The following is a 57,671-nucleotide window of genomic DNA, read 5'->3' as shown; positions in this document are numbered from 1 at the left end:
CCGTCGTACCAGCACCATCGATGTAATAAATTGTGTCAGGATTGATTTTTATTAATACGTAATTAGGGTCTTCAGGGCCAAGTAACCAGCGTTTTAAGCTATTATTCCAAAACTTATTTTTTAATGTGGAGTCTTCCTCGATTGAAGCTAAGCCTTCCAGTTCAATATAATCTTCATCTAATTTTTTTCCTTCACGTCCAAGTAATACATGGACATTTGGATTGTTTTCAATATCAGTTATCTTCTTTGATTTCCGATCTGTTGCAACATATAACACAAAATCTTCGTGGAAAAACATCATAAAGGCACTATGAGGTTTATTTTCACGTACAGTAGATAATACACCAGTTCGTTGACCACAAATAATCGTTTCAATTTTTTCTTTTAAATGCATGCTTTTAACCCCTGTTCATAATTTATTGTTTTCTCTGTTTAAACGAGAGAATTTGAATATCATTCATACTGTTTTCTTCAATTCGACTTTTTAAACGTAATTGTGATGAAATCGGACAAGTTAGGAGAAGAATAATAATAATATCGAGGAGAAATACATACGATGGAAGGATGAAAAGCATGTTTAATAAAATATTTCTTATAGTAGCGCTTATAGGTGTACCCCTTTCTGTGCTTGGGAAAACACTTCATTGGCCTCAAACAATTATGTTCGCTGTGTATTGCATTACGATTATCGCATTAGCGGGCTTTATGGGCAGAGCAACAGAAAGTTTGGCAATTGTCTCTGGACCTAGAATAGGCGGATTGTTAAATGCTACTTTCGGTAACGCTGTTGAACTAATTATTTCGATTTTTGCACTTCAGGCAGGGTTAATTGAAGTCGTGTTAGCTTCTTTAACGGGTTCTGTACTTGGAAATTTATTATTAGTAGGAGGGCTTTCTTTCTTTGTAGGGGGACTTAAATATAAAAGACAAAGTTTTAATGTGTATGATGCAAGGCATAATTCAGCTTTATTAATCTTTGCTGTAGTAGTAGCTTTCGTTATTCCAGAGATTTTTTCAATGAAGATGGACGCTGGAAAGACGTATCAATTAAGTATCGGTGTTTCAATTATTATGATTATTATGTACCTTGCTGCATTGCTATTTAAGTTAGTTACGCACCGTGGTGTATATCAACATAAAAGTGATGAAGTCACTCACGAGGAAGAACCAGAGTGGTCGAAAGGGAAAGCGCTACTCATTTTAGCAATAGCGACAATTGCGGTCGCTTATGTGTCAGAGGCGCTCGTGCATACATTTGAGACAGTTGCAAAATCATTTGGTTGGTCGGAGTTATTTATAGGGGTTATTATCGTTGCGATTGTAGGGAATGCAGCAGAGCATGCATCTGCAATTATTATGGCGTATAAAAATAAAGTAAATATTGCAGTTGAGATTGCGATAGGTTCTACGTTACAAATTGCCATGTTTGTTGCTCCTGTATTAGTACTGCTTTCTATGTTCTTCACGCAAAGGATGCCTTTAGTATTTACAATACCAGAACTTGTTTCTATGATTACAGCTGTTTTCTTAACGATTGCGATTTCAAATGACGGAGATACAAACTGGTTTGAAGGCGGTACGTTATTAGCAGCGTATGTCATTATGGGAATTGGTTTTTATTTATTATGAAAAACAGGCATAACAATTGTGCTCAGGGAAAACAATAAACGAAGTAGTATATATACCTTTACGTAGGAAGGAGCCAGACAGGTGAAACGAGTATACAGCATATGTCTTTCAACTATGGTCTCGTTTATTTTATTATTTCCTAACAGTGGCTTTGCAAAGACAACGGTAGAAACAAAAATGCCTTCATCTGTTTTAAATATTTCTAAAGACAATACGTTTCCAAATGATGCGCAAGATTTACCCCGTTTACAGCCGAGTAAATTTGCTCAAGAATTATTAAAAACAGCAAATATTAAAATTGAAAATCCGGACTTAATTCGAATGTTTAATGAAACGACAATTTCGAATGCGCCGCTTGCGGTGGGGTACCGAGCGAAGATTTATTTAGGGCAATGGGCTTTACATTATGAATCGATTGATACATCGGTTAATTGGGAATATAAACAAGTAAATCGCAATGTGTACGATAATCGCGGAGGAGATCGCCTATATCCACTACGCTATAAGCAAGAAACACAAAAGACGGTTGAAGGCGATTTAACAGCAGATATGAAAGATGCTGAAGATGTGAAGAAAATGATGCTTCTCAAAGCACTTGAAAAAGTACAATTGCCGCTTTCATTTAAAACGACTATTGGTTATGGTACAGGGCATGAGCGTGTGTATAATATTAGTCCGAGTCAACTTGGATATTTATATGCTTATACACCAGCAGTAAATGAAAAAGGAAAAGTAACCTTTGGAGAAGTATACCTCGTATTAAAAGGAAATCAAAAGAGACTTGTTGTCAAAAATATTACATCTCAAGGAATTGGAGCTGCTATTCCAATTCATGATCATTTGTATTTTAAATTCATTTCTTCTTCTCACTCGCAATAATATGAAAAAACGTCAGCTTATAAGCTGACGTTTTTTTATAATGTAATATTTGCTGTTTTTGATAAGAAATCTTCTGTCGGATAGTAGCTGTTTTTTACAAGAACATTCGGTCCTAGGCATTTTACTGCAGGACAGTGACAGCTTAATGATTTTGCTGTTTTTGAAGCGCTCCATTTTTCATACGCTTCTTGTAACGTATTTGTTTGTATGTTACCTAGAAGTGGAACATCACCAAAGTCCGTCACAATAATATTTCCATCAAAAATATTTACATTTAAACGAGAACGGCCATCTGGATCGTTACGAACAGTGACATTTTTGCTCTCTTGTAATTTTTTAAATGTCGCAATGTCTCGCTCATCATCGCTACAAGCATAGAAAGGTAAAGTTCCAAATAACATCCATACATTTTCATCGCGAATTTCTAGTAAATGCTCAATTGCATCACGAATTTCAGCTTTTGTTAAAATCTCTAGGTTACTCGCAAAGTCACTTGGATACATTGGATGAACCTCATGACGTTTACATCCCATTTCGTCAACGATTTGACGATGAATATGTTCAATGTGTGGTAGAGTTCGTTTATTCAGCATCGTTTCGGCTGATACGAGTACACCAGCGTCTGATAGAGCTTTACTATTTGTAATCATGCGTTCAAATAACTTTGCACGTTGTTCATACGTAGGTTTACGCTCCATCATTGCAAATCCACCTTCAACGAAATCGTCAATTGTTCCCCAGTTATGAGATATATGCAATACGTCTAAATAGGGAATAATTTGTTCGTAACGTGCTAAATCTATAGTTAAGTTTGAGTTGATTTGAGTGCGAACGCCTCGTTCATGGGCATATTTTAAGAGTGGTGTTACATAGTTGTCGACGGATTTTTTTGAAAGCATAGGTTCTCCGCCAGTAATACTTAAAGAACGTAAATGAGGAATCTCATCTAATCGTTTTAATAAAAGATCCATCGGAAGCGGATTCGGGTCTTTCGGCTGTAACGTGTAACCAACAGCGCAATGCTCACAGCGCATATTGCATAACGTCGTCGTTGTAAACTCAACATTTGTTAATAGTAGTTTGCCGTACTCTTCAAGGTCCATATACGCTTCCCATGGATCGTAAGAAGGAGTAATCGGCTTCATTTTTTGTGATATCGTCATATGAAATACTCCTTTGACTATTGAAATAACAATTTGTCCATTCTCTATAATAGAAGAATATGTGCTTTTTATAAAGTGAAACTTTTTTGTAAGAAAAGAGATAGGGCTTACATTTGAATGAATGACTGTGACAAAATTGATGAATTTACATACCCATAACAATCATTTTTGCGGTATAATAAAAGCAACTCGAATTAAAAGGAGAGTGCCTTCATGGGAAAAGCAATTCAAGATAAAGACACACAATTAGTATATTTAAAAGAACGTTTAAATATGTTCATTGAAGTAATTGATACGATTGAACCTGAAGAAGTAGAATTAGAAGATGTAGATCGTCTTCTTGCAATGCTAGATGAATTAGAATTAAAATGTGAGCAATTTAAAAAAGACGAATAATATATTAAAAAGGCTGCCAATTCTAATTTGGTAGCCTTTTTCTGTGCGGATAATAGAAGGACGATAGAAAAAGAGGTATAATCAAGTTGTGAAAAATTTCATTTATGCTTTAGTAGCGTGAAATAAATAAAAGCTAAAGAGCATAACAATGGAATTTTCAGCTCATAACGTTTTGGTAGCGTTCACAATTGAGGGGGAAGTAACAATGGAAAAGCTTCAAGAAAGCATGTATCAACTAATTGTTGAAACGTCAACGAACTTACCGAAAGATGTTCGTCGTGCGATTCAACAAGCGAAAGAGCGAGAAAATGCAGGGACTCGTTCTGCGATGGCACTTGGCACAATTACAAATAATATTAAAATGGCTGATGATAACATCTCGCCAATTTGCCAAGATACAGGGATGCCGACGTTTAAAATTTATACACCAGTTGGTGTGAATCAATTAAAGGTGAAGGAAGCTATCTATAATGCGCTTGAGCGGGCGACAAAAGATGGTAAACTTCGTCCTAATTCTGTTGATTCTCTTTTTGGAGACAATAGTGGAAATAATTTAGGACCAGGTACACCGGTTATTAAGTTTGAACAATGGGAAAAAGATTATATTGATGCACGTTTAATCCTAAAGGGTGGTGGCTGTGAGAATAAAAATATTCAGTATAGCTTACCATGTGAACTAGAAGGACTTGGAAGAGCTGGTCGTGATTTAGAAGGGATTCGTAAATGCCTTCTTCATGCAGTATATCAAGCACAAGGTCAAGGCTGTAGTGCAGGTGTAATTGGTGTTGGTATCGGGGGAGACCGCACATCAGGTTACGAATTAGCAAAAAATCAATTATTCCGTACATTAGATGATGTCAATCCAATCCCAGAGTTACAACAACTTGAAGAGTACGTATTAGAAAATGCGAATAAGCTTGGCATTGGTACGATGGGATTTGGCGGAGAAACAACTTTACTTGGGTGTAAAATTGGCGTGTATAACCGTCTGCCAGCTAGTTTCTACGTATCTGTGGCGTATAATTGCTGGGCATACCGCCGCCTTGGCGTAACAATCCATCCTGAAACAGGTGATATTATGGATTGGTTATATCAAGAAGGTGAAGATACACTGGAGCAAGAAGCACAAGAAAAAACAGAACAACGTGAGATTGTATTACAAGCACCAATTACAGAAGAGCAAATTCGTGAACTTCGCGTTGGTGATGTTGTAACAATTAATGGCATGATGTATACAGGTCGTGATGCAATTCATAAGCATTTAATGGATAACGATTGTCCAGTAGATTTAAATGGGCAAGTTATTTATCACTGTGGTCCAGTTGTCGTGAAAGATGAAAATGAAAACTGGCAAATTAAAGCGGCAGGTCCAACGACAAGTATTCGTGAAGAACCATATCAAGGCGATATTATGAAGAAATTCGGTATTCGCGCTGTCATTGGAAAAGGTGGTATGGGTGCGAAAACATTAGCGGCTTTAGAAGAGCACGGTGGTGTATATTTAAATGCAATTGGCGGTGCAGCACAATACTATGCTGAATGTATTAAAGAAGTAAAAGATGTTGATTTCTTACAGTTTGGTATTCCAGAGGCAATGTGGCATTTACGTATCGAAGGATTTAAAGCAGTTGTAACGATGGATTCTCACGGTAATAGCTTACATGCAGATGTCGATAAAACATCACTTGAAAAATTAGCTAGCTTTAAAGAGCCAGTATTTAAGTAAACAAAAATGCATCTCGAATCATTCGAGATGCATTTTTTTGGTATATATAGAAAAACATGTTGAGCATGAAAGGATGTGTGGTAACAGAAACTACAAGTACGATTATATATGGAAAGGAGACTATTTATGAAATATAAATGGTTATATATCGGTCTCATTTTTTCAATTATGATGGCACTTGTTCCAGTTTCGGCATTAGCTTATACAAATACTCCACATAACTGGGGAATCCCACGCCCTAAAAATGAAACAGTACCAGATGCAGGAAAGTTATATACAGATTTGCTACAAAAAAATGGTGGGTTTTATTTAGGGGATACAAAGAAAAAAGATATTTATTTAACATTCGATAATGGATATGAGAATGGATACACAGGGAAAATCTTAGACGTATTAAAAGAGAAAAAAGTACCAGCAACTTTCTTTGTAACGGGGCATTACATTAAAACACAAAAAGATTTATTGTTAAGAATGAAAGATGAAGGACACATTATTGGAAACCATTCGTGGAGCCATCCTGATTTCACAGCGGTAAATGATGAGAAACTTCGTCAAGAATTAACAAGTGTAACGGAAGAAATTAAGAAAGTAACTGGGCAAAAAGAAGTAAAATATGTACGTCCTCCGCGCGGCGTATTCAGTGAAAGAACGTTAGCTCTTACGAAAGAAATGGGCTATTATAATGTATTTTGGTCACTTGCATTTTTGGATTGGAAAGTAGATGAACAAAGAGGATGGCAATATGCCCATAATAATGTAATGACGATGATTCATCCAGGATCTATTTTATTACTTCATGCAATATCAAAAGATAATGCAGAAGCACTTGCGAAAATCATTGATGATTTGCGCGAGAAAGGGTATGATTTTAAAAGTCTAGATGACTTAGTAAAAAGCAATCAACCGTAAGCATGTATGCTTGCGGTTTTCTCATGCTATAATGATGTGTAAAAAGGATGGGGAAACGTATGTGGAGCGAACATGTTACGTTAGAGTATCCGTATCATTTTGAAGAAGTGTTAAAACGTTTATCTTTTGATCCTCTTAACGTCATTCAATTAGATGAGAAAGTTATTTATGTCCCGCTTTGTATAGATGAGGAACAGATTGTTGTTCGTCTGCAAGGGATTGGTACTGTTCAAAATCCACAGTTTTGGATTTCTAGTCAGACAGGAGATCCAGAGAAAGTCATGAAACGAATGAGGGCCATTTTTCATTGGAATGAACCGTTTCAAGATATACAAAATCATTTTTTAAACACATCATTACGTCCACTATTTGAAACATATGCGTATACTCCAATTATTTTAGAATTTGATTATTTTGCTTGTCTTCTTCGCTGTATCATTCATCAACAAATAAATTTGAAATTTGCTACTGTGTTAACAGAACAGTTTGTGAAACGATATGGAACAGAGAAGAACGGTGTCTTTTTTTTCCCAACTCCAGAAAGAGTAGCAAACATTTCAATAGAGGAATTGAGAGAGCAGAAGTTTAGTCAGCGAAAAGCTGAATATATAGTAGGCTTAGGTAGAAGTATTGTCAGCGGTACATTAAATTTAGCGAGTATAGAAACCAGGGCGGAAGAAGAGGTTTCAGCACAACTGTTACCAATTAGGGGAATTGGTACATGGACAGTGCAAAATTTTTTAATGTTTGGGCTTGGAAGGAAAAATATGTTTCCGAAAGCGGACATTGGGATTCAGCGTGCAGTACAAGGTGTATTTCAATTAGATGATAAACCTGATGATGCATTTTTAGAAAAAGTGAAACAAGAGTGTGAACCATACTGCAGTTATGCAGCGTTATATTTATGGAAAAGTATAGAGTAGAGGTGTAATAATGATACAAAAGCAACATGAGAGTAAGTTGGAAGTTGGTCAAACGTTTCCTGTGACAATTAAACGTCTTGGGATTAACGGAGAAGGCGTTGGTTATTTTAAGAGACAAGTTGTTTTCATTCCAGGGGCATTACCAGGAGAAGAAGTTGTTGCTGAAACAACGAAAATTCAGCGTGGTTTCGCTGAAGCAAAAGTGAAAAAAGTTCGTAAAGCTTCACCACATCGTGTGAAAGCGCCATGTCCAGTATATGAAGAGTGCGGCGGCTGTCAGCTGCAACATTTAGATTATAAAGAACAATTAAATCAAAAGCGTGATATTGTTGTACAAGCATTTGAGAAGTATATGAACAACAGTTTAGAAGAGAAAATTCGTCCAACGCTTGGTATGGAAAATCCATGGCATTATCGTAATAAGAGTCAATTACAAGTGGGACGTAAAGACGAAAAGGTTATTACAGGACTGTATAAACAAAACTCACATCAGTTAATTGATATTGCTCATTGTATGATTCAACATAAGGCAACGAATGAAGCAACAAAAGTTGTAAGACGTATATTAGAAAAGTTAAATGTTTCTATTTATAATGAGAAAAAGCAAAAAGGTTTAGTACGTACAATTGTGACACGTACTGCAGTTCAAACAGGGGAAGTACAAGTCACACTTATTACAACAAAAGAAGAATTGCCGAATAAGGAGCAATTTATCGCAGAAGTACAAAAGCAAATGCCAAGTGTGAAATCAATTATGCAAAACGTAAACTGGCGTAAAACATCGGTTATTTTCGGTGATAAAACATTTAAATTAGCTGGAAAAGAAGTAATTCAAGAAACACTTGGTGATTTATCATTTGAATTATCAGCACGTGCATTCTTCCAGTTGAATCCGGAACAAACGGTTGTTTTATATGATGAAGCGAAGAAAGCAGCAGCTTTAACAGGTGATGAGAAAATTGTAGATGCGTATTGTGGCGTTGGTACAATCGGTCTTTGGCTTGCAAATGATGCAGCGGAAGTACGTGGTATGGATGTAATTCCAGAAGCAATTGCAGATGCAAGAAAAAATGCGAAGCGTCACGGATTTACAAATACGAAATATGAAGCAGGTAAAGCTGAACAATGGTTACCGAAATGGGTAAAAGAAGGATGGCGTCCAGATGTAATTGTTGTCGATCCACCTCGTACAGGTTGCGATGATAAATTATTGGAAACAATTTTAAAGGTGAAGCCGAAACAAGTTGTTTACGTATCTTGTAATCCTTCTTCATTAGCTCGTGATGTACAAGCATTAATGAAGAGTTATGAAGTGGAGTATGTGCAACCAGTTGATATGTTCCCGCATACAGCTCATGTAGAAAATGTAGTGAAGCTTGTTAGAAAGTAGAGTTTATTCATATTCCCTCACGATATGAGGGAATATTTTCTATGAAGGAGAGTAAAATGAATAATTATAAATTAACGATTCAGTACGATGGTGCACGTTTTAAAGGATGGCAACGTCTCGGTAATAACGATAATACGATTCAAGGAAAAATCGAAAGTGTTATATCTGAAATGGTCGGAAAAGAAATTGAAATTATCGGTTGCAGTAGAACTGACGCTGGTGTGCATGCTTTGAATCAAGTTGCTAACTTTCAAAGTGATGAAAAGTTAGTGGAACATAAAGTGAAAAAATATTTGAATCAATATTTACCAAATGATATTAGCATTACGAACGTGGAAGAAGTACAAGACCGCTTCCATGCTCGTTACAATTCTAAAGCAAAAACATATCTTTATAAGATTTGGAATGAAGAGCATACAAATCCATTTATGCGTAAATACAGCATGCATGTGAATAAAAAATTAAATGTGAAAAGCATGAAAGAAGCTGCGAAACATTTAGTTGGTTCACATGACTTTACTGCTTTTTCAAATGCGAAATCAAAGAAAAAGTCTATGGTTCGAGAAGTATATACACTTGAAGTGATGGAAGAGGCAGGATTCGTACAAATTAGAGTAAGTGGTAACGGATTCCTTCATAACATGGTGCGAAAAATTGTTGGAGCATTAATTGAAGTTGGATTAGGACAATTAGATGCTGGAGCAATTCCGCACATTTTAGAGTCGAAACAACGTAATCAGATTAATTGCCTTGCTGAGGCAAGTGGTTTGTATTTGGAGAATGTTGAGTTTTAATAGTCAGTAAAAAAATCGAGCTGTGTAGGCTCGATTTTTTTTATGCTTTAGCGTTAAAAAGATTTCTCTTTCTTCATCCGTATCTTCAAATTCCAAAAAGCAGCAAGCATAATAGCTGCAAAGGAGCCGCTAATTGTTGCTAATAGCTTTGCATAAGGATAGGTATTTATATTAATGAGTAGCATCATACATAGAAGGGTAGGGAAGAAGGCTAAGTATTGTAACAACTTTAATCTTTTATCATTACTCATATACATCGTTCCTTTCTAGTATGTTATATGTTTATTATAGCATATTTTACCAAATGTTTATTTGTACATTAAAGCAGATTTATGCTGCATTAAAAAGCAATAAAATTCGAATTGGTGAGGGCTAGTAATCCACTCATCCAAGCTTCATCTCATATGTGTAAATGCAGTTTTTTAATTCGATATTGTAAGTTTTGTCTACTTAATCCTAAAAACTTTGCAGCTTGTGAGATATTACCGTGATATTCTTTTAGAATTTGATTGATGTAGTTCTTTTCCATTGCTTCTATTGTGTGTTTTAACGTTTTAGGTGTATCAGTATCGTTATTAGTTAGGGAAGGTTGCAGATTGAATTCTTTTTTTATTCGTTCGCGAAAGCGAGTGGGAAGATGAAACGCTGTAATGATATTTTCATCTTCAACCAAGTTCATTGAACCTTCAATGATGTGTTCCAATTCTCGTACATTTCCGGGCCAATCATATGCATACAAGAATTCCCTTACATGTACATCTATATCTGTTACGCTAAGTTCAAATTGAATATTGTACTTTTCGATAAAGTGCTGAACAAGAGCGGGAATATCTTCTTTTCGTTCGCGTAAAGGCGGGAGACATAAAGTAACGACGCTTAATCGGTAATATAAGTCTTCCCGTAATCGATTGTGTGTAATAGCTTCAAGAGGGTCTTCATTAATAGTTGCTATAATGCGAACGTCAATTTCTTTTTCTTGTGTGCCTCCGACTCTTCGTATTGTTTTTTCTTGTATAGCTCGCAGCAACTTTGCTTGAAGTGCTGGACTTAACGAATTGATCTCATCTAATAACAAAGTTCCTCCGTTCGCTTCTTCAAATAAACCAGCTTTATCGATAGCTCCTGTAAATGCACCTCGGTTCGTACCAAATAATAGGCTTTCCATGAGTGTATCAGGTATAGCGGCACAGTTTTGTGAAATAAAAGGTTTTATTGAACGCTGACTTTCATTATGGATACTTTGTGCAAATAGTTCTTTACCGGTCCCTGTTTCCCCTACGAGAAGTATGGATGAGGATGTGCGAATGACTCTTTTCGCTTCTGTAATGACGGATTGAATAGCACTAGAATCCCCAATTATATGATCGAAGGTAAACTTGTTATTTGTTTTTCGAGCAAGGCTCGTTTTCATCGTTTGTTTGGAATGGTTAATCTCTGTTGAAATTTCAATAGCGCCTTTAATTTTTCCATTTTCTATTATAGGGAAAGTATTGTTAATCGTCGTAATTTCTTGCCCTTTATTGTTAAAATACGTTTGTTTTATATTTTTGTTTGTTTTTCCTAATTTTAATGCCTCTATAAGAGTACTATTTTTATTTTCTTCAAATGCGAATACTTCTAAAGGACTTTTATATAGTACATCTGAGCGTTCCATTGATTCAATTTCCATCATTTTGCGGTTGTAGATAATCGTTTTGCTTTCCTCATTAATAATATGAATCCCGATATCGAGCTCATTGAGTAAAGTTTCATATAGCATATTCATTTCAATGATCTGTTTCAAATTAATTTCTTCTGTACGCATAGATTATCTTCTCCTCATTTCACCCTATGAAGACTGACTTTTTATAATTTTATTAAAATTCTTATAAAATCGCAAAATTTTTTTGCGATTTTCCTTTTAAAACTTCTTACAAGATAGAAAAAATTTGCGGTTATGAAGATTTTTTTGTGAGGAACCCTCATTTTAAATAGGAATTTAAGATTGGTACGCATTTTGCATAAAGAATAGTTGAAATCTCTAAAGGAGGGATATGCAACGTTTCAGTACCAATTAATAAGAAGGAGGAGTTTATAAAGTGAAGACGGTTATAGAAGGCGTGTATAGTCCTTGTTACGGGAAAGTTGAGAAGTTATTTGTTACGGAAAGTTCTTACGTATACGAATGGGAGAAATTAGCGTTAATTGAAACAATAGATAAGCAGAAAGTAGAAATTAAGGTAGGAATCAGTGGGTATATCGAGTCATTAGAAGTAGTAGAAGGACAAGCTATCGCTAATAAAAAGTTATTAATAACAGTGAGGGATGATCTTTTAATAACAGGTAGTGATTAATATTATGTATTTTGCTCTTTTTAATAATTATTTTTATTATGAACATTTTTTTAAACGCTTACATGAAATGGGGGGATTTATATGATGGATCAAAACCAAGGGTTAAAAAGGGAATTGAAAAGTAGGCACATATTTATGATTGCACTTGGAGGAGTTATTGGTACCGGTCTTTTTTTAGGATCTGGGTATACAATTCATGAGGCTGGGCCTGGAGGAGCGATTGTAGCGTATCTTGTTGGAGGATTTGTTATGTATTTAACGATGCTCTGTCTTGGGGAATTAGCTGTTGCGATGCCTGACGCAGGATCTTATCAAACGTATGCTACGAAGCACATTTCCCCTGCAGCAGGTTATGTAGTCGGATGGATGTCGTGGCTAAACTGGTCTGCTACGATAGGTATTGAACTAATTGCAGTTAGTATTTTAATGAAACGATGGTTTCCTGATATACCGTCATGGATTTGGTGCGTAGTGTTTGCGGTACTGCTTTTTGCTATCAACGCGTTATCCTCAAGAAGTTTTGCAGAAGTTGAATTTTGGTTTGCAAGTATTAAAGTTATTACGATCATTGCATTTATTATTTTGGGCGGGGCAGCAATGTTTGGTTTTCTAGATATGAAAGGAAATGAACCAGCACCGATGTTTTCTAGCTTTACGGAGTATGGAGGATTGTTTCCAAATGGATTATCAGCGATTTTAATAACGATGATCGCAGTTAATTTCTCCTTCCAAGGAACGGAGCTTGTTGGTATTGCAGCTGGAGAGAGTGAAAATCCAGAAAAAACAATCCCGAAGGCAATTAATAATACAGTTTGGCGTATACTGGTGTTCTTTGTATTATCTATTTTCATTCTTGCAGGATTATTCCCATGGCAACAAGCAGGAGTGATAGAAAGTCCATTCGTAGTTGTATTTGATAAAATTGGTATTCCTTATGCAGCTGATATTATCAATTTCGTGATTATTACAGCAGTACTATCCGTTGCGAATTCAGGATTATATGCAACTTCTCGTATGCTGTGGTCTATGTCTAATCAAGGAATGATTAGTCCGATTTTTGGTAAGTTATCTAAAAATGGTGTTCCTATTTATGCATTGATTGTAAGTACGATTGTAGGGTGTCTTTCATTACTATCAGGTATTTATGCGGAAGATACAGTTTATTTATGGCTGCTTTCTATTGCCGGATTTGGGGCGATATTAGTTTGGGCATCTATTGCTCTATCTAACTTATTAGCTAGAAGGTCATATGTTAAGCAGGGCGGGGATGTGAAGGACTTGAAATTTAAGACACCGCTGTATCCATTCGTACCATTGCTTGCGTTAGTATTAAATGTAACAGTAATTGTAGGTATGGCCTTTATTCCAGAACAAAGAATGGCATTGTATTGTGGTATTCCATTTATGATTGTTTGTTTACTGTTTTACCGTGCGACAAGAAATAAGGCACGTAAGGTAGAACATATTGAAAAGACAAAAACAACAGAAATAGAGAGTTTATAATAGTGATTAATTTGGAGACTGTAAAATTGTAAACAGTCTCTTTTTTTTGTGAAAATAAAGCTGGAAACATACTATGTATGCAAAGGGGAATTAGCGATGAATCAAGGAGTTTTACAGCTGTTAAAACAAATAGATTTAAGGAAAGAAGAATTGCTGGAACTTACAAAAACATTAATTCGTTTTGAAACACCAGCACCGCCGGCGAGAAATACAAATGAGGCGCAAGAATTTGTTGCGGATTTCCTCAGAAAACGAAATTTTAGTGTAGATAAATGGGATGTATATCCAAATGATCCGAACGTTGTTGGGGTGAAAAAAGGGATAGAAAGTGACACGCATAAAAGTCTTATTATTAACGGACATATGGATGTAGCTGAAGTGTCAGCAGATGAGGTGTGGGAAACGAATCCGTTTGAGCCGTTTATAAAAGATGGTTGGTTAGTCGGACGTGGTGCGGCAGATATGAAAGGTGGACTGGCTGGAGCGCTATTTGCTATTCAGCTTTTTCAAGAAGCTGGCATTGAATTACCTGGAGATTTAATCTTTCAATCCGTAATTGGGGAAGAAGTTGGAGAGGCAGGTACACTTCAATGCTGCAGGCGAGGTTATGATGCTGATTTTGCAGTCGTAGTGGATACGAGTGATTTGCATATGCAAGGACAGGGCGGCGTAATTACTGGATGGATTACTGTGAAAAGTCCTCAGACGTTTCATGATGCAACACGCAGGCAAATGATCCATGCGGGAGGACGTTTATTCGGGGCGAGTGCGATTGAAAAAATGATGAAAATTGTGCAAAGTTTACAAGAGCTAGAACGTCATTGGGCAGTTATGAAAACATATGAAGGCTATCCATCTGGAACAACAACGATTAATCCAGCTGTTATTGAAGGTGGACGGCATGCAGCGTTTATTGCAGATGAGTGCCGATTATGGATAACGGTGCACTTTTATCCGAATGAAACACATGAACAAATAATAAACGAAATTGAAGAGTATATTGGGAGAGTAGCAGCTGCTGATCCATGGTTAAGTGAAAACCCACCAAAATTTAAGTGGGGGGGAGAATCAATGATTGTGGATCGTGGTGAAATTTTCCCTTCATTAGAAGTAGATAGTGAACATGCAGCTGTAAAAACGCTTAGCTCAGTACACGAATCAATTCTATCTCAAAATGCAATTTTAGATATGTCTGCAACGGTAACGGATGGTGGTTGGTTTAGTGAATTTCATATTCCAGCTGTTATTTACGGACCAGGTACATTAGAAGAAGCTCATTCAATAAATGAGAAAGTTGAAGTAGAACAGTTAATTGAATTTACAAAAGTAATAACAGCATTTATATATGAATGGTGTCATACAAAAAAATAGATTAGTATGTTGAAATCGTACAGGTATGTATACTTGTACGATTTTTTAGTGAACTATTTCAGAGTTGAATAGAAACAACTGAAATAGTTCTATATTTTTCTATGTCTTGCGTTTTAATTCAATTAATTTCTCTTTCGCTAATTCAACAGCAATTGCATCATCTAAATAGCCAATCGGAAAGAGATAATCGGGGATAATGTCTGTTGATAAAATGAAATACAGTAATGCGCCTCCGAGAACCGCACGTTCCTCGTTTGAAATAGTCTCATTACAAAATTGTTGATACATATCTGTTAATTGTTCAATGAAAGGACCGGCGCTATCAATTTGTTCTAATTTGCTCGCGAAACTTTCATGAATACGTTTCTCGCCTTCTGTTGTTTGAGCATAGCGTTCATAGTTTTCAAGTTCTTGTTTGACGCGAGTTGTTGTGTAGTCGAAATCAAATAAGTTAGAGGATTGCAGCGTTTGCTGGATTGTATCAAGAGATGTGTACATATCCGTCTTCTCTTTATTAATGTGAGGAGAATCAGGATACATTTCATCAAATAATAATTGGGGCGGAACTTGCAGACATTCTGCAAATTTTTGTAGATGTTTTTGTTTTGGTGGTTGTTTACCATTCATAATTCTTGAGATTGTTGCAGGATCAATATTTGTAAGCATTCCGAGTTGGCGCATAGATAAGGCACGTTCTTTTAAAAGTTTTTTTATTAATGTACTAAGCCGCTCATTTGGATTTTCTTTAGGCATAGTGAAGGCACTCCTTTTTTAATGTTGAAAAAATGTTGAGCATTTATTACATGTATATGAAACAGACAGGCACAGTTGCTCAACATTTTCATAAGATGCATGGAAAAGTGAGAAAAAGGGGTGGCTGTTTATGAGTACGGCAGGTTTATTTTCAATTTTTTTAATCGGGATTGCTTCTAATTTAGATAATGCAGGTGTTGGGATTGCATATGGCATTCGTAAAATCAGAATTTCGTGGCTTAACAATTTTATCATCGCATTTTTTGGATTTTTATTTACTTTATTAGCTGGCTTTTTTGGAAACTGGATTGCATTATTTATTTCAGAGTTTACCGCAAACCTAATTGGAGCAATCGTTTTAGGGATAATCGGGGTGTTTATTTTGTGCCAGCCTTTCTTGGGGCAAAGAAATACCGTAAGCTCTAAAGATGGTAATGTACTTATGGGGATTTTACGTGATCCAGAAAAAGCAGATTTTGATGGTTCTAAAACAATTAGTTTTTCAGAAGCAATTGTTTTAGGGATTGCGTTGTCTATTAATAATATTGCAGGTGGATTTGATGCTGGAGTAACAAACTTGAACCTGTGGTTTACAGCAACTATTTCTGGGGTGTTTAGTTTTATTTGTATTAGTGGATTTGCGTATGTAGGAAAACGATTTTTAGCAGAATACTTAGGGAAATGGGCTACGGTTATTGCAGGAGTGTTATTAATTCTTATTGGGATTGATCAGTTGTTGTAAGGATAAGAGAAAAAACAAGGTTCGAGTATTTCCTTGGAAATACAGCAAGGGATTGCATATATCGACGTACTTTTCTCCATACTAATACGGATTTCTTTTAAGAAAGGGGGATTTGTATGGGACGCGGGAAAGCATTTGATCATAAGAAAAAAGGGCATGATCACCAACCACCTAAAGGTGCGTTCATTCATAAAGATGTAAATGAACATACTTTGGAAGAGGAAGAGCTACCAGTAAATATTGAAGCGTATAAAAATAGTTTAAAAAAACATTAAAAGCACCTACATAGGTGCTTTTTTTAACGTATATCTTCAATTAATTGTTCCGATTCTTCATGCATACTGTACTCACTTAATACTTGGATACAAAGCCACTTTAATTCTTCGATTGTATGTTCAAGTTCTTCAGGAAGCACATGATGAATGTCTTCAAGTCCCATTCCGAAATGAATAAGTTCAAGTACTTGATCATCGATGTTCCGATCCATTAATAGTTCAAGTACTTCTAAATTGAATATGTATCGGTGAGCTTCATCGAGTGAAACCACTTTTAACTTCAAGCTTTCTACAATACTCAATATAAAGAGAAGAATTGTTTTTTCAAGAACAGGCTGTTTTTCCATCTGAAATATTAGTTTCATCCTTCACACCTCCACATATAGCGCTAGGTTGTACTATACTATTCAGGGTGGGGGAGCAAATATGCATGATATAGAGAAACTTTCAGTACGGTTTTTGTAAGGGCATGGATAGCTGATAAAGTTGAGGTTTTTTATGAAATAAAAAATCCTGCTAGTATAGCAGGATAACTCTCAATTAAAAAATACTCCAACCTTCTTGAGCAGAAAGAAGTTCAAGAATCTTAAAACCAGCGATACTATTTCCGTTTGCATCTAAAGCCGGTCCGAAAATACCAATTCCCATTTCTCCTTTTACGCAGCCGAAAATACCACCAGCTACACCACTTTTAGCTGGAATACCAACACGAATCGCAAATTCGCCAGACTCGTTATACATACCACATGTAACCATAAATGTTTTACAAATTTTCGTAATATGTTTAGGGATAATTTGTTTTTTCTTATATGGATCATAGCCATCCATCGCAAAAATTAAGCCGATACGTGCTAAATCGATACAGTTTACTTCAACTGCACATTGACGAGTGTATAAATCCATAAGTTCTTCAATGTCACAATCGATAATTCCGTTTTGTTTCATATAGTAACAAAGAGAACGGTTTAAGTAAGCTGTCTCCAATTCTGAATTGGCAACTTTAGAAGAATAATTAATAGTAGGATTATCTGTTATTTCACGTACAAAATGAAGGATGCGCTCCATTTTTTCTTCATTATCTTTTCCTGCTAGCATGCTTGTAATAGCTAGCGCTCCTGCATTAATCATTGGATTAAGTGGTTTAGAAGGACTTGTCGTTTCTAACTTAATAATAGAATTAAATGGATCGCCAGTTGGCTCCATTCCAACTTTAGAAAATACATATTCTTCACCACGATCTAAAAGGGCAAGTGCAAGTGTAATTACTTTTGAAATACTTTGAAGAGTAAATAGTGTTTGTGAGTTGCCAGCATGGATGTATTCTGTTTCTTTATGGAAAATGGCAATCCCTAAATCATCTGGATTTGCATTTCCTAGTTCGGGGATATAAGTAGCAAGCTTTCCTTTTTTCGTATATGGTTTTACTTGTTCTAACAACTGTTGTAAGTTGTTTGTTTCAATGCACTGCATAGTACCAACGCTCCTATTTCGAATTAACTACGTTTACTTTTCCCGATATGCTCGGAAATAAATAATAACATGAAAAAGTGGAATGATAAAACGAAAGTTACATGTTCTATAGTAGGTATTTCGTTTCGGGTATTCTATATTGAAAAAGGAGAATTTTCCTTTTATATAACAGTTTGGAAATAGGATATTTATCCATAAAAAATTCGAAAATAAAAACTACACATCTATACAACTATATGTTATTATGGTTATGTAAATAGAAAGCGTTTTCTAAGGCGTACTTATAATGATAACGATTTCATAAATTTGATAGGGGGAATTAAAATGTTGCAGTTTCTACAACGTATTGGTAAAGCGTTAATGCTTCCAATCGCCGTACTACCAGCAGCAGGATTATTGCTTCGTTTAGGACAAGAAGACGTATTTAACATTCCTGTTATGGCACAGGCCGGTGCAGCAATTTTTGATAATTTAGCACTTATTTTTGCAATTGGTGTTGCAATCGGTTTGTCTGTTGACGGTAGTGGAGCAGCTGGACTTGCCGGAGCAATCGGATATCTTGTTTTACAAAATACAACGAATGCTCTAAGTAAGACATATTCAGCGGCAGAGTTAAATGATAAATTAAAAAGTGTTCAAGATTTAGTCGGTTCAGTAGACCCAACTAAATTAGCAGATACAATGACAAAGGTTTCAAAAGCAGCGGCGTTAACGCCGAAAATTAATATGGCCATACTCGGTGGTATTATTGCAGGGGTTGTTGCTGGGTTACTATACAACAAATTCCATAAGATTAAGCTACCAGAATGGTTAGGATTCTTTGCAGGAAAACGTTTTGTACCAATTATTACTTCAATCGTAATGCTTCTTTTAGGATTAGTATTCGGTCAAATTTGGCCAACAATTCAAAGTGGTATTGATGCAGTAGCACATGGTATCGTGAACTTAGGTTCAATTGGTGCTGGTTTATTCGGATTGTTAAACCGTTTATTAATTCCAATCGGTTTACACCACGTAATGAACACATACTTCTGGTTCGTACTTGGTGACTTTACAAATGCAGCTGGCGATATCGTTCATGGTGATATTGCACGATTCTTTGCAAAAGATCCATCAGCAGGTATGTTCATGACTGGTTTCTTCCCAATCATGATGTTCGGTTTACCAGCAGCATGTTTCGCAATGATTGCAGCTGCTAAACCAGAAAAACGTAAAATGGTTACAGGTATGTTAGGTGGTCTAGCATTAACTTCATTCTTAACTGGTATTACAGAACCAATTGAATTCTCATTCATGTTCTTATCACCAGTATTATATGGAATTCATGCTGTATTAACAGGTCTGTCTCTATTCATTACAACAACACTTGGCATTCATGATGGTTTCTCATTTAGTGCCGGGGCAATCGATTACTTCTTAAACTTCGGTATTGCAACAAAACCATTGTTACTAGCAGGAATCGGTTTAATTTACGCAGCAATTTACTTTGTAGTATTCTACTTCTTAATTAAGAAGTTCGACTTAAAAACTCCTGGTCGTGAAGACGAAGAGGAGCTAACTGAAGGTGAGGAAGCTCCAGTTGCAGGTTCAATTGGTGAAACTTACGTAGCAGCTTTAGGTGGAAAAGAAAACTTAACAGTTATTGATAACTGTGCAACACGTCTACGCTTACAAGTAAAAGATGCCGGTCAAGTAAACGAAGCAGCATTAAAACGTGCTGGTGCAAAAGGTGTTATGAAATTAAGTAATACGAGTGTTCAAGTTATCGTAGGTACAAATGTTGAATCTGTTGCCGATGATATGAAAAAACACGTATAAATAATAAGATAAGAGGATATCCGAAAAGATTGATGACATCAATTTTTTAGAGGATATCCTCTTTTTTTGTTAACAATTTAACAGCAATCTTACTTTTGTAAATTTTCTTTTTCTTTTTTATACATATAGGTTGGTAATATGCGCAGTGCGTGATAAAGTAGGGATGACATAGAATGGATTATCCATAATCTACTAATTTTTTTTAGTAGAGGAAGTAAATTATTGTTGAGTAAGGGGAAAAAAGCAATCATGGATCAGGAAAAAAATAATACGAATGGGAAAGCACGTCGGCCGATTGTATACATAAAAAGAACAATCATTCTCGTCTTACTATTTTCAGTTGTATATTTCATGTATACAAAAATTGTTGCGGATAATAAGAAAGAAGAAACTTTAAAAGCAGCAGCAGAAATGAAGAAACAAGAAGAGCTAAAAAAGAAAGAAGAAAAAAAGAAGCAAGAAGCACAAAAACAAAAAGAGCAGGAAGAACAAGTGAAGCAAGCACAAGCTGTGGAGAAGCCTGCTGAGGGACCACCTCAAGAAATTAATGAAAACGCTCAATTAGATCAATATTTACAAAACGCAGGATTTAGCGGGACAGCTGTTATTGTGAAGAACGGAAAAGTTCTTTTGAATAAAGGATACGGTATGGCGAACAAAGAGAAACAAGTGCCGAATAATTCAGAGACAACTTTTTATATTGGATCTATTTCAAAGGCGTTTGTAGCGACTGCTATTATGCAATTAAAAGATCAAAATAAGTTGAACGTAGAGGATACGGTTGCAAAGTATATTCCAGATTTTCCTCAAGGTAATGGTATTCAGTTAAAACATTTACTAACACATACATCAGGTATCCCAGAGTATGAACAGGGAACAGAGGATATTTCTCATGAGGAATTAATAAAGCGAATAGGAAAACAAAAGCGTGTTGGGAGTCCAGGGGAGAAATGGAAATATTCCGATTCGAACTATTCGATACTTGCCTACATTGCTGAGAAGGTAAGTGGACAACCGTTAGAAGAATATATTAAACAACATATTTTTGCTACTGCGGGTATGAAACACTCTGGTTTCGGTAAAGCGTTAGAGCAAACAAGGTTTCCATCGACAGGTTATAAAATAGTAAATAACAATATGACAACACCGAATATTCCAAGTATGTCACAACTATATGGTTGTGGTGATATATATACAAGTGCACATGATTTATATTTATTTAATGAAGCACTCTTCTCTGGAAAGTTAATTTCAAAAGAGAGCTTTAATCAAATGTTTACAGGCGGAAAAAAAGATTACGGATTTGGATGGTACGTAGACCCGGGAAGTTATTCGAATCACGGTGTAATGCCAGGATGGAATTGCTTAAATGGATTTAGTAAAAACGGAAGTGTGTATGTCGTTTTATTATCTAACATTCAAAACAATATTAAATCGTTTGGTAAAGTGAATAACGATATTTATACGATGTTACGAAATATTGAAGTGTAAAAGACTATCCGATTGGATAGTCTTTTTTTATTGAGGAAGTGTATATGTAATGGGATAATGAAATAAAGTGAAACTTTAATCAGTGGGGGTCTTACTACCCGTCGAATAGCGGGATAAATGGAAAAGGGGGAGGGATATGAGTATACATAAGCATCATGCACGTAATGCAAAACGCATTTTTTTTGTATCTGTACTTGTATGGATTATCGTCGCAATTGGATTAGTGATGGAATATAAAAAAGGGATGCTATTCACCTCGGAGAAAGAAAATCTGAAACTAATAGGTGTTGTAATACCAGCATTTGGATTATTAATATATAGTTTTATAGAAAAAAGAAGATCAAAGATGCTTAAACAGGAAATTTATAATATAGACGCTTCTGAATTATTTGAGCAACAAAAATTTGTTGTTCGCAAAGAGATAGGGATATTTCAAGTAATAACATACTTTGGATTAGATGGCAGCGCAGTAGGGTTTTTAAAAGAAGAGTATGATTTAGTTAGTCAACGTGTATGGAAAGCTGTACTTTCTTTTCTTTTTAAAGGACTACATAAGCAACAGTTTTATTTATATAATCACTCGGGAGAAAGATTGTTGCGTGTTCAAAAGGAAATGGGAGTACGCAATTTCTATACTTTTTTTAATGTAGATGGAAAGAAGATTGGAGAGTTGAAACAAGTACTAAGTTTAACTAAGTGGGAATGGATCTTTTTAGGGGTGGATGGTAAAGAATTTGGTAAAGTGGCTGGCGATTTTTCAGCAACAATGCAGAAAATTGATTGGCGAGATGGAACGCATATTGGTGTGAAAGAAGATGGTATTCCGTTAGAAGCTGTTAAGTATTTCTCTGTAAGTGGTGGTTCACTTGTTACAGCTTCTATAAGTGAACAGGCAGAGTTGCCACGAGCGGTTTATTATAGTGTAGCTGCTATTGTTACAATTGAAAATTAAAATATATATAAAGGTAGATGGGATACCATCTATCTTTTTTGTGTGATTAGAAAAGATTGTTTCCTTGAAAAATGTATGCCTTACCTATCACAAAAAAAGTCTGCTTTGTATACATTAAGATGTATGGATGTATTTTTAGAATTTAAAAATAATAGGAGGAGAAATATATGTGTCTGTTCGGTAAGTATTGGGAAAAGTTATCGAGATTGTTTAATAGGCAATTAGATTATTTTTTAGATAATAAGTTGCTACCTGCTGTGGAAAGACTTTTATTTTCACAAAACTTCGCGAGATTTATTCAAAGAAACTCTAAGCAAGCTACGGAAGAATTTATTGAATCAAGTAGATTTCAATCTATTATTTGTAACATTTTAAAAGAATGTAATACATCACCTTTTAAAGAAATTGCAGAGCAGTATTTGGGTAAAAACGTAGAAATTACTGTGACAGTTGGACAGTTAACGGGTGTGATTGTAGCGGTTGGAGATGATTTCTTAACACTGCAAGAAGGAATAGGAACAGAAGTTTTATTACCATTTACAAGTATTATATCAATTAAAGAAGCGTAAGAAAGGAGAGTTATATATGTTATTTACTGATGAGTTACGTAACCATGTTGGTGAACTAGTGCAAGTTGTGACAGCTGTAGAAATCATTGCAGGCGTTCTTTTATCTGTGACGGATGGAGCAGTAATTGTTCGTACTTCTCCTTCTTATGGACCACCAGAAGATGTAGTTGTACGTATTCCTATTATTGCTTATGTTCGTTTGGAAGGGTAAGAGTGATACAAGTATGAGAGTGTCAGTTGTGATTCCAGTGCATAATGAAGCAAGTACTTTATCAAAAGTATTAGTAGAAGTGGAGAAGCTCGAACCATATGAAATTATCGTAGTAGATAATGGATCGACAGACGGTACGAAAGAAATAGCGTTACAGCATAATTGCCGTGTAATTTATTATAGATATTCTCTTGGTAATGATGTGGGACGGGCAATTGGTGCTAGGGAAGCAAAAGGTGAAATTGTTTTATTTTTAGATGGCGATATCGTTATGAAAAGTGAAGAATTATACAATTTTATTAAAGGAATACAGCAAGGACATGAGATTGTTTTAAATAATTTAACGTGGTCCGTTTATTTAAAGATGAGACCACATTATACGACGGTTGGAAAATATATGTTAAACCGTTATTTGAATAAGAAAGAGTTTGTTGTAGGATCTTTAATTGCGATACCACATGCGATAAGTCGTGAAGTGATTGAAAAACTAGGATGGTGGAATTTAGCGGATCCAGCACTATTTCAAGCGATGGCGATGTCTAGAGGGGTAGATATTTCTGATATGGCTTCAGTTGATGTCATTTACACAAATAAAGTTCGGCCTGTGCATACGGGGACATCGCCTGGCTCTCCTTATCCGAAAGCGACTAGTCGTATTATGGGGGATCATTTACGTGCTTTGCAATATGTAATCGAAACATATGGTAAGCGTGGTAGTTTTTCAGAAGGAAATAGGGATAGAGAGTTTATAGGAAAGTATGAACCAGTTTTACTACAAAAGAAAAAAGCGAAATATAGTGCTATTATCCCAGTATCAGAAGAGAAAATGACTATAAGGTCTGTTATACAAGAAGTAAAAGCAGCAGGTGTAGATGAAATTATTGTTGTTGCGAATGGAGCTGATAGGGAGACAATTAAACAAGCAAAGTTAGAGGATGTTATTGTTATTGAGTTCGAGAAAGCATTCGGTCATAATGTGGCCCGAGCGATAGGAGCTATGCATGCCACGGCGGATATTTGTTTATTTGTCGATGGTGATTTTGTTATTCCAGGAAAAAAACTAATTCCGTTTTTACATGCTATTGAAGATGGACATGATGTGGCACTAAATGATTTACAGTGCTTATTAGATAGGTCGCATCCGGCAGATCCAATTAGTATGGGAAAATATTTTGTGAATTTGGTAGCGAAACGACCAGATTTATGGAATAACTCATTAACGGCAGTCCCACATGCTATGCATAAAAAAGTAATAGAGAAAATAGGATATGATTCTCTTATTATTCCGCCACTAGCTCAAATGAAAGCTATTTTGGAGGGGTTCTCTATTACAGCGGTAGAGTTTGTAGATGTTATAAAAACAAATCGAGTACGCCCAGAGCAACATGGATTTGTAAATGGACGTATTCCAGCATTTGACCGTATTTTCGGTGACCAACTTGAGGCAATTGCGTATTTATTGCAATCCACAGACGAGCGCGGGAGTTTTACGGATGGAGAGCGGGATAGAAATATAATTCAACAATTGAGAAAGGAAGAAGGGAATACAGATGAATGTTAGTAGTACGGTTGCTATTATCGGATTAGGATATGTTGGCCTTCCCTTGGCAGTTCATTTTGCAGAGAGAGGGCATAAAGTAATTGGATTAGATAAAGATACTAGAAAAATAGAATCAATTATAAAAGGAGAAAGTTATATTCCAGATGTTTCTTCTACATTGTTACAAAGTTTATTGACTAAAAAAAAATTAATAGTAAATACACCGGATCAAGGTATTGCTGATTTTCAAAATAGTGATTATGTTATTGTCACTGTTCCGACTCCAATTAATGAAAAAAGAGAACCAGACTTAAGTGCCCTCATTTCCGCTTCGCATTATATACAACAACACCTTCAAAAAGGACAAACCTTCATTTTCGAAAGCTCCACATACCCAGGCACACTTGAGGAAGTTATTATTCCGATTATTTCTCAAGCAGGTCAAAAGGTAGGAGAAGATTTCTATATCGGATATTCCCCTGAGAGAATTGATCCGGCTAATAGTCACTATTCCGTTCAAACGATTCCAAAAGTTATTAGTGGACAAACAGAGAAGTGTAAACAAAAGGTACAGGAGTTGTATAGCACTACATTTGATGTAGTTGTTCCAGTTAGTTCTCCGAAAGTAGCGGAAATGTGTAAGTTATTTGAAAATATTCAGCGTCTAGTCAATATTTCATTAGTAAATGAGTTAAACACATTATGTGAAAGTTTAGGAATTGACTTTTATGAGGCGCTTGAAGCCGCATCTACAAAACCGTTTGGATTTACCCCGTATTGGCCAGGACCAGGAATAGGGGGACACTGCATTCCGGTAGATCCTCTATATTTTCAATGGAGAATAAAAAAGAATGGAGCAATTAGTCAATTAATTGAAGCGGCACATGTGATTAATGAAGAGATGCCAGAGAAAATAGTCCGGAAAGTAAAAGGCATGGTGCAATCACCTGCATCAGTTTTAATTGTAGGAATTGCGTATAAAAAGGATGTAAATGATTTGAGAGAATCACCGGCTTTACCAATTATTGAATTGTTAATAAAAGAAGGATATGAACTCAAATATCACGATCCATATATTTCTTCTGCAAAGTTTGAAGATAAGGTGTACCAATCTGTTTCTTTGGATGAAAAAATCGTTAAACAAGCGGGTTGTATTTTAATTCTAACTGATCACTCTAATATCGATTGGAAGCTTTTTAAAGGAATGAAGCGAGTAATAGATACACGTGGCATTATAAAGAAGGTGAGTGCATGAGTAAGAAATGTTTAATTACAGGAGGAGCGGGATTTATTGGGTCACATTTAGCTGAAGAACTAGTGAAAAGAGGCTATGTGGTCACAATCGTCGATAACTTCTATAAAGGGAAAAATAAATATCATGATGAGTTAATGAAAGAAATTCGGGTTATTCCAATAAGTGTTTTAGATAAAAATTCTATTTATGAATTAGTAAATCAACATGATGTAGTGTTTCATTTAGCAGCAATTTTAGGTGTGAAAACGACAATGGAAAAGAGTATAGAGCTTATTGAAACGAATTTTGATGGAACGAGAAACATTTTACAAGCAGCGCTAAATGGAAAGAAGAAAGTAGTCTTTGCGTCTACTTCAGAAGTATATGGTAAGGCAAAACCCCCCTTTTCTGAAGAGGGGGATCGATTATACGGGGCAACTTCTAAAATACGTTGGAGTTATGCAGTGTGTAAAACATTAGAAGAGACATTATGTTTAGGATACGCTTTAGAAGGTTTACCTGTAACGATTGTTCGTTATTTTAATATTTATGGTCCAAGAGCGAAAGATGGTCCGTATGCGGGGGTAATCCCGCGATTTATTAGTGCGGCTTTGCAAGGAGAAGACATTCTTGTATATGGAGATGGAAAGCAGACACGTTGTTTTACGTATGTAAGTGATGCGGTAGAGGCAACGATTCGAGCAATGGATGAAAAGGTAAATGGCGAAATTATTAACATAGGTTCTGAGAATGAAAAGAGTATAAAAGAAGTAGCAGAAGTAATTAAAAAACTAACGAAATCTTCTTCAGAAATTGTCCAAGTTCCTTTTGAAGAGGTGTACCCACATGGCTTTGAAGAAATTCCAAATAGAAGGCCGGATGTTGCGAAATTAAGAGAACTTGTTCAGTTTCAAGCGAAAGTAACGTGGGAAGAAGGATTGAAAGAAACTATTAAGTGGTTCCGTGAAGAAAATAATGGCTAAGTCACTATCGGTCATTATACCTGTATGTAATGAAGCTGAAACGATTTCAGGTGTTATCCAATCGGCAAAAGGATTAAATCCAATAGAGATTATTGTAGTAGCAAACGGTTGTAACGATGGTACAGAAGAGATTGCTGATCGTTTAGGGTGTAAAGTAATTAAGCATACGGAGCTGCTAGGGAACGATGTTGGCCGCGCGGTTGGTGCAAAACACGCGATAGGTGATGTATTACTATTTATAGATGGTGATTTTGTTATTCCAACTTCAAAATTACAATTATTCCTGAATCCCATTTTACATGATCAGGCCGACATCGTTTTAAATAACTTGGATGCCTTATTTTTAAAAAGGAAAAAACCCAATTCTATTACAGTATGGCGCCAAATATTAAATGCAATGTTAGAGCGTGAAGAATTAAAAATTGATTCCTTATTAGATGCACCTCATGCGTTGACGAAAGAAGTCGTTCAAAGTATTGGATATGAAAGCTTTGTTAATCCTATTGTCGCTCATTTACGCCTAGTTCAAAGCGAATGGAGAATTAGTCGGCATTGTACAATTGACGTTATTACGCCAAATAAATTTCGGCCGACCGAGCATGATGCGTATGGAACGGGTCTTTCGAGATTTGAAAAACGGATGATAGGTGATCATATAGAAGCTGTAGCGGAGCGAATAGTAGATAGTGATGAGCGCGGAGGATATTATGATGGAAATAGGAAAAGAGATAGTGTGTATCATACTTTAGATTTCGAAGATCTTTATCAAGGATGGGGCATTACATCTAAATTGTATAAAGGAAAGCAATTATCAGTCATTATTCCTGTACAAGATGAAGAGAAAACAATTGGAAATGTTATAGATGAACTTCGAAAAATTGAACCTTTTGAAATTATCGTTGTAGTAAATGGCTCGTCTGATCAAACCGCAACGATTGCAAAAGAAAAGGGAGCAACAACAATTGTATATAAAGAAGCACTTGGAAACGATGTAGGACGTTCGCTTGGAACTTACTTTGCAAAAGGTGATATGGTGCTGTTTGTAGACGGTGACTTTGTTATCCCAGCTAGGGAACTATATCCTTTCGCAAAAGCTATTGCAGATGGAATGGATGTTGCATTAAATGATCTAAATCATTATCTAGATTTAAGAGTACCACTTCATCTTGTAACTGCATTTAAATATGCATTAAATTTAGCTTGTGATAGAAAAGATCTAGGAGTAGGCTCTCTTATTGCTGTACCGAATGCGTTTAGTCGTAAGTGCTTGAAAGAAATCGGTTATAGATCTTTACTGTCACCTTGTGTAGCGCAAGTGAAAGCGATTCTGTTAGGCTTTGAAATTGCATGTGTAAGTCGTGTAGAGGTCGATAAGATGAACCGTATTCGTCCCAGTGAACATTTTGCAAAAATAGGTCATCCTCCAGCTGTTTTGCGAATTATAGGTGATCATATAGAAGGATTAGAGCAATTAATTGTATTAGAAGGTAATCGTGGCGGATTCTACGATGGGAATAGAAAAAGAGATGTTTTAGAGTAGTAACAAAAAAAGTGTACAACATATGTACACTTTTTTGTTCTGTTATAAAAACTATAACAGATTAGGAGATAAGAGTATTACAGCTCTACAATGGGTATTGTTCTTATATTACAAAATAGGACTCGTATATAAGGATACAAAAAAAATACAATTAAGGGAAGTGTTAATTATAAAGACTTTTAAGTGAAATTAACACTATACGTACAGTGATTTGCTCAACATTTCACAAACATGTCACAACTATTTCGTTCACTTTCGCCAAAAAGTAGTATTCTAAGTGTGTAAGCTGTTATATAAAAAATCTTAGTCCTGTACTAATCAAAAATGGAGGAGATTAGGATGACTCAAGTATTAGAAAATGTTAAAAACGCATGGGAAAACTTTAAAGGTGAAAAATGGAAAGCAGAGATTGATGTTCGCGATTTCATTTTAAATAATGTAACCGTTTTCGAAGGGGATGAATCTTTCTTAGCGGGAGCAACTGAAGCAACGAAACAACTTTGGGATCAAGTAATGGATTTAACAACGAAAGAACGTGAAAACGGTGGCGTTCTTGATATGGATACAAAAATTGTTTCTTCTATTACATCACATGAACCAGGATATTTAAATAAAGATATTGAAAAAGTAGTCGGTTTCCAAACTGAAAAACCATTTAAACGTTCTTTACAACCATATGGTGGTATTCGTATGGCGGAACAAGCTTGTGAATCTTATGGATACGAAATGGACAAAGAACTTAGTCGTATTTTTAGAGATTGGAGAAAAACTCATAACCAAGGTGTATTCGATGCTTATACACCAGAAATGAGAAATGCACGTAAATCAGGTGTAATTACTGGTCTTCCAGATGCATACGGACGTGGACGTATTATCGGTGACTACCGACGCGTAGCATTATATGGTATTGATCATTTAATTGAAGCGAAAAAAGCAGATTTAAATTTAACTGGCGGTGTAATGAGCGAAGATACAATGCGTTTACGCGAAGAGTTATCTGAGCAAATGCGTGCACTTCAAGAGTTAAAACAAATGGCTGCTTCTCATGGCTTTGATATTTCTAAGCCAGCAACAAACACGCAAGAAGCATTCCAATGGTTATACTTCGCATATCTTGCAGCAATTAAAGAGCAAAACGGAGCTGCAATGAGTCTTGGACGTACTTCTACATTCTTAGACATTTATATTGAAAGAGATTTAGCAAATGGTACTTTAACAGAAGAAGAAGTACAAGAAATTGTGGATCACTTCATTATGAAATTACGTCTTGTGAAATTTGCAAGAACACCTGATTATAATGAATTATTCTCTGGTGACCCAACTTGGGTAACTGAGTCTATCGGTGGTATGGCATTAGATGGTCGTCCATTAGTAACAAAGAACTCATTCCGTTTCTTGCATACATTAGATAATTTAGGACCAGCTCCAGAACCAAACTTAACAGTTCTTTGGTCTAAACAATTACCACAGAACTTTAAAAACTACTGTGCGAAAATGTCTATTAAAACATCAGCAATTCAATATGAAAATGATGACATTATGCGTGCTGACTACGGTGATGACTACGGAATTGCTTGTTGTGTATCTGCAATGAGAATTGGTAAACAAATGCAGTTCTTCGGCGCACGTGCAAACTTAGCAAAAGCATTACTATATGCGATTAACGGCGGTAAAGATGAAAAATCTAAAGCACAAGTTGGTCCTGAGTATGCACCGATTACTTCTGAAGTATTAGATTATGAAGAAGTTATGCATAAGTTTGATATGACAATGGAATGGTTAGCAGGCCTGTATTTAAACACATTAAATGTTATTCATTACATGCACGATAAATATAGCTACGAACGTATTGAAATGGCACTTCATGATACAAATGTTCTTCGTACAATGGCAACAGGTATCGCGGGTCTATCTGTAGTAGCAGACTCTTTAAGTGCAATTAAGTATGCAAAAGTAAAACCAATTCGTGATGAAAACGGAATTGCAGTTGACTTTGAAATCGAAGGCGATTTCCCTAAATACGGTAATAATGATGACCGTGTAGATGAAATTGCTGTAAATCTTGTAAAAACATTTATGAATAAACTTCGTAAACATAAAACATACAGAAATTCTGTTCATACAATGTCAATCTTAACGATCACATCTAACGTTGTATACGGTAAGAAAACTGGTAACACTCCAGATGGTCGCCGTACTGGAGAACCATTTGCACCAGGTGCGAACCCAATGCATGGACGTGATACAAAAGGTGCATTAGCTTCATTATTATCTGTAGCTAAATTACCATATGAAGATGCACAAGATGGTATTTCTAATACATTCTCTATTATTCCAAAAGCACTTGGTAAAGAAGATGATGTACAAGTACGTAACTTAGTATCAATGCTTGATGGTTATGCAGTAAAAGAAGGACATCACTTAAATATTAACGTATTTAACCGTGAAACATTAATGGATGCAATGGAACATCCTGAAAAATATCCACAATTAACAATTCGCGTATCTGGTTACGCTGTAAACTTTATTAAATTAACTCGTGAACAACAAATTGATGTAATTAATCGTACAATGCATGAAAGTATGTAAGTGAAAAAGTGTCCCTCTGCATTTTATAAATAGCAGAGGGGGCTGTTTCAATAAAGGAGGAAGTAACATGGTAAAAGGAAGAATTCATTCTGTAGAGTCTTGTGGTACTGTTGATGGCCCAGGAATTCGTTATGTCATATTTACACAAGGGTGTTTATTACGTTGTCAATATTGTCATAATGCTGATACGTGGGAGATCGGTAAAGGAAAAGAAATAACAGTCGAAGAAGTGATGCAGGATGTGACATGTTACCTACCTTTTATTGAAGCTTCCGGAGGCGGTATAACAGTTAGTGGTGGGGAACCATTATTACAGCTAGATTTCTTAATTGAATTATTTAAGAAATGTAAGGAAGCTGGAATTCATACAACAATTGACTCTTCGGGTGGTTGTTATTCTGAAGAACCAGAATTCCAAAATAAGCTAGATATTTTAATGGAGTACACAGATTTAGTTTTATTAGATTTGAAACATATTGATTCAAAGAAACATCGTAAATTAACAGGAAAACCAAATGAACATATTTTACAATTTGCTCGTTATTTATCGGATAAAAATAAACCGATTTGGGTCCGACACGTATTAGTTCCTGGTATTACTGATAATGAAGAAGATCTACAAAAACTATCTAGCTTTATTCAAAGCTTGTCTAATGTTCAAAAAGTTGAAGTGTTACCATACCATAAGCTTGGTGTATATAAATGGGAGGCACTTGGGCATAAGTACCCACTAGCGAATGTAGAGCCACCTACTGAAAAAAATGTAGAGCAAGCAAGACATATTTTACAAGCAGTCTAATCCAAATATTGGATTAGGCTTTTTGCTTTCTTTACAATAAAACCTAGAGTATGTATATAGAAAAGAGTATACTGAAAATAGAATATCCATATTTTTGTAAGGAATAAGTGGAGAAATTTACATAATTGTAAAGGGAAATCAAAATAGTAAAAAGAATTAAGAAGTAAAAGAGTGAGTATCATGGAATAGAGAAGATTTGTAAGTTATTGCGAAAGCTCTTATAGGAAAGTATAATGTAAAGATATGAGCACAGATAGGATTAAGGGGTCAATCTTATATGCTTTGCATATCCACGACAGGTACATAGCTGAATGAGAAATTTTAGAGTCTGTTTATGTAATTTTTAAGGAAAATGTTTTTCCTATTGTCGTATATGCAATATGGAGAAACAATAAGCTAGGAGTGGATTTGTTTGATAAAAAACCCCAAGGTTTTAATATTAACTGCACATTACGGTAACGGTCATGTGCAAGTAGCGAAAACATTAGAACAAACATTTCGCCAAAAAGGAATTAAAGATGTAATTGTATGCGATTTGTTCGGAGAATCACATCCAGTTATAACCGATATTACAAAATATTTATATTTAAAAAGTTATACAATAGGAAAAGAATTATATCGCTTGTTTTATTATGGCGTAGAAAAAATTTATGATAAAAAAATAGCATCTTGGTATGCAAATTTCGGAAGAAAACGTTTGAAATTACTTTTACAAGCAGAGAAACCGGATATTGTTATTAATACCTTTCCGATTATAGCTGTACCAGAGTTGAAAAAGCAAACAGGTATTTCAATTCCTGTGTATAACGTATTAACGGATTTTTGTGTGCACAAAATATGGATTCATCGGGAAGTAGATCGTTATTTTGTAGCAACTGATCACGTGAAAAAAATTATGGTTGATATTGGTGTGCCTGCGGAACAAATTGTTGAAACTGGAATTCCGATTCGTAATAGCTTTGAGCTGAAGATCAATCCAGACATTATATATAATAAATATCAGTTATGTAGGAATAAAAAGATTTTACTAATTGTAGCAGGTGCTCATGGGGTATTAGGGAGTGTAAAAGAACTATGCCAATCGTTTATGTCAGTACCTGATTTACAAGTAGTTGTCGTTTGTGGGAAAAATGAAGCATTAAAACAGGATTTATTAGGATTACAGGAAAATAATCCTGATGCATTAAAAGTATTTGGTTATGTTGAAAATATTGATGAATTATTCCGTGTTACTTCGTGTATGATTACGAAGCCAGGCGGTATTACGTTAAGTGAAGCGGCAGCATTGCAAGTACCTGTCATTTTATATAAGCCTGTTCCAGGGCAAGAAAATGAAAATGCGATGTACTTTGAAAGAAAAGGAGCGGCAGTTGTCATTCGTGATGATAGTGAGGTTTTTGCAAAAACAGAGGCGTTATTACAAGATGATATGAAGCTTCTTCAAATGAAAGAAGCGATGAAAAGCATTTATCGTCCGGAGCCAGCTGGTCATATTGTGGATACAATTTTGGCAGAAAATCATGTAAAGCCGAATCATATACCTATTAAATCACCTGCTCTTGCACAATCATTTACTTAATATGAAACCCTCTTTTGACTGTTTAAAGAGGGTTCTTTATAGTTTTCTGAGAGAAAGACTTATCCACATGAAGATTACGCTTTCATTAAACAGTAAAGTCGGAATATTAACAACTATATCCACATTGTCCACAATTTTTAGAAAAATATCCACAATGCTAACATCTGCTATGCGTTACAATATATAAACTTGTGAAGGATTTGTATAATTTATTCACAATTCTATAAATTGTGTGGATAACGTTATCCACACAAAAAAGGTTCCTTATTTATAAGGAACCTTTTTTCTACTCTATCACATAGAAAAAATATGTAATGAGAATGAATAATTAGGGGGGAGAACTTCTAATTATTCATTCTCACTTTAAATACTTTTCGAGCGATAACCCGCTGCGCGATCTGCTTTACGAAATTCTCGTTGGTAGAGAACTTCTTGTGTACTAGATAATGCATTTTTTGCTTTGTCACGTTTCTTTTTATCCATTACAAATCACCTCGTGTCCTAAAGTCACTATCTATCGTTTCCAAAGACATCGGGTGATATACGTATATGTCAAAATGTTAATGGTTAATTATTTTTTCTAAAAATTTAGATTAAGCTTCTTTTAAGTGATGAGCATCTTGGAACGTTGTATCTCGCATTGTAGCAAGTGTATATTGATCTTTTGGAATTTCATATAAGTTATATACTTCTTCATTCGCGTTAATTTCATCATAAACGGCTTTTCTTGTTTCGTTTGCTAGATTTACGTATTGTAATTTTTCGGCAGCTTTAATAGAGCGAATATTTATTTTGCGAATACGCATAAAGATCGTTTCAATATCTAATTCATAGAAAAGTTCGCTAAAAAATGAATCTTTCGCCAATTTGTTATAGCCTTTTCCATGATAAGGTTTGCCAAGCCATGTCCCAAGGAATCCGGCTTTTTCTTGCACATCAAATAGAGTAATTGTTCCGATAGGGTTACCCCATTCATCTAAAATTGTGCGTGAAATTAATTCCCCACGCTCTTCAGCCTCAATCGTTTGCTTTGTTAAAAATAAATATTCCTCGTAAGAATAAGCCTTTTGACGCACAAAAGGGAAGACAGCTGGATCCACCATTAACTCGTATAGAACGTGGCTGTCGTGTAAGTCGCGTTTTTTTAACATACTAACTCCTCCTCACACGAGGGTAGCATGACGAAAAAACACCCCACCCTCGAAATTTTTATATCAATCTTTAAAAAATTTCGGGGTGGGAATCGAACCCACTAGAACCAGTTTCTAACGCTGGTGGCGCACCATTTGCCTTCCCCATTCATCAATTTGAAAATGATAATCACGACACAAATTGATTATGGTTTCATTCAGTTTATAATCGTATAATACTTTATCTAGTCAAAAAAATAAACTAGTTTTTTTTATTTTTTTTGTAAATTATTTTTCCGTCAATCATGGTTAGTACAGGCTTGGCTAAATAATGGAAAGGATGGTGAGTCCATAACACGAGATCAGCGTCTTTTCCAACCTCAATGCTTCCAATTCTATCCTCTAAACGTAGATTTCGTGCTGGAAATATAGTGATTCCTTCTAATGCCGTTTTTTCGTCTAATCCTTCTCTTACTGCGACAGCAGCACAAATATTTAAATATTGAATGGGTGTATAAGGGTGATCTGTTGTTATAGAAACTTCCACTCCATTTTTCGATAATATATGGTAAGTATCCCATGTTTTGTTTTTTAGTTCGATTTTAGAACGGCGTGTAAGAGTGGGGCCAACTGAAACCTTCAAATTGTGTTTCGACAGTTCTTCAACAATAAAGTGTCCTTCTGTACAATGTTCAATACGTAAATCGAGATTGAATTCTGTTGCAAAGCGTAGAGCAGAACTAATATCATCTGCTCGGTGAGCGTGGATACGTACGGGTATTTCGCGGCGTAATGCTTTTAAGATAGGAAGCATTCGAAAATCAGCTTCATGTCCGTAGTGCTGTGCTTCATAGAATGATTCCCGCAGTAACCCCATAATTCCCATACGTGTTATAGATTCTTTTGTTCCATTACTATGGACCTTTTTAGGATTTTCTCCAAAGGCAATTTTTAAGCCGGCAGGTTCTTGAATAATCATATGATCAATACAAGTTCCAGCTGTTTTTATTACACAAGTCGTACCACCGATAATGTTTTGACTTCCTGGCATAACGTGAACAGTTGTGATGCCATTTTGTACAGCATCTTGAAATGCAATATCAAGAGGGTGGATTCCGTCCAAAGAACGGATATGTGGTGTTGAAACTTCAGATGTTTCATTTGCATCATTGCCAGCCCAACCAGTACCTTCATCATAGAGACCAAGATGAGTATGGACATCAATAAATCCGGGTAAGAGATGAAGAGCACGTGCATCTATAACTGTCATATCTTGAGTAGGTTGAATGGTAGGCTTGACCTCGGCAATTCGTTCTCCTATAACGAGTACATCCCCTTGAAATTTTTGGGATGTAATAGGATAGACAATGGCTTGCTTGAGCAATATTTTCATAGGTACCTCATTTCTGTTACTTTATAATGTTAATGGAATTTAAGGGAAAGTAACGGAAAGATTATTTGTGTAATAATGCTCCGGATTCTAGAAAATAAAAGTTTTGAAAGGGCCCCCTGTAAAACTGTGTTTTAGAAGTACTACATTGTATGCGAAAGTATATTTTGTAATGCATGGTCTATTGCCGGAAATGTGTATTCATACCCATGCTCAATTGCTTTATTAGGTAATACATGTTGCCCTTCTAGTACAAGTATGCTCATCTCACCAAGTAAAGTGTGAAGCATAAATGAAGGGACAGGTAACCAATGAGGTTTTTTCATTATAGTTGCAATGGTTTCTCCAAATTCCTTCATTCTTATAGGGAGGGGAGCTGTAATGTTAAGCGGTCCATCAATTTCTTTTTTGTGTATGATGAAATCAATCAGGCGAACGACATCGTCTATATGAATCCATGATAACCATTGGTTTCCAGAGCCAATTGTACCGCCAATATAGAATTGATAGGGGAGTAGCATTTTGGGAAGAGCTCCTCCATCTGCACTTAATACGACTCCAAATCTTGCGTAGATTGTTCGTATTCCGAGAGCACGTGCTTTAGATGCTTCTTGTTCCCATGAATATACTGTATGTGCTAAAAAGTCATCTCCAGGAGTCTCATGCTGTTCTGTAAAAGACTCGGTTTCAGACGTTCCATAGTATCCGATAGCACTTGCATTAATAAATGTGTGTGGTTTTATGGTGAGTGTCTGCAATTGTTTAATGAGCCCTTTTGTCGTTTGAATTCTACTGTTTAAAATGATTTTCTTTTGTTTCTTTGTCCATCTACTGTTAATAGACTCTCCAGCTAGATTAATAACGATGTCAATAGAGGAGAGGGGAAAGGTTTGTAAATCTGGTGTCCATTGTACGTATTGAAGGTTAGGATCGGAAGTTTCAGTAGTTTTGTTTCGAGTTAGAATGTAAACTGTATATCCCTTTTGAATAAAAAAAGTAGAAAGGTATTTACCGATAAAGCCGGTACCACCAGAAATTGCGATTCTCACAATTATTTCCTCCTCATTATATATATTCTTGAAAAGCAAAAACGTTCCTGGACTATGTTAAAATAATAGAGAGGTGAGAGTATGGCTGTCATTACAAAAATAGAAGTCCAAAAACGATCGAAAGAACGATTTAATATTTATATTGATAAAGGTCAAGGTGAAGAGTACGGATTTAGTGTGAATGAAGTAATCTTAATAAAACACGGATTACAAAAGGGCTTAGAAATTGATGAAATAGCGTTAGGAAATATTTTGTACAATGAAGAGGTACAAAAAGCATATTTACAAGCAATCTCCTATTTATCCTATCAAATGAGAACGAAACTAGAAATAGAAGATTTTTTACGAAAAAAAGAAGTGGGACAGGCCATCATCTCTGAAGTCGTTTCGAAATTATTACATGACCGATATATTAATGATAAAGAGTACGCTGTTTTATATACAAGAACGCAAAGTAATGTGAATCGAAAAGGTCCCACTGTTATTAAAAGAGAGTTGTTGAATAAAGGTGTTCAGGATCTAATTATTACGCATAGTTTACAAGAATATCCGAAGGAAAAGCAAATTGAGAATGCTTTCATTCTTATAGAGAAGAAGAAAAAAGCTTATCAAAAGCATTCTTTTTTACAAATGAAGCTCAAGTTAGACGAGATGCTTGTTCGTAAAGGATATTCTAGAGATGTGATTCAAATTTGTTTAGAAGAATTGAAAGACGAAAAAGATGACGAAAAGCAACAAGAGGCGTTACACTATCATGGGAATAAATATTATGAGAAATACAAGAAGTATGATGGATGGACATTCGAAAATAAGATGAAACAAGCGTTATACCGCAAAGGATTTTCTATCGATGAAATAGAGGTATTCTTGCAAATGAAACGCGAAGAGGGATGAGGAGAATAAGATGAATATGCCAAAGCGCTACAGTGAAATGACACCACATGAGCTAAGGGAAGAAATTGGGCTTTTGAAAGAGCAAGCGATAAAAGCTGAGCAACTTGGAATTGTAAATGAGTTCGATGTATTAATGCGAAAGATAGCAATGGCCCGTGCTTATATGACTGACATGAACAAATTCCATATCGGTGAGACATATGAATTAGTAGAAGAACCTGGAATATTATTTGAAATTACGTACTTCAATGGGGTATTTGCTTGGGGACATAAGCAAAATGATAATGAAGAGATTGGAATACCGATTTCTTTATTGCAAGAAAAATAAAAACCAGAGAGCGAATATCTCTCTGGTTTTCATCTTTGGTAGGCGTTACAGGAGATAGGAGATTCTAAAATTGGCGTTTTTTACATTCGTTCGCCAATATAATGAGAGACTGGGTTTGTTGCGTCTGTCCGTTAACTTGCGCTTTAGCATGTTTCGGACGAGTCCACGTATGGTTAAATAATTCAGAACGACTATCTAAGCGATCACGGTAGCTCATCTTTATCACCTCGTGTAGGAAGTTGACTTGCTTTGTACTACTCTTCCTGCTGATTTGCAGCACGCATACGTTCTTGTGGGTGCGTGTTAATTGTGCCGTTAGGTCGTTTCGAAGCGAAGCGTGATTTCGCCTTCGGCTGACCGTCGATTTTGCTGTTGTTTTTTGACTCAGACCAAAATTCGGCTTGTTTACCCATTGCGAACGCCCTCCTCATCATCAGTTGATACCTCTTGAAGAAGTATCAATTATAGAATGTGCAAAATAGAAGAAACTATCCTTTAGAAATGAAGGGATAAATAGGTAAAAGGAGATTAGAACATGAATGATATGTATGAAGCATTAACAAAAGAACTATTAGAAAAAAATGACAAACTTTCTTACGCGCAAGCACGTGCGTGGGTTGAATTACTATGGGAAGATTTCCAAACAACTTATGCGAAATCAGGACGTTATCAAGGTGATGAAATGACTGAACAAGTGGTAAGAACATGGATTAATAATCATGGAGCGCGTCTTCATGAAATGCGTACAAATAATCCGAAATATAGCCATTTAATCAATCAAGAAGATCATTTGAAACATTAAAAAAAGCGACTTAAGTCGCTTTTTTTAATGTGGAAGTAACTCCAGTTTTTTTCGAAGTTTTTCTTCACTGAAAATCCATCCTGTATAGGAACTAATAATATTTAAATTATGATCGAGTTGAACGATCGCAACGAATGGATAATAATCTTTACTACGATAGCGCAAATCAATGAATCGAACTTCGTAATAATGATCATAATCGAAAATGTCCCAGCGATACACAGGGGAGAAAGATAAAAATGCTGAGATGTTTTCATCTTGTTTAGCTGCGCGCATAATAGCATTGTCTGGGAACGGTACCCGGTCGAACTTATCATAGACCATGATGTTACCACGATGCCATCTAGCAACGTAGTAATAATCAGTTGTAACGATTGCTAAATGGTAATGATAAAATCGATAAGAAGGAGAAATGATTATCTTCTCAACATGTTTGAAACGTTTTTGTACAACGCTTCTTATATTTCTATGCATCATAATCCGTCCGATATAGTAAACAATCATCAATATATACGCTGCTAAGGCAGTATATCCTTTATGGGAACCTACGATCATACATGCAATTGCGAGCAGATGAATAAAGAAAATGACAGTATCGAATGTATTAATAATACCGAGCGCTACCCATTTTTTTGTGAAGGGCCGTAACGCCTGTGTACCGTAGGCATTAAAAATATCTACAAAGACATGAAGAAAGACGGCAATAAATGACCAAAGTAGTAGATGCAAATATGGAGCGTCTGAAAAGAAGGCGAAAGAGATGCCACTTATAAGGAATGACCAAAGAATTACTGCAGGAATGGAATGAGTAATCCCGCGATGATTTCTTATATATTTAGCGTTATTACGCAATTTTAAAACTGTATCGATGTCAGGAATATTGGAACCGGCAATTGTAGCGAGCATAACTGCTTGTGGCCCAATATCACTTTGTGCTATGGCTGGATCTAACGTGGCCAAACTGCCTAGAGTAACGCCCATAACAAGGTGAGTGGCTGTGTCCATAGAAATCCACCTCCGTTTTTTATTAATGTAACTCTTTTTATTCGATACCTCAAGTCCTTTGCCTTCTATTTCCTATGTCATCTTACTTAAATTTTTTCCTAAAATCTTTATAATAGTACTTATATGCAAAAAAATGAGGGGGATCAAGTTTGACACTTGAAATATTAAATAATTTTAACATAGAGCAGTTTCAAAATGATTTAATTGGTTGGTTTGAAAAAGAGCAACGCGACTTACCGTGGCGTAAAAATAAAGATCCATATCGTGTTTGGGTTTCGGAAATTATGTTGCAGCAAACTAGGGTAGAAGCTGTAAAACCATATTACGCGAATTTCATGGGGAAGTTTCCTACTCTAGAATCTTTGGCAAATGCTGATGATGAAGAAGTGTTAAAAGCATGGGAAGGTTTAGGATATTATTCTAGAGCACGAAATTTACATGCGGCCGTAAAAGAAGTAAAAGAAGTATACGGCGGAATCGTACCGCGTGATGTAAAGAAAATTGAAAAATTAAAGGGAGTAGGACCATATACAAAAGGTGCTATTTTAAGTATTGCATATGGTATACCAGAGCCGGCAGTTGACGGAAATGTTATGCGTGTGTTATCACGTATTTTATCCGTATGGGATGACATTGCGAAACCGAAAACGAGAAAAGTATTTGAAGAGATTGTGCGTGAAATTATTTCGGCTGAAAATCCATCTTATTTTAATCAAGGTTTGATGGAATTAGGGGCACTAATTTGTATTCCCAAAAATCCAGCATGCTTACTTTGTCCTGTACGTGAGCATTGCAGGGGGTATGCTGAAGGTGTTCAAAAAGAGTTACCAGTAAAAAGTAAAGCGAAAGCTCCTACGATGGTACCAATTGTTGCAGGAGTACTGCAAACGGAAGATGGTCGTTACGTCATTAATAAACGTCCAAGTACCGGTTTATTAGCTAATATGTGGGAATTTCCGAATGTTGAACTTGGCGAAGGAATTCGTAATCAGAAGGAACAGCTTATAGATTATATGAAAGAAAAATTTGAGCTTTCGATTTCTATTGAAGAATACGCAATGAATGTACAACATACGTTTACCCATCGTACTTGGGATATATTCGTATTTTACGGGAAAGTAACTGGTGACATTGTTGAAACAGATACATTGAAATTTGTATCGAAAGAAGCATTTGAACAGTTACCTTTCTCGAAATCGCATCGTACGATTTATGAAAGTTGCGTTGAGAAAATTACAATGCAATAAATAAAAAGTGTTCCCTAGATTGGGAACACTTTTTTAATCGTAAGAAATTTTTGTCCCATGAGTCCAACTAGCCTCACCTTCTTGTAAGCCGCCTCTTGTTTCAATTTCTAATACAATTTCTTTGTAAATACTTTGCCCTTCTGCATTTAAATAAGGCAGAATCTGTTGTAATGAATGATGAAAATAAGCTAATTCATCTTCTTTCCATTCGCTTTTTGAAACCATCGTTAGTTCAGTCATATCGCGTCCTATATACATATTTCCACCTCCATTTTTTATAGTTTGAATGAGTAATAAGAGATATATGCGTAATTTTTCAAAAGAAAATTGCGGATAGCTTTTAAGTGAATTGGTTACATTATTGGTTGTGGAGGTGAGAAAGATGAGTAAAAAACAACAAGGTTATAACAAGGCAACTTCTGGTGCTAGTATTCAAAGTACAAATGCTAGCTATGGTACAGAGTTTGCGACTGAAACAAATGTACAAGCGGTAAAACAAGCAAACGCACAATCAGAAGCAAAGAAAGCACAAGCTTCTGGTGCACAAAGTGCAAACGCTAGTTATGGTACTGAATTTGCAACTGAAACAGACGTGCATGCTGTGAAAAAACAAAATGCACAATCAGCTGCAAAACAATCACAATCTTCTAGTTCAAATCAGTAATGAAAGAAAAACACTTCTCTAATTCGGGAGAAGTGTTTTCTTTGTGCTTTGGTCATAGTAATGAAAATAAAGCGAACGACATAACTTCTAATAAGTCAACAAATGTAGTCAAAGGAGAAGGAAGTTAAAGATTAGAAATATGTAATGAGGAATAATAACTGATCAATAAATCTAAAAGGGGGTAAGTAATGAACGATTTTGATAAGTTGGTTGGAGAGCAATTGGAAACGATGGATGAGTTGTTGAAGTTACAAGCTCATCTAGAGAAGTATCAGCAAATTGAAATGAGTGAAAAGGATACGTGCGATAAAAAAGAATTACATTTTATACGCCAAGAAATATATAGAACAGAATTAGCACTCAAGTTATTACATGAGAAATTTGAAGAGCAAACAAATAGTGTGATTCAATCTTTTGAAACCGAAAAAATGATTTCCAATTTAGGATAAGACATATTGTTACCCTCTGGTAAAAGGTCCTTCTTTACATAGAAATAAGGGAGGGCTTTTTCTATTTCCATTTCCGTGTTTGTAAATAATTCAGTGGAGGCCCGGTTTCTATGGTATTCAGTTTGAAAATTAGAGTCTTGTCTCTTTAGTTTTAAAATTTCGACAAAAAAGTTATAATAGAAAAAAAGTGGATGCAGCTCAAAGGGCATTTGCAGTTGAAAGAAGGGAGCATATATGGGATTTCCCAAAGAAGGAGAAAAAGTACAAATACATAGTTATAAACATAATGGCTCCATTCATAGAATGTGGGAAGAGACAACGATTTTAAAAGGGACACAAAGTCTTGTAATCGGAGCGAATGATCGTACAGTAGTGACAGAATCAGATGGCCGAACGTGGATTACGCGTGAACCGGCAATTTGTTATTTTCATGCAAACTATTGGTTTAATGTAATTGGAATGTTAAGGGAAGAGGGCGTATATTATTATTGTAATTTAAGCTCACCTTTTGCATATGATTCTGAAGCGTTAAAGTATATTGATTATGATTTAGATATTAAAGTGTATCCAGATATGACATATACGCTTTTAGATGAAGATGAGTATGAAAAACATAGTCAGATTATGCAATATCCACCTGTGATTGATACTATTTTAAAACGAAATGTAGCACAATTAACACAATGGATTCATCAAAGAAAAGGACCATTTGCGCCAGACTTTGTAGATATGTGGTATGAGAGATATTTAATGTACAGAAATTAAAACAAACCTGCAGGGGATTTCCCGGCAGGTTTGTCCTATTAGAGGGGGGATTATGTGCAAGGTATAAAGAGATATTTGCAATTTGTTAAACCATATCGATGGCTTATTGCTATTACGATTATGATCGGTCTAGTTAAATTTGGCATCCCGCTTATTATGCCGTGGTTATTAAAGTATATTATTGATGATGTAATTCAGGGCGGAGGTTCACTTCAAGATAAAACGTCCCAACTAGTAACTGCAATTGGGATTGCTTTTTTTATTTTTGCAGTATTAAGACCGCCAATTGAATATTATCGTCAATATTTCGCGCAGCGTATCGCAAATACAATACTATATGATTTGCGAAAACATATTTTTGGTCATTTGCAAAAGTTGAGTTTACGTTATTATTCGAATACAAAAACAGGCGAGATTATTTCACGTGTCATACATGATGTAGAACAAACGAAGGACTTTGTAATTACTGGTTTGATGAATGTTTGGTTAGATACAGCAACGATTGCTATCGCTATTATTGTTATGTTTTCTATGAATGTAAAATTGACATTTGTTGCGCTATTAATTTTACCTATTTATGTAGTAGCGGTGAAATACTTTTTCGGGCGTCTTCGACAATTGACGAAAGAGCGTTCACAAGCGTTAGCAACGATGCAAGGGTATTTACATGAGCGTATTCAAGGGATGCAAGTGACACGTAGCTTTGCATTAGAAGAGTATGAGGGGAAGCAGTTTGAAAAAAGAAATAATGAATTTTTGACGAAAGCGTTAACGCATACGAGTTGGACCGCGAGAACGTTTTCGGCGGTAAATACGTTAACGGATTTAGGACCATTACTTGTAATTGGTTTTGCAGCATATGAGGTGGTTCAGGGGCAGTTAACGTTAGGGACTATGGTTGCCTTTGTTGGGTATATGGATAGTTTGTATAGTCCACTTCGCCGCCTTGTTAATTCTTCTACAACATTAACACAGTCTTTCGCATCGATGGATCGAGTGTTTGAACTGTTAGATGAAAAATACGATATTGTGAATGTGCCAGGTGCGGTACAAACGAAGAAATTAAATGGTGAAGTGATATTTGATAATGTATCTTTTCGCTACAATGCGGATGAAAAAGAGATATTACATAACCTTTCATTAACTATGTCGCCTGGAGAGAAGGTAGCACTTGTAGGAGCAAGTGGGGGAGGGAAGTCATCTCTTGCTAGTCTAATACCACGTTTCTATGATGTTTCTTGCGGTGCAGTTTATGTAGATGGGATAGATGTCAGAAAGTATGATATGAGAAACTTACGTAGTCATATTGGAATTGTACTGCAAGATAATTTGTTATTTAGCGATACAATCGGGGCAAATATTTTATATGGGAATCCGAAAGCTACAGAGGAAGAAGTGATTGCAGCTGCCAAAGCTGCGCAAATTCATAATTTTATTATTGAGTTACCTGATGGCTATGATACTGTTGTTGGGGAACGCGGTGTGAAGTTATCCGGTGGACAAAGACAACGTGTAGCGATTGCACGAGTGTTTCTAAAGAATCCTTCGTTACTTATACTAGATGAAGCGACTTCTGCTTTAGATTTAGAAAATGAACGATATATTCAAGAAGCACTTCAGACGTTAGCTGCTGATCGTACGACGATTATAATCGCACATCGATTAGCAACAATTACGCATGTGGATACGATTATTTATATTGAAGATGGTGAAATTAAAGAAACAGGTTCTCATGAAGAATTAATGAAAAAAAGAGGGTTTTATTACAACTTATATCAACTTCAACATATAACAGAAACAGCTCCTTTAGCGTAAAAGGAGCTGTTTTTTATTCGTCTTCTTTTTTATCGTCGATTTTAAGTTCTGCTTCTGGTTTATGGTATGTGTAGAAGCTATCCACAAGTAAATCTAAATGCTCTACTTCCTCACTATAGTTAATAATAGCTGAAATAAGAGGGAAGAGGTGTAGCCATGTTTTATACGCTTCCTCATCGTCTTTGTTTTGATAATCCATAAAGATATCAATTAATTCTTGTTTACCTGTTTCAACTTCATCAAGCATTTCAACGGATTGTTGTTTTTTTGCTTTACCAATAAATTTTAATAAAACTTGTTCATGATAATGCGTTAATGAATCAAGTTCATTCTGGATAGATTCTTGAAATTCTTCTGGCATATAGCGCAGTTCATTTTCCGTACGATGTAATGATTTTAACGTACTTAACGCACGACTTGTCGTTGCTAACATTTGTCTGAATAAAACGAGCTTACGAATTTTTGCGAACTGTACTTTTTTTGTGTAGCTTCTTTCTTCTTTATACAGCAAATAGTAGTGGTTTAGTTTGATCATTTTTTCTTTCATACGATCAATATCAGTTTTTAGCGTTGTAAAATCAGAAGCTTGCCTGCTATTCATTCGAATCCATTTTACAATTTCCTCTGTATTATCAACGATACGATGATATAGCTTTGTTTCGTATTTTGGCGGCATAAACACTAAATTTACAAGTGAGGCCGCGATAATTCCAATCATAATTGTCGCAAAGCGAAGTAAGGCAAAACTAAAGAAATCTTCGCCTTGATACTCCATAATGGCGATAACTGTTACTAAAGCGATTGATATTGTGTTTTCTAATCGTAATTGCAGTGTAAGTGCAATTACTAATATACATGTTAATCCAATAATAAAAGGATTATGTCCAAAAGCAGTAGCGAATGCGATAGCGAATACCGCACCAATGACGTTTGCTTGAATTTGTTCAAGTGCAGTTAAATACGAACGGTATACAGACGGTTGAACAGCGAATATAGCTGAGATTCCCGCAAATACCGGACTCGGTAATTGAAGTAAAATACAAGCAAATAAAGCTAATGTGATGGCAATACCCGTTTTTAAAATGCGAGCACCAAGTTTCATACCCTTAATAAGATCCTTTCTCTTGTCATAATGAATGTACAACATGATACTATACATTCATTACAATATGTTAGCAAGTGATATTTTAGTGACGTTAATAAGAAATTGAGATTCATTTTATAATTTTTCCTAATTCTTTTTAAACATCAATTTTTAGTAAAAAAACCTGCTGAATTTCAGCAGGTTTCAAATTGTTACTATAGATTACTATGAGAAGTGTACTTCGTCAATTTATTCTTGAAAATGAAAGTTAGGCATATCACTCAGTTGAGATAGATGGATCAGCCTGTTCTTTTTTCGGGATGATTTCAAAAAATTGATGCTGCATATCATCGAGTAGCGGTGTTAACAAAGCAACCTCTTCGTATTGCTCATGCTCATTTAATACACGAATATAATCTAGCAATAATTCAGTCACATCTTGCGCACCATTTTTACTAATTGGTTGCAATGTAACATTTGCCCCTTTTGCGATTCTTCTTTTTAAGGCCTGTTCTGTTAAACCTAAGCTTGAATCATGACGTAAATAAACAACACCGCCAGTCATACCAGCACAGATCCATGGGCCGGGATCTCCTAAAACAAGCGCTCGCCCATTTGTCATATATTCAAAAGCGAAACCTTTAATATTGGAGTATGCTCCTATATTTCCTTGCTCTTTTTCACGGAGTGGCTTTGTCATGCGCCCTCCAATTATCATGTCTGCTCCAGAGAGGCGAATGCCAGCGCGAGCATCGGCGTTACCTTGAACGTATAGCGCTCCTTTTTGTGCACCGTATCCAAAACCTTTTCCGACAGAACCGTTATAATATATGCCGTCTTTTCCTTTTGCTTTCGTTATATAAATACCACCACCAAAGGAGGTTTTACCAATACCATCTTGTGCGCCGCCATTTACGTGTATAAATAAGTTCTCACTATTGTAAGCACCTAATCCATTTCCAGGGATAGAGCCATTCGTATACTTTAATGTAAGTGGTTCAAGCTTCGTGTCTTCATATAATTTACTACGAACGCGATAGCAAGATTCTAGACCACCCATAACGCGTTGTTCTACGCCAACGCCTACTAATTCTTTTGAATGAGGGGAATGAACTGTTTCAAATTGTTTTTCCGGCATCTGTTCCGTTTTTGGAACAGACGGATGTTCTATCGTTTGTAGTAAATTACATAAGTCTAATAAATTTTCGCCTCGAACTTGTGCTAATAAATCGGAACGCCCGACAATTTCTTGTAAATTTGTATAACCAAGATTTCCTGTTAATCGTTTTAGTTCTACGCCAAAAGTAGTGAATAAATGTAATAACCCAGAAACGGCGCTTTCTAATTCACGCGGGACGAAGCGACGTAATCCGTGTTCTTTCGCCTGTGCTTCAGATTCAATTTGTGTTGCAATTCCGACGTGACAAGTATCTAGATGACATCCGCGGCAAGTTGTACAGCCAATTGCAATCATCGATAATGTACCAAATCCAATACGATTTGCTCCAAGGAGCATGATTTTTAAGGCATCATTCACACTTCGAATACCACCATCAGCCCAAATTTCTACTTTATGTCTCATATTCGCTTCTAATAAAGCATTGTGAGCGGCTTTCACACCAATTTCTACAGGAAGACCTACATGTTGCAGTGCATGAATACGTGCAGCACCTGTACCACCATCAAATCCGCTAATGTTAATAAAGTCAGCACCAGCTTTGGCGATACCGACAGCAATTGTTCCAATGTTAGGGACGACAGGGACTTTTACAGCTACTTTCGCAAGTTGATTAGCTGTTTTAATTTCTGTAATCATTTGAGCTAAGTCTTCAATGGAATAAATATCATGGTTGTTAGAAGGTGAAATTAAATCAGAGCCAATTGTAGCATTACGCGCTTCAGCGATTTTGGCTGTTACTTTTGAACCGGGCAAATGTCCGCCTTCACCAGGCTTTGCGCCTTGCCCAATCTTTATTTCAATTAAGTTTGATGAATTTAGTAGTTCGGCGTTTACACCAAATCGCCCAGATGCAACTTGTTGTCCACGTGTATGTGGATACTTTCCAATCATATCTTTAATTTCTCCGCCTTCACCGTTCAAGCTAATCATATTTAGCTGGTCAGCTGCTTCTGCATATGCACGAAAGGCGACTTCATTTTGAGAACCGAATGACATGGAACTAATAATAAATGGTAAATCATGATTTTGAATACGGATGGACACTTCTTCAGCCGGAACGATCTGTTTTGTTTCTTTCATTTGAACAAGATGTCTAATTGCGATTGGATTATTTTCTTCTAATTCACTTAATTTTTCACGGTAATCATCATAAGAATTTCCTTTTGCGACATCGCCGATTGCTTTCCAAATTCGCGGGAATATATGAAAAGATTTTCGCATTCTAACTTTAGGATCGTTATAATCATCTGCTCGCATTTGTGCATCTTCAGCAAGTGACTGAAGCGAAAAAGCTAAATTATTTGAGCCGAAGAAATTCGTAATTTGTAATATATTTGCGATTTCCTCATGTAATCCGATAGAAGAATAGAGGCGACCGTAACCACGTAATTCATGAATTCCAATTGTTGAAATGACTTTTTCTAGTCCTTTATTAAGTGCATGATATAAATTCGTAATTGGTGTTTTTGTCCCATCATTTACGGTTGCAAATAATAAATATGGATTAATACTATCCGCTCCTAATCCATACAATGTGACGATATCGTGTAAGGAACGAAGGGCACCAGAACGTATAACGAGAGAGCAGTTTCGGCGTAATTTATTTTCGCTTAATACTTGATGTACTTTAGCGGTAACTAAATGCGGGTCAATCCATAACTGTTCATTTAGATGAGCGTTGGCATCATCTATTAATAGTAGGGAAGCTCCATCGTTCACGGCTGTTATCGCTTCAGAACTAATCCGATTTAAGGCGCATTGTAAAGTTTCTGCCGGACTGAATGTAGCAGAGATTGTAGCGATAGAGCTATGAGTATTGAATAGCTCTATAAGTTGTTCGTACGTAATGGTGTGTAATTCCTCTGCAATAGATTGCGCTACACTTCCTTCTAAAATAATTGGGGAAAGCATCTCAACTACAAATGGTTGTTTAGTACCAGCCAATAAACTTGGGCGTTCTCCAAGTATCGTTCGTGTGGAGAAGTGCTCGACCTCTCGATCACGATCGATTGCTGGATTTGTAACGACGGCTACACTTTCCTTAATGAAGTCAGCGATATTTCGTCTATCAGTATCGAGTGCAGCAAGTGGTGAGTCATGACCAAGTGAGCGAATTGGCTCAACGCCTTTTGTTGCCATCTGTTCAAGAAGTTGAATATGTTCACGATCCCATCCGAAAGCAACGTATTGCTTCGTTTCAACTTGCATAGAATCACATAATCCTTGGATTTCTTTCGTTTCAGGGGGAGATAAGTTTAAATGATAATCTTTAGTATCAACTCGCTTTTTAAAACGGTCGTATACTTGAGCTTGGTATTTGTCATATTCATAAAGAACAAGCTCATCTTGTTCATTCCACTTTAGCCCAACCTTTTCCCCAGGAGCGAGTGGTTTCGGTTCAGCTACATATTCAGTTGGAGATACAACTCCAGGTTCAGAAGAGAAAATATAAGAATTCTCTGTCTCTACTTTCCAAACTGGTCGTAGTCCAAGGGAATCGACGCTGAAAACAGCTTCATCTTTATAACGTGAGATAATACCAGCTGGACCTTGTGCAAAATGACCCCATGCTTCACGTATATACGTATATAAATCTTGTAAATGCGGTTCATAAAGTTTAATTTCATTAATAATTGGTGGGAATAGTATATCCATTGCTTCAAATAAGCTGTAGTCGTATTGAACAAGTAGAGTTTCTAAGGTGCGGTTTAAATCTTGGGAGTCACTGCCCCCAGCAGTAAGTGGAACATGAATCATGTCAGCTTGATCGCGTAATTTTGCAATTGTGTTAATTTCACCGTTATGTCCGAGAATGCTAAATGGTTGTACACGAAAAAAATTAGATAATGTATTAGTAGAATAGCGATTATGTCCTAATGTCATAGTTGAAGCGATCAGCGGATGTTGTAAATCATTATAATAAGCAACAAGTGTATCACCAGCACCTAGAACTTTATATACAACATGATCACGACTTAAGGAAGCAACATGAATCGCTTCGTTTTCCTCTATTTTTATCGTTACTGAAAATAATGTTTGCTCAATATTTGTAACTCCATTTTCTGCGATAAGGGCAACTTGCCAAAATAAAGGTTCTTCTTGTTTGCCAAGTGGACCGAGTGCATCGGAGTTTATTACATCATCACTTTCAAAAAGAATTGCAAAGTTTTCGTTGTTTAGTTGTGCACGAATATGATTTTTTAAATTAATTATATTTGCGCTTTTGTTTAGAAAAAAATGTCCAACGATAAAGTGGGGATGATCCACGATCGTTGGATTATATCCGCTACTTTTTAGTTTTTCACTCCAAAGTGCTTTTGGTACATCAATGTGAATGCCAATTCCATCGCCTTCACCATTAATGAAACCAGCTCTATGATTCATTTTGACGAGTGATTGTATGCAAAGGTCAATGTTTTCTTTTGTAGGAATTTTTCGTTTCTCCATAACGGAAACGATTCCACACGCATCATGTTCTGCATTTTTATAATCTCGAAATAAAGACGGTGTCCATGTATTTGTTTTATTGAGCATCCGTCAATCCCCCCTCTTATTGAAGTTTGAATAGTCTTACTATTTAAGGTGTGAGCAGCCTTGTATACAAAGATAGTAAGGATATAAAAGAAAAATTAAACAGATAATTATGAATAATTATACTATTAATAAGGAATTTATGAAATAGAAAAAAGGAAAAAAGAAAGATGTGCTTTCTTTTTTCCTTTTAATGATGCGATTATTTATTGTCTGCTAAAGCAGCAAATGCTCTGCCTACAGCTTCAATTGTATATTCAATATCTTCTTTTGTATGTTCTGTCGTTAAGAACCATGCCTCATATTTAGAAGGTGCTAAGTTAACTCCTTCTTGAAGCATAAGCTTGAAGAATTTACCGAACATTTCACCGTCTGTATCTTGTGCTGCATCGTAATCTTCAATTGTATTTGTTGTGAAGTATACAGTTAAAGCACCTTTTAGACGGTTTAATGTAATATCGATATTATGTTTGGTAGCTTGCTCTAAAATTCCCTTTTCAAGCATTGCACCAAGTTCATCTAATTTCTCATAAAGCCCTTCTTGTTGAAGAACTTCTAGACAAGCAATACCAGATGCCATAGAAGCAGGATTTCCTGCCATTGTACCAGCTTGATATGCAGGTCCAAGAGGGGCAACTTGTTCCATAATTTCTTTCTTACCGCCGTAAGCACCGATTGGAAGTCCACCGCCAATAACTTTACCAAGAGCTGTTAAGTCTGGTGTTACGCCAAGTAAGTCTTGAGCACCACCGTACATGAAGCGGAAAGCGGTAATAACTTCATCATAAATTACTAGTGCACCAGCTTCGTGAACAAGTTCATTCACTTTCTCAAGGAAGCCGGGTTTTGGCTCTACAATACCGAAGTTTCCAACAATTGGTTCTACAAGAATAGCTGCTACTTCATGTCCCCATTTATCTAATGCTTCTTTTAAAGTTTCTACATTATTAAATGGAACAGTAATAACTTCTTGAGCGATACTTTGTGGTACGCCGGCTGAGTCAGGAGTTCCTAGTGTAGAAGGACCAGATCCAGCTGCTACAAGTACTAAATCAGAATGACCGTGGTAACAACCAGCGAATTTCATAATTTTTGTGCGACCTGTGTAAGCACGAGCGACACGAATTGTTGTCATTACTGCTTCAGTACCAGAGTTTACAAAACGGACTTTATCTAATGCAGGCATTGCTTCTTTTAACATTTTTGCAAATTTTACTTCTAGAGCTGTTGGTGTTCCGTAAAGTACACCATTTTCAGCAGCCGTTGTAATTGCTTTTGTAATGTGCGGGTGAGCATGTCCAGTAATAATAGGACCGTATGCTGCTAAATAATCGATATATTTATTTCCGTCTACATCCCAGAAATAAGCACCTTTTCCACGTTCCATAGCAACAGGAGCGCCGCCGCCAACTGCTTTAAAAGAACGAGAAGGACTATTAACGCCGCCAACGATATGTTCTAAAGCTTCTTTATGTAATGCTTCTGATTTTGTGAATTTCACTACCATTCATCTCCTTACAAAAATCTATGTATTATTCTAACATGTTTTTCGAAAAGACGTATTGTTTGTGATAGAGAAGGCAGTTGGGTAAACTATTCGTTGTGACATTTAGGAAGGGGGTCCGGTTATGAAATCGGTAATTGAGGTACAAGGATTACGTAAAGAATTTACAGCCTATTCAAGTCGTCCAGGTTTAAAGGGTGCATTTCGCGATTTATTAAATCGTAATTATAAAATAGTACCAGCAGTAAATGACGTATCTTTTACTGTGAAACAAGGTGAAATGGTTGGGTATATTGGTGAGAATGGTGCCGGTAAATCAACGACAATTAAAATGCTTACAGGGATTTTGACTCCGACATCAGGCGAGATTTTAGTAAATGGGATGAATCCCCATAAACAGAGAGAAGAATTCGTAAGAACAATTGGTGTTGTTTTCGGTCAACGCTCGCAACTTTGGTGGGATATTGCTGTACAAGAATCGTTTCGTTTATTAAAAAAGGTGTATGGTGTATCAGACGCCCAGTATAAAGAGCATATGGAGCACGTGATTGAAACGTTAGATATTGGGCCTTTATTAGATAAGCCAGTGCGAAAGTTATCTCTTGGTCAAAGAATGCGTTGTGAATTAGCGGCAGCATTAATTCATAATCCGCCGTTATTATTTTTAGATGAACCAACAATTGGTTTAGATGTACTTGTGAAATTGAAAATACGTGAATTTTTAAAAGAGATGAATGAACGTTATAAAACCACAATTTTATTAACAACCCATGATATTACTGATATTGAAGCTTTATGTGAGCGCGTCATCATGCTCGATGAAGGAAATATTATGTATGACGGTTCTTTAAATAATCTTCGTACGCAGTGGGGAGCAGAGAAGGAAATACATTTTCAATTTATTGCACCAGTTTCCTATCAAGCTTTATCAATGGTTATGCCAGATAGTCATGTCGTTTGGTCGAAAGCGAAAGAGGAAAATGCGTGGATCGCAAAAATACCGAATGAAGAAGTTATCATTTCAATGCTTATTTCTAAAGTAGTACAAGCCTTTCAAATTAAAGATTTAAAAATTAACGAAGTGTCTACAGAGGAAATTATTCGTAACATCTATGAAGAAGGTATTAAACATGGGTAAGTATATTGAAATGATTCGAATTCGCTTTTTAATGATGCTTGCGTATCGTACAAACTATTATAGCGGGATTTTAATTTATACAATTAATATCGGCGCGTATTATTTTTTATGGCAAGCAATTTATAGCGGAAAAGAGAATATTGAAAGTTTATCTATTTCGCAAATGACTACGTATATCGCAATTGCGTGGATGGCACGTGCTTTTTATTTTAATAATATAGATAGGGAAATTGCGATGGAGATTCAAGAAGGACGTGTAGCGGTAGAGCTGATCCGTCCATATAACTATTTAGGGATGAAAGTGATGCAAGGTCTTGGCGAAGGGATATTTCGTTTTGCGTTCTTTTCAATTCCGGGAATGGTTATCGTTACCTTATTATTCTCATTGCAAATTACAACAAATTTTCAAACGTGGTTATATTTCTTCTTATCTTTAATATTTAGTTTTATTATTAATACACAAATTAATTTAATGACGGGGATGCTCACGTTCTTCCTATTTAATAATAGTGGGATTATGTATGCAAAACGTGTTGTTATTGATTTATTTTCAGGTCTATTATTACCAATTAGTTTTTATCCGTTATGGGCCCAGAAGGCAATGGTGTTTTTACCGTTTCAGGCCATTAGTTATATTCCGAGTATGATTTTTTCAGAAGGTATACAAGGAAGTAAATTGTATGAGGCATTATTATTCCAAGTAATTTGGGCAATTGTACTTATTATTCCAATTGTACTCATGTGGAGAACGGCGAGAAAACGTCTAATTGTACAAGGGGGATGATGAGATGATATATATAAAACTATTTTTGCAGTATGCAAGCCAATATATAAAAACAAAATTGGAGTATCGGGGCGATTTTATCGTTGGATTACTGTCTGATTTATCACTACAGGCTGTTAATTTAATCTTTATTCTCGTTGTGTTTGGGCATACACAAGCATTAAAAGGCTGGAGTAGAGAAGAAGTAATCTTTATTTATGGTTTCTTTTTAGTGCCGTTTGCCATTTTCTCTGCTTTCTTTAACATATGGGACTTTAATGATCGTTACATTATTAAAGGAGAAATGGATCGTATATTAACAAGACCGATTCATAGTTTATTTCAAATTATATTAGAAAGAATGGAACTTGAATGTTTAATTGGAGCGATTACAGGAATAATTGTAATGGGCTACGCAGCAGTGGAGTTGCAATTATCTTTTTACTGGTACGATTTCTTCTTATTCTTACTAATGGTAGGAGGGGGCGCACTTGTATATGGAGGGATATTTGTTACGCTTGCAAGCCTTGGTTTTTGGTCGGATGCGAAAAGTTCAATTATGCCGCTAATGTATAACATAGGTAACTATGGTCGCTATCCTGTTAATATTTATAATCGTGTGATTCGCTTCATTTTAACGTTTGTTCTACCGTTTGCGTTTGTTGGGGTGTATCCAGCAGCATACTTCTTAAGAAAAACAGAGTGGAATAGTTATGCATTTGCAACACCATTTGTTGGTGTTATCTGTTTTACGATTGCAATCACTCTTTGGAATCAAGGGGTAAAAAGGTACCGTGGTGCTGGGAATTAATTATAGAAGCTTGTTTGTTTCTAAGGGATAAATCTAATGGCCGTCTCATACATATAAAATGAGGTGGAGGACATGTTATGGGGATTTATTCTATTAATTGCAGCAATCGCTATTTTGAGAAGTGTCCAATTGTTATGGAGTTCATATTCAGATTCTAGGCGTTTCTTTTCGCTGTATAATTTAGCCTCCTTATTTCTAATTTATACAACGGTACTAATTGCGTTTGGGTTAAGTTATGTTGTATTAGAAGAAATGGGTTTTGCAGTTTTGAAAGAAGATGGAGAAAGCTTGCATGCCCAATCTTTTCAACTTGTAGAAATTTGTTTATATTTTAGCGCAGTTACTTTGTTGTCCGTTGGGTATGGTGATATAGCTCCAATTGGAATAGGGAGATGGATTGCGATTGCAGAAGCGCTAATTGGATATACATTACCGTTTGCTTTTGTCATGAGGTCTGTAATAGACAATGAAAAATAAGATAGTATTTGATATAGTAAAAGAAAAGAGTAGGAGTGATAACAATGATTACAGTAGGAGAAATGGCTCCAGAATTTACATTAGAGGGAAGTAACGGGGAACAAGTTCACTTAGCTGATTTTCGTGGTAAAAATGTAGTTCTATATTTTTATCCGAAAGATATGACTCCGGGATGTACAACTGAAGCGTGTGATTTTCGAGATGCCTATGGATTATTTCAAGAGAAAGATACAGTTATTCTTGGTGTAAGTCCTGATTCAGCGAACAGACATCTGAAATTCATTGAGAAGCATGAACTTCCATTTGTACTTTTAGTAGATGAAGATCATAAGGTAGCGGAATTGTACGATGTTTGGAAATTGAAAAAGAACTTTGGAAAAGAGTATATGGGAATTGAGCGTTCTACATTCCTTATTAATAAAGACGGTGAGCTTGTAAAAGAATGGCGTAAAGTGAAAGTGAAGGGACATATTGAAGATGTTCTTTCTTATATAAAATAAATTCATTTGGGAGATAAAATATATAGAAGTAAGGCGAGTGTCTATACATATTTTATCGTCTTACATAAAGTGAAGTGTAGGGCATACCTCCTCAGATGATAGTATTCCAAGTGCGATTATGTCGCACTTTTTTTCTATGTAAATGTATAGAAAATGGGGAAAGATATATAAGAATAAGGCTATATACAAAAATAAACCACATACTTATAGTAGAAATATTGACGATTTATAAGAAAAGGAGTACACTCTTTATAAGAATTATAAAATAATAATCCGTATAGAATCGGGGTGCATGACGGTGGTCAAAGAAGAATTAAAAGAAGCGCTAGAAATGCTGAAAAATACGGGTGTACGCATTACTCCACAGCGTCATGCTATTTTAGAGTACCTTGTGGAATCTATGACGCACCCAACAGCGGATGACATTTATAAAGCGTTAGAAGGTAAGTTTCCAAATATGAGTGTTGCAACTGTTTATAATAACTTACGTGTATTTAAAGAGGTTGGACTTGTAAAGGAATTAACTTATGGAGACGCTTCAAGTAGATTTGATTACGTTACAAGTCAACATTATCATGTGATTTGCGAAAAATGTGGTAAGATTGTTGATTTTCCTTATGGAGGTTTGGAACAGCTTGAAGAGGAAGCTGCGAAAACGACAGGCTTCGTTATTAATAGTCATCGCTTAGAAATTTATGGCGTTTGTCCAGAGTGTCATAAGGCGTAATATATAATAAAGAAAGAGGGAGACGTTTACGTCTCCCTCTTTCTTACGTTAGGTTCAGAGGGATTTAAAATGTTCAGTACACAACCTAATTTTGTAAGGATGCATTGTCCCCATATATACTTATGACTTATAGCTCTTCTTATTATATTTCTCATCAAATTCTTTTCCTTCTAGATTTCGATCCATTGTTAAAGGTTGATTGCAATGCATACATGCGTCAACGCGGCCGAGCATTTTTGTAGGTTTATCGCAGCTTGGACAAATAATTTGTACCGTTTTAGTGGATAGCATACCGATCCAAAAGTAAACGACAGTACTAGCGATAACAGCTAAAAAGCCAACCATCATAAATGTTGTCATAATAATAATGTTTTCACGGAAAAAGACTCCTAAGTATGCAATGAAGAGGCCGATAAATACTAAACTTAATGCAAAGGTCCGGATTTTATTGATTTTGTTTGAATACTTAATGCTCATTCTCACCACTCCTTATAATAATAATATAACATAAAATTTAGAATTTTCACTCGTTCGAAAGCGTGCTAAAGTGATAAGATAGGAAATACGAAATGTCATGAAGAATGAAGGGAGACTTTAATGGTTTTTGGAACATGTTTTTAAAGTTTTAACGGGATGTGAAATTTTTTTATAAAAAGTATTGACCCTGTATGTACTGCATGATATATTAATAACCGTCGCTGATGCGGAAACGCAGAAAACGACAAAAAAGAAAATGAAAAACTTAGTTGACATTGAAAAATGAAGATGTTAACATAAGGAAGTCGCAAATGAGCGACCAAGTAGTTCTTTGAAAACTGAACGAAACAAACAACGTGAAACGTCAATTTTTATTTTTA

The 57,671-nt window shown here is 35.8% G+C and carries 59 protein-coding genes (1 of these 59 running past the window's edge); 40 read left to right on the top strand and 19 right to left on the bottom strand.

All coding sequences use genetic code 11. The features are described 5' to 3' along the window. On the bottom strand, positions 1-394 hold the 5' portion of the coding sequence (locus tag AC3WTI_RS24560; protein WP_048527894.1) for a pyridoxamine 5'-phosphate oxidase family protein. Its footprint begins 23 nt before the window's first position; 394 of the gene's 417 nt are visible here — the first part of the coding sequence; it begins with the start codon at positions 392-394; its stop codon lies off the left edge, out of view. A gap of 179 nt (positions 395-573) precedes the next feature. Here AC3WTI_RS24560 and cax point away from each other — a divergent pair, with 179 nt between their 5' ends. Beyond that, complete coding sequence (gene cax / locus AC3WTI_RS24555; protein ID WP_142286584.1) at positions 574-1,629, top strand: calcium/proton exchanger; 1,056 nt, start codon at positions 574-576, stop codon at positions 1,627-1,629. A gap of 81 nt (positions 1,630-1,710) precedes the next feature. After that, positions 1,711-2,508: a YfkD famly protein gene (locus AC3WTI_RS24550; RefSeq protein ID WP_087957298.1), complete on the top strand. Its 798-nt coding sequence runs from the start codon at positions 1,711-1,713 to the stop codon at positions 2,506-2,508. 35 nt (positions 2,509-2,543) lie between these two features. On the opposite strand, the gene yfkAB is transcribed toward AC3WTI_RS24550, so the two are convergent. Continuing rightward, the gene (gene yfkAB / locus AC3WTI_RS24545; RefSeq protein ID WP_000156008.1) at positions 2,544-3,671 is read right to left on the bottom strand and encodes a radical SAM/CxCxxxxC motif protein YfkAB; all 1,128 of its coding nucleotides are present in this window, start codon (positions 3,669-3,671) and stop codon (positions 2,544-2,546) included. Between the two features lie 213 nt (positions 3,672-3,884). Here yfkAB and AC3WTI_RS24540 point away from each other — a divergent pair, with 213 nt between their 5' ends. The 6 genes from AC3WTI_RS24540 to truA all read left to right on the top strand — a co-directional run bounded on the left by AC3WTI_RS24540 (position 3,885) and on the right by truA (position 9,809). Further along, the gene (locus AC3WTI_RS24540; RefSeq protein WP_000513558.1) at positions 3,885-4,067 is read left to right on the top strand and encodes an SE1561 family protein; all 183 of its coding nucleotides are present in this window, start codon (positions 3,885-3,887) and stop codon (positions 4,065-4,067) included. Positions 4,068-4,272: 205 nt separating this feature from the next. After that, positions 4,273-5,793, top strand: coding sequence for a class I fumarate hydratase (fumA, locus tag AC3WTI_RS24535; RefSeq protein WP_087957297.1), 1,521 nt, complete (start codon positions 4,273-4,275; stop codon positions 5,791-5,793). 126 nt (positions 5,794-5,919) lie between these two features. Further along, positions 5,920-6,702 carry a delta-lactam-biosynthetic de-N-acetylase gene (gene pdaA, locus AC3WTI_RS24530; protein ID WP_087957296.1) on the top strand — a complete coding sequence of 261 codons (783 nt, stop codon included), beginning with the start codon at positions 5,920-5,922 and terminating at the stop codon, positions 6,700-6,702. A gap of 59 nt (positions 6,703-6,761) precedes the next feature. Next, positions 6,762-7,625, top strand: a complete 864-nt coding sequence (locus tag AC3WTI_RS24525; protein WP_087957295.1) for a DNA-3-methyladenine glycosylase family protein — start codon at positions 6,762-6,764, stop codon at positions 7,623-7,625. A 10-nt stretch (positions 7,626-7,635) separates the two neighbouring features. Beyond that, a complete protein-coding gene (gene rlmD / locus AC3WTI_RS24520; RefSeq protein WP_000615215.1) occupies positions 7,636-9,015 on the top strand; it encodes a 23S rRNA (uracil(1939)-C(5))-methyltransferase RlmD in 1,380 nt (459 codons plus the stop codon). 56 nt (positions 9,016-9,071) lie between these two features. Then, positions 9,072-9,809: a tRNA pseudouridine(38-40) synthase TruA gene (gene truA, locus AC3WTI_RS24515; protein ID WP_087957294.1), complete on the top strand. Its 738-nt coding sequence runs from the start codon at positions 9,072-9,074 to the stop codon at positions 9,807-9,809. A gap of 53 nt (positions 9,810-9,862) precedes the next feature. Here the strand turns inward: truA and AC3WTI_RS24510 are convergent, their stop codons facing one another. Together AC3WTI_RS24510 and AC3WTI_RS24505 are read right to left on the bottom strand one after the other, a co-directional pair. After that, complete coding sequence (locus AC3WTI_RS24510; RefSeq protein ID WP_087957293.1) at positions 9,863-10,060, bottom strand: hypothetical protein; 198 nt, start codon at positions 10,058-10,060, stop codon at positions 9,863-9,865. A 149-nt stretch (positions 10,061-10,209) separates the two neighbouring features. Then, complete coding sequence (locus AC3WTI_RS24505; protein WP_087957292.1) at positions 10,210-11,613, bottom strand: sigma-54 interaction domain-containing protein; 1,404 nt, start codon at positions 11,611-11,613, stop codon at positions 10,210-10,212. A 274-nt stretch (positions 11,614-11,887) separates the two neighbouring features. On the opposite strand from AC3WTI_RS24505, the gene AC3WTI_RS24500 reads away from it, so the two are divergent. The 3 genes from AC3WTI_RS24500 to AC3WTI_RS24490 all read left to right on the top strand — a co-directional run bounded on the left by AC3WTI_RS24500 (position 11,888) and on the right by AC3WTI_RS24490 (position 15,016). Then, a complete protein-coding gene (locus AC3WTI_RS24500) occupies positions 11,888-12,142 on the top strand; it encodes a biotin/lipoyl attachment domain-containing protein (protein ID WP_016716379.1) in 255 nt (84 codons plus the stop codon). A gap of 81 nt (positions 12,143-12,223) precedes the next feature. Next, entirely contained in the window at positions 12,224-13,645 is a 1,422-nt protein-coding gene (locus AC3WTI_RS24495) for an amino acid permease (RefSeq protein WP_087957291.1), read from the top strand. A gap of 48 nt (positions 13,646-13,693) precedes the next feature. Continuing rightward, positions 13,694-15,016 carry an acetylornithine deacetylase gene (locus AC3WTI_RS24490; RefSeq protein WP_142286582.1) on the top strand — a complete coding sequence of 441 codons (1,323 nt, stop codon included), beginning with the start codon at positions 13,694-13,696 and terminating at the stop codon, positions 15,014-15,016. A 99-nt stretch (positions 15,017-15,115) separates the two neighbouring features. On the opposite strand, the gene AC3WTI_RS24485 is transcribed toward AC3WTI_RS24490, so the two are convergent. Next, on the bottom strand, positions 15,116-15,769 hold the full coding sequence (locus tag AC3WTI_RS24485; RefSeq protein ID WP_097840564.1) for a helix-turn-helix domain-containing protein: 654 nt from the start codon (positions 15,767-15,769) through the stop codon (positions 15,116-15,118). Positions 15,770-15,899: 130 nt separating this feature from the next. Here AC3WTI_RS24485 and ytaF point away from each other — a divergent pair, with 130 nt between their 5' ends. Then, positions 15,900-16,511, top strand: a complete 612-nt coding sequence (gene ytaF / locus AC3WTI_RS24480) for a sporulation membrane protein YtaF (RefSeq protein WP_087957288.1) — start codon at positions 15,900-15,902, stop codon at positions 16,509-16,511. A gap of 116 nt (positions 16,512-16,627) precedes the next feature. Continuing rightward, complete coding sequence (locus AC3WTI_RS24475) at positions 16,628-16,786, top strand: hypothetical protein (RefSeq protein ID WP_000532409.1); 159 nt, start codon at positions 16,628-16,630, stop codon at positions 16,784-16,786. Positions 16,787-16,809: 23 nt separating this feature from the next. On the opposite strand, the gene AC3WTI_RS24470 is transcribed toward AC3WTI_RS24475, so the two are convergent. Continuing rightward, the gene (locus AC3WTI_RS24470; RefSeq protein ID WP_000766602.1) at positions 16,810-17,151 is read right to left on the bottom strand and encodes a DUF3969 family protein; all 342 of its coding nucleotides are present in this window, start codon (positions 17,149-17,151) and stop codon (positions 16,810-16,812) included. A 175-nt stretch (positions 17,152-17,326) separates the two neighbouring features. Further along, positions 17,327-18,256 (bottom strand): glutaminase A, encoded by a 930-nt coding sequence (gene glsA, locus AC3WTI_RS24465; RefSeq protein WP_001149853.1) that lies wholly within the window; start codon positions 18,254-18,256, stop codon positions 17,327-17,329. 69 nt (positions 18,257-18,325) lie between these two features. On the opposite strand from glsA, the gene AC3WTI_RS24460 reads away from it, so the two are divergent. The 13 genes from AC3WTI_RS24460 to AC3WTI_RS24400 all read left to right on the top strand — a co-directional run bounded on the left by AC3WTI_RS24460 (position 18,326) and on the right by AC3WTI_RS24400 (position 33,561). Further along, the gene (locus tag AC3WTI_RS24460; RefSeq protein WP_087957287.1) at positions 18,326-18,439 is read left to right on the top strand and encodes a transcriptional regulator; all 114 of its coding nucleotides are present in this window, start codon (positions 18,326-18,328) and stop codon (positions 18,437-18,439) included. 141 nt (positions 18,440-18,580) lie between these two features. After that, positions 18,581-20,074 carry an N-acetylglucosamine-specific PTS transporter subunit IIBC gene (gene nagE / locus AC3WTI_RS24455; protein WP_087957286.1) on the top strand — a complete coding sequence of 498 codons (1,494 nt, stop codon included), beginning with the start codon at positions 18,581-18,583 and terminating at the stop codon, positions 20,072-20,074. 249 nt (positions 20,075-20,323) lie between these two features. Then, positions 20,324-21,565: a serine hydrolase domain-containing protein gene (locus tag AC3WTI_RS24450; RefSeq protein WP_097840563.1), complete on the top strand. Its 1,242-nt coding sequence runs from the start codon at positions 20,324-20,326 to the stop codon at positions 21,563-21,565. Positions 21,566-21,701: 136 nt separating this feature from the next. Beyond that, a complete protein-coding gene (locus AC3WTI_RS24445; RefSeq protein ID WP_087957284.1) occupies positions 21,702-22,517 on the top strand; it encodes a sugar ABC transporter ATP-binding protein in 816 nt (271 codons plus the stop codon). A 167-nt stretch (positions 22,518-22,684) separates the two neighbouring features. Beyond that, positions 22,685-23,086: an LSm family protein gene (locus AC3WTI_RS24440; protein ID WP_048527878.1), complete on the top strand. Its 402-nt coding sequence runs from the start codon at positions 22,685-22,687 to the stop codon at positions 23,084-23,086. Between the two features lie 16 nt (positions 23,087-23,102). Next, entirely contained in the window at positions 23,103-23,297 is a 195-nt protein-coding gene (locus AC3WTI_RS24435; protein WP_000899469.1) for an LSm family protein, read from the top strand. After that, positions 23,278-24,858: a glycosyltransferase family 2 protein gene (locus tag AC3WTI_RS24430; protein WP_142286590.1), complete on the top strand. Its 1,581-nt coding sequence runs from the start codon at positions 23,278-23,280 to the stop codon at positions 24,856-24,858. Before AC3WTI_RS24435 ends, AC3WTI_RS24430 begins: the two co-directional genes overlap by 20 nt. Beyond that, positions 24,848-26,092, top strand: coding sequence for a nucleotide sugar dehydrogenase (locus AC3WTI_RS24425; RefSeq protein WP_087957282.1), 1,245 nt, complete (start codon positions 24,848-24,850; stop codon positions 26,090-26,092). The genes AC3WTI_RS24430 and AC3WTI_RS24425 overlap by 11 nt, the downstream gene beginning before the upstream one ends. Then, on the top strand, positions 26,089-27,054 hold the full coding sequence (locus AC3WTI_RS24420; RefSeq protein ID WP_087957281.1) for a UDP-N-acetyl-alpha-D-glucosaminuronate decarboxylase: 966 nt from the start codon (positions 26,089-26,091) through the stop codon (positions 27,052-27,054). The genes AC3WTI_RS24425 and AC3WTI_RS24420 overlap by 4 nt, the downstream gene beginning before the upstream one ends. Then, entirely contained in the window at positions 27,047-28,594 is a 1,548-nt protein-coding gene (locus tag AC3WTI_RS24415; RefSeq protein WP_142286589.1) for a glycosyltransferase family 2 protein, read from the top strand. The genes AC3WTI_RS24420 and AC3WTI_RS24415 overlap by 8 nt, the downstream gene beginning before the upstream one ends. A gap of 339 nt (positions 28,595-28,933) precedes the next feature. Beyond that, a complete protein-coding gene (pflB, locus tag AC3WTI_RS24410) occupies positions 28,934-31,183 on the top strand; it encodes a formate C-acetyltransferase (protein WP_087957278.1) in 2,250 nt (749 codons plus the stop codon). Between the two features lie 67 nt (positions 31,184-31,250). Next, a complete protein-coding gene (gene pflA, locus AC3WTI_RS24405) occupies positions 31,251-31,982 on the top strand; it encodes a pyruvate formate-lyase-activating protein (protein WP_048527873.1) in 732 nt (243 codons plus the stop codon). A gap of 412 nt (positions 31,983-32,394) precedes the next feature. Beyond that, positions 32,395-33,561: a diglucosyl diacylglycerol synthase gene (locus AC3WTI_RS24400; protein ID WP_087957277.1), complete on the top strand. Its 1,167-nt coding sequence runs from the start codon at positions 32,395-32,397 to the stop codon at positions 33,559-33,561. Between the two features lie 363 nt (positions 33,562-33,924). Here the strand turns inward: AC3WTI_RS24400 and AC3WTI_RS24395 are convergent, their stop codons facing one another. The 4 genes from AC3WTI_RS24395 to AC3WTI_RS24380 all read right to left on the bottom strand — a co-directional run bounded on the left by AC3WTI_RS24395 (position 33,925) and on the right by AC3WTI_RS24380 (position 37,130). Continuing rightward, positions 33,925-34,044, bottom strand: coding sequence for a YfhE family protein (locus AC3WTI_RS24395; protein WP_000358480.1), 120 nt, complete (start codon positions 34,042-34,044; stop codon positions 33,925-33,927). 110 nt (positions 34,045-34,154) lie between these two features. Then, on the bottom strand, positions 34,155-34,712 hold the full coding sequence (locus tag AC3WTI_RS24390) for a GNAT family N-acetyltransferase (RefSeq protein WP_000914736.1): 558 nt from the start codon (positions 34,710-34,712) through the stop codon (positions 34,155-34,157). Positions 34,713-34,953: 241 nt separating this feature from the next. Then, complete coding sequence (locus tag AC3WTI_RS24385; protein ID WP_087957276.1) at positions 34,954-36,084, bottom strand: amidohydrolase; 1,131 nt, start codon at positions 36,082-36,084, stop codon at positions 34,954-34,956. A 140-nt stretch (positions 36,085-36,224) separates the two neighbouring features. Further along, positions 36,225-37,130, bottom strand: a complete 906-nt coding sequence (locus tag AC3WTI_RS24380; RefSeq protein ID WP_087957275.1) for a TIGR01777 family oxidoreductase — start codon at positions 37,128-37,130, stop codon at positions 36,225-36,227. Positions 37,131-37,211: 81 nt separating this feature from the next. Between AC3WTI_RS24380 and recX the strand changes: the two genes are divergently transcribed. Together recX and AC3WTI_RS24370 are read left to right on the top strand one after the other, a co-directional pair. Then, positions 37,212-38,024: a recombination regulator RecX gene (recX, locus tag AC3WTI_RS24375; RefSeq protein ID WP_087957274.1), complete on the top strand. Its 813-nt coding sequence runs from the start codon at positions 37,212-37,214 to the stop codon at positions 38,022-38,024. A gap of 10 nt (positions 38,025-38,034) precedes the next feature. Beyond that, positions 38,035-38,352, top strand: a complete 318-nt coding sequence (locus tag AC3WTI_RS24370) for a YfhH family protein (protein ID WP_087957273.1) — start codon at positions 38,035-38,037, stop codon at positions 38,350-38,352. 64 nt (positions 38,353-38,416) lie between these two features. Here the strand turns inward: AC3WTI_RS24370 and AC3WTI_RS24365 are convergent, their stop codons facing one another. After that, positions 38,417-38,569 (bottom strand): YpzG family protein, encoded by a 153-nt coding sequence (locus AC3WTI_RS24365; protein ID WP_000122093.1) that lies wholly within the window; start codon positions 38,567-38,569, stop codon positions 38,417-38,419. A gap of 37 nt (positions 38,570-38,606) precedes the next feature. Beyond that, entirely contained in the window at positions 38,607-38,765 is a 159-nt protein-coding gene (locus tag AC3WTI_RS24360) for a small, acid-soluble spore protein K (RefSeq protein ID WP_000517891.1), read from the bottom strand. Between the two features lie 122 nt (positions 38,766-38,887). Between AC3WTI_RS24360 and AC3WTI_RS24355 the strand changes: the two genes are divergently transcribed. Continuing rightward, the gene (locus AC3WTI_RS24355) at positions 38,888-39,154 is read left to right on the top strand and encodes a YfhJ family protein (RefSeq protein ID WP_048527866.1); all 267 of its coding nucleotides are present in this window, start codon (positions 38,888-38,890) and stop codon (positions 39,152-39,154) included. Between the two features lie 24 nt (positions 39,155-39,178). Here the strand turns inward: AC3WTI_RS24355 and AC3WTI_RS24350 are convergent, their stop codons facing one another. Further along, positions 39,179-40,159, bottom strand: coding sequence for a metal-dependent hydrolase (locus AC3WTI_RS24350; RefSeq protein ID WP_048527865.1), 981 nt, complete (start codon positions 40,157-40,159; stop codon positions 39,179-39,181). Between the two features lie 149 nt (positions 40,160-40,308). On the opposite strand from AC3WTI_RS24350, the gene mutY reads away from it, so the two are divergent. Next, on the top strand, positions 40,309-41,406 hold the full coding sequence (gene mutY / locus AC3WTI_RS24345) for an A/G-specific adenine glycosylase (RefSeq protein ID WP_087957272.1): 1,098 nt from the start codon (positions 40,309-40,311) through the stop codon (positions 41,404-41,406). Between the two features lie 33 nt (positions 41,407-41,439). Here mutY and yfhS read toward each other — a convergent pair whose 3' ends face one another. Next, the gene (gene yfhS, locus AC3WTI_RS24340) at positions 41,440-41,664 is read right to left on the bottom strand and encodes a mother cell protein YfhS (RefSeq protein ID WP_142286580.1); all 225 of its coding nucleotides are present in this window, start codon (positions 41,662-41,664) and stop codon (positions 41,440-41,442) included. Between the two features lie 124 nt (positions 41,665-41,788). Here yfhS and AC3WTI_RS24335 point away from each other — a divergent pair, with 124 nt between their 5' ends. From AC3WTI_RS24335 to AC3WTI_RS24320, 4 genes are all read left to right on the top strand, one after another. Beyond that, positions 41,789-42,070: a gamma-type small acid-soluble spore protein gene (locus tag AC3WTI_RS24335; protein WP_000039039.1), complete on the top strand. Its 282-nt coding sequence runs from the start codon at positions 41,789-41,791 to the stop codon at positions 42,068-42,070. Between the two features lie 188 nt (positions 42,071-42,258). Then, the gene (locus AC3WTI_RS24330; RefSeq protein WP_000997582.1) at positions 42,259-42,519 is read left to right on the top strand and encodes a YgaB family protein; all 261 of its coding nucleotides are present in this window, start codon (positions 42,259-42,261) and stop codon (positions 42,517-42,519) included. Between the two features lie 234 nt (positions 42,520-42,753). Next, positions 42,754-43,284 (top strand): nucleoside tri-diphosphate phosphatase, encoded by a 531-nt coding sequence (gene ntdP / locus AC3WTI_RS24325; protein ID WP_000506628.1) that lies wholly within the window; start codon positions 42,754-42,756, stop codon positions 43,282-43,284. 54 nt (positions 43,285-43,338) lie between these two features. Then, positions 43,339-45,099, top strand: a complete 1,761-nt coding sequence (locus AC3WTI_RS24320) for an ABC transporter ATP-binding protein (RefSeq protein ID WP_087957269.1) — start codon at positions 43,339-43,341, stop codon at positions 45,097-45,099. A gap of 13 nt (positions 45,100-45,112) precedes the next feature. On the opposite strand, the gene AC3WTI_RS24315 is transcribed toward AC3WTI_RS24320, so the two are convergent. The 3 genes from AC3WTI_RS24315 to hemL form a co-directional block, all read right to left on the bottom strand. Further along, on the bottom strand, positions 45,113-46,201 hold the full coding sequence (locus AC3WTI_RS24315; protein WP_016078602.1) for an aromatic acid exporter family protein: 1,089 nt from the start codon (positions 46,199-46,201) through the stop codon (positions 45,113-45,115). A gap of 259 nt (positions 46,202-46,460) precedes the next feature. Next, positions 46,461-50,897, bottom strand: coding sequence for a glutamate synthase-related protein (locus tag AC3WTI_RS24310; protein ID WP_097840562.1), 4,437 nt, complete (start codon positions 50,895-50,897; stop codon positions 46,461-46,463). A 199-nt stretch (positions 50,898-51,096) separates the two neighbouring features. Next, complete coding sequence (hemL, locus tag AC3WTI_RS24305) at positions 51,097-52,401, bottom strand: glutamate-1-semialdehyde-2,1-aminomutase (RefSeq protein ID WP_003299918.1); 1,305 nt, start codon at positions 52,399-52,401, stop codon at positions 51,097-51,099. A gap of 121 nt (positions 52,402-52,522) precedes the next feature. Here hemL and AC3WTI_RS24300 point away from each other — a divergent pair, with 121 nt between their 5' ends. From AC3WTI_RS24300 to perR, 6 genes are all read left to right on the top strand, one after another. Then, a complete protein-coding gene (locus AC3WTI_RS24300; RefSeq protein WP_048527860.1) occupies positions 52,523-53,536 on the top strand; it encodes an ABC transporter ATP-binding protein in 1,014 nt (337 codons plus the stop codon). After that, complete coding sequence (locus AC3WTI_RS24295; RefSeq protein ID WP_000521523.1) at positions 53,529-54,320, top strand: ABC transporter permease; 792 nt, start codon at positions 53,529-53,531, stop codon at positions 54,318-54,320. Before AC3WTI_RS24300 ends, AC3WTI_RS24295 begins: the two co-directional genes overlap by 8 nt. 4 nt (positions 54,321-54,324) lie before the next feature. Beyond that, the gene (locus AC3WTI_RS24290; RefSeq protein WP_097840561.1) at positions 54,325-55,110 is read left to right on the top strand and encodes an ABC transporter permease; all 786 of its coding nucleotides are present in this window, start codon (positions 54,325-54,327) and stop codon (positions 55,108-55,110) included. A 72-nt stretch (positions 55,111-55,182) separates the two neighbouring features. Beyond that, positions 55,183-55,587, top strand: a complete 405-nt coding sequence (locus tag AC3WTI_RS24285; protein ID WP_000964347.1) for a potassium channel family protein — start codon at positions 55,183-55,185, stop codon at positions 55,585-55,587. 44 nt (positions 55,588-55,631) lie between these two features. Beyond that, a complete protein-coding gene (gene bcp, locus AC3WTI_RS24280) occupies positions 55,632-56,087 on the top strand; it encodes a thioredoxin-dependent thiol peroxidase (protein ID WP_087957266.1) in 456 nt (151 codons plus the stop codon). Between the two features lie 298 nt (positions 56,088-56,385). Next, the gene (gene perR, locus AC3WTI_RS24275; protein ID WP_000237831.1) at positions 56,386-56,814 is read left to right on the top strand and encodes a peroxide-responsive transcriptional repressor PerR; all 429 of its coding nucleotides are present in this window, start codon (positions 56,386-56,388) and stop codon (positions 56,812-56,814) included. A gap of 120 nt (positions 56,815-56,934) precedes the next feature. On the opposite strand, the gene AC3WTI_RS24270 is transcribed toward perR, so the two are convergent. After that, the gene (locus AC3WTI_RS24270) at positions 56,935-57,291 is read right to left on the bottom strand and encodes a YgzB family protein (protein WP_000025063.1); all 357 of its coding nucleotides are present in this window, start codon (positions 57,289-57,291) and stop codon (positions 56,935-56,937) included. Positions 57,292-57,671: the final 380 nt, after the last annotated feature.

It is taken from the genome of Bacillus sp. EB106-02-03-XG38 (assembly GCF_058792175.1).
Note: the sequence above shows the minus strand (reverse complement) of the source record. Positions and strands in the feature narration are given on the sequence as shown.

Coding starts and splice junctions, on each gene's coding strand:
- cax (WP_142286584.1), top strand. CDS start 574: ATGTTTAATAAAATATTTCTTATAGTAGCGCTTATAGGTGTACCCCTT.
- yfkAB (WP_000156008.1), bottom strand. CDS start 3,671: ATGACGATATCACAAAAAATGAAGCCGATTACTCCTTCTTACGATCCA.
- AC3WTI_RS24540 (WP_000513558.1), top strand. CDS start 3,885: ATGGGAAAAGCAATTCAAGATAAAGACACACAATTAGTATATTTAAAA.
- fumA (WP_087957297.1), top strand. CDS start 4,273: ATGGAAAAGCTTCAAGAAAGCATGTATCAACTAATTGTTGAAACGTCA.
- pdaA (WP_087957296.1), top strand. CDS start 5,920: ATGAAATATAAATGGTTATATATCGGTCTCATTTTTTCAATTATGATG.
- AC3WTI_RS24525 (WP_087957295.1), top strand. CDS start 6,762: ATGTGGAGCGAACATGTTACGTTAGAGTATCCGTATCATTTTGAAGAA.
- rlmD (WP_000615215.1), top strand. CDS start 7,636: ATGATACAAAAGCAACATGAGAGTAAGTTGGAAGTTGGTCAAACGTTT.
- truA (WP_087957294.1), top strand. CDS start 9,072: ATGAATAATTATAAATTAACGATTCAGTACGATGGTGCACGTTTTAAA.
- AC3WTI_RS24510 (WP_087957293.1), bottom strand. CDS start 10,060: ATGAGTAATGATAAAAGATTAAAGTTGTTACAATACTTAGCCTTCTTC.
- AC3WTI_RS24505 (WP_087957292.1), bottom strand. CDS start 11,613: ATGCGTACAGAAGAAATTAATTTGAAACAGATCATTGAAATGAATATG.
- AC3WTI_RS24495 (WP_087957291.1), top strand. CDS start 12,224: ATGATGGATCAAAACCAAGGGTTAAAAAGGGAATTGAAAAGTAGGCAC.
- AC3WTI_RS24485 (WP_097840564.1), bottom strand. CDS start 15,769: ATGCCTAAAGAAAATCCAAATGAGCGGCTTAGTACATTAATAAAAAAA.
- ytaF (WP_087957288.1), top strand. CDS start 15,900: ATGAGTACGGCAGGTTTATTTTCAATTTTTTTAATCGGGATTGCTTCT.
- AC3WTI_RS24475 (WP_000532409.1), top strand. CDS start 16,628: ATGGGACGCGGGAAAGCATTTGATCATAAGAAAAAAGGGCATGATCAC.
- AC3WTI_RS24470 (WP_000766602.1), bottom strand. CDS start 17,151: ATGAAACTAATATTTCAGATGGAAAAACAGCCTGTTCTTGAAAAAACA.
- glsA (WP_001149853.1), bottom strand. CDS start 18,256: ATGCAGTGCATTGAAACAAACAACTTACAACAGTTGTTAGAACAAGTA.
- AC3WTI_RS24460 (WP_087957287.1), top strand. CDS start 18,326: ATGAAAAAGTGGAATGATAAAACGAAAGTTACATGTTCTATAGTAGGT.
- nagE (WP_087957286.1), top strand. CDS start 18,581: ATGTTGCAGTTTCTACAACGTATTGGTAAAGCGTTAATGCTTCCAATC.
- AC3WTI_RS24450 (WP_097840563.1), top strand. CDS start 20,324: ATGGATCAGGAAAAAAATAATACGAATGGGAAAGCACGTCGGCCGATT.
- AC3WTI_RS24445 (WP_087957284.1), top strand. CDS start 21,702: ATGAGTATACATAAGCATCATGCACGTAATGCAAAACGCATTTTTTTT.
- AC3WTI_RS24440 (WP_048527878.1), top strand. CDS start 22,685: ATGTGTCTGTTCGGTAAGTATTGGGAAAAGTTATCGAGATTGTTTAAT.
- AC3WTI_RS24435 (WP_000899469.1), top strand. CDS start 23,103: ATGTTATTTACTGATGAGTTACGTAACCATGTTGGTGAACTAGTGCAA.
- AC3WTI_RS24430 (WP_142286590.1), top strand. CDS start 23,278: ATGTTCGTTTGGAAGGGTAAGAGTGATACAAGTATGAGAGTGTCAGTT.
- AC3WTI_RS24425 (WP_087957282.1), top strand. CDS start 24,848: ATGAATGTTAGTAGTACGGTTGCTATTATCGGATTAGGATATGTTGGC.
- AC3WTI_RS24420 (WP_087957281.1), top strand. CDS start 26,089: ATGAGTAAGAAATGTTTAATTACAGGAGGAGCGGGATTTATTGGGTCA.
- AC3WTI_RS24415 (WP_142286589.1), top strand. CDS start 27,047: ATGGCTAAGTCACTATCGGTCATTATACCTGTATGTAATGAAGCTGAA.
- pflB (WP_087957278.1), top strand. CDS start 28,934: ATGACTCAAGTATTAGAAAATGTTAAAAACGCATGGGAAAACTTTAAA.
- pflA (WP_048527873.1), top strand. CDS start 31,251: ATGGTAAAAGGAAGAATTCATTCTGTAGAGTCTTGTGGTACTGTTGAT.
- AC3WTI_RS24395 (WP_000358480.1), bottom strand. CDS start 34,044: ATGGATAAAAAGAAACGTGACAAAGCAAAAAATGCATTATCTAGTACA.
- AC3WTI_RS24390 (WP_000914736.1), bottom strand. CDS start 34,712: ATGTTAAAAAAACGCGACTTACACGACAGCCACGTTCTATACGAGTTA.
- AC3WTI_RS24385 (WP_087957276.1), bottom strand. CDS start 36,084: ATGAAAATATTGCTCAAGCAAGCCATTGTCTATCCTATTACATCCCAA.
- recX (WP_087957274.1), top strand. CDS start 37,212: ATGGCTGTCATTACAAAAATAGAAGTCCAAAAACGATCGAAAGAACGA.
- AC3WTI_RS24370 (WP_087957273.1), top strand. CDS start 38,035: ATGAATATGCCAAAGCGCTACAGTGAAATGACACCACATGAGCTAAGG.
- AC3WTI_RS24365 (WP_000122093.1), bottom strand. CDS start 38,569: ATGAGCTACCGTGATCGCTTAGATAGTCGTTCTGAATTATTTAACCAT.
- AC3WTI_RS24360 (WP_000517891.1), bottom strand. CDS start 38,765: ATGGGTAAACAAGCCGAATTTTGGTCTGAGTCAAAAAACAACAGCAAA.
- AC3WTI_RS24355 (WP_048527866.1), top strand. CDS start 38,888: ATGAATGATATGTATGAAGCATTAACAAAAGAACTATTAGAAAAAAAT.
- AC3WTI_RS24350 (WP_048527865.1), bottom strand. CDS start 40,159: ATGGACACAGCCACTCACCTTGTTATGGGCGTTACTCTAGGCAGTTTG.
- yfhS (WP_142286580.1), bottom strand. CDS start 41,664: ATGTATATAGGACGCGATATGACTGAACTAACGATGGTTTCAAAAAGC.
- AC3WTI_RS24335 (WP_000039039.1), top strand. CDS start 41,789: ATGAGTAAAAAACAACAAGGTTATAACAAGGCAACTTCTGGTGCTAGT.
- AC3WTI_RS24330 (WP_000997582.1), top strand. CDS start 42,259: ATGAACGATTTTGATAAGTTGGTTGGAGAGCAATTGGAAACGATGGAT.
- ntdP (WP_000506628.1), top strand. CDS start 42,754: ATGGGATTTCCCAAAGAAGGAGAAAAAGTACAAATACATAGTTATAAA.
- AC3WTI_RS24315 (WP_016078602.1), bottom strand. CDS start 46,201: ATGAAACTTGGTGCTCGCATTTTAAAAACGGGTATTGCCATCACATTA.
- AC3WTI_RS24310 (WP_097840562.1), bottom strand. CDS start 50,897: ATGCTCAATAAAACAAATACATGGACACCGTCTTTATTTCGAGATTAT.
- hemL (WP_003299918.1), bottom strand. CDS start 52,401: ATGGTAGTGAAATTCACAAAATCAGAAGCATTACATAAAGAAGCTTTA.
- AC3WTI_RS24300 (WP_048527860.1), top strand. CDS start 52,523: ATGAAATCGGTAATTGAGGTACAAGGATTACGTAAAGAATTTACAGCC.
- AC3WTI_RS24295 (WP_000521523.1), top strand. CDS start 53,529: ATGGGTAAGTATATTGAAATGATTCGAATTCGCTTTTTAATGATGCTT.
- AC3WTI_RS24290 (WP_097840561.1), top strand. CDS start 54,325: ATGATATATATAAAACTATTTTTGCAGTATGCAAGCCAATATATAAAA.
- AC3WTI_RS24285 (WP_000964347.1), top strand. CDS start 55,183: ATGTTATGGGGATTTATTCTATTAATTGCAGCAATCGCTATTTTGAGA.
- bcp (WP_087957266.1), top strand. CDS start 55,632: ATGATTACAGTAGGAGAAATGGCTCCAGAATTTACATTAGAGGGAAGT.
- AC3WTI_RS24270 (WP_000025063.1), bottom strand. CDS start 57,291: ATGAGCATTAAGTATTCAAACAAAATCAATAAAATCCGGACCTTTGCA.